The organism is Kitasatospora sp. NPDC004240 (genome assembly GCF_053603215.1).
This window is the reverse complement of record NZ_JBSGFD010000055.1, coordinates 1-47,111: the sequence shown is the minus strand read 5'-3', so window position 1 is coordinate 47,111 and position 47,111 is coordinate 1. Positions and strand designations below refer to the sequence as shown.

The 47,111-nt window shown below is 75.1% G+C and carries 42 protein-coding genes; 18 read left to right on the top strand and 24 right to left on the bottom strand.

The genetic code is table 11. The annotated features are described in order from the left end of the window. The first annotated feature begins 179 nt into the window (after window positions 1–179). The 6 genes from ACWEQL_RS17275 (at window position 180) to ACWEQL_RS17250 (ending at window position 8,524) form a co-directional block, all read left to right on the top strand. Window positions 180–1,394 carry an ATP-grasp domain-containing protein gene (locus tag ACWEQL_RS17275; RefSeq protein WP_452151095.1) on the top strand — a complete coding sequence of 405 codons (1,215 nt, stop codon included), beginning with the start codon at window positions 180–182 and terminating at the stop codon, window positions 1,392–1,394. Beyond that, a complete protein-coding gene (locus ACWEQL_RS17270) occupies window positions 1,391–3,196 on the top strand; it encodes an IucA/IucC family protein (RefSeq protein ID WP_452151094.1) in 1,806 nt (601 codons plus the stop codon). Before ACWEQL_RS17275 ends, ACWEQL_RS17270 begins: the two co-directional genes overlap by 4 nt. Then, window positions 3,193–4,455, top strand: a complete 1,263-nt coding sequence (locus ACWEQL_RS17265) for an MFS transporter (protein ID WP_452151093.1) — start codon at window positions 3,193–3,195, stop codon at window positions 4,453–4,455. Before ACWEQL_RS17270 ends, ACWEQL_RS17265 begins: the two co-directional genes overlap by 4 nt. Further along, window positions 4,430–6,160, top strand: a complete 1,731-nt coding sequence (locus ACWEQL_RS17260) for an IucA/IucC family protein (protein ID WP_452151092.1) — start codon at window positions 4,430–4,432, stop codon at window positions 6,158–6,160. The genes ACWEQL_RS17265 and ACWEQL_RS17260 overlap by 26 nt, the downstream gene beginning before the upstream one ends. Then, complete coding sequence (locus tag ACWEQL_RS17255) at window positions 6,157–7,452, top strand: type III PLP-dependent enzyme (protein ID WP_452151091.1); 1,296 nt, start codon at window positions 6,157–6,159, stop codon at window positions 7,450–7,452. The genes ACWEQL_RS17260 and ACWEQL_RS17255 overlap by 4 nt, the downstream gene beginning before the upstream one ends. Before the next feature lie 262 nt (window positions 7,453–7,714). After that, window positions 7,715–8,524, top strand: coding sequence for an inositol monophosphatase family protein (locus tag ACWEQL_RS17250; protein WP_452151097.1), 810 nt, complete (start codon window positions 7,715–7,717; stop codon window positions 8,522–8,524). A 54-nt stretch (window positions 8,525–8,578) separates the two neighbouring features. Here ACWEQL_RS17250 and ACWEQL_RS17245 read toward each other — a convergent pair whose 3' ends face one another. From ACWEQL_RS17245 to ACWEQL_RS17235, 3 genes are all read right to left on the bottom strand, one after another. Next, on the bottom strand, window positions 8,579–8,803 hold the full coding sequence (locus tag ACWEQL_RS17245; RefSeq protein WP_452151090.1) for a hypothetical protein: 225 nt from the start codon (window positions 8,801–8,803) through the stop codon (window positions 8,579–8,581). Window positions 8,804–8,952: 149 nt separating this feature from the next. Further along, window positions 8,953–10,524 carry a pyridoxal phosphate-dependent decarboxylase family protein gene (locus tag ACWEQL_RS17240; RefSeq protein ID WP_452151089.1) on the bottom strand — a complete coding sequence of 524 codons (1,572 nt, stop codon included), beginning with the start codon at window positions 10,522–10,524 and terminating at the stop codon, window positions 8,953–8,955. Next, entirely contained in the window at window positions 10,521–11,885 is a 1,365-nt protein-coding gene (locus ACWEQL_RS17235; RefSeq protein WP_452151088.1) for a diaminobutyrate--2-oxoglutarate transaminase family protein, read from the bottom strand. Before ACWEQL_RS17235 ends, ACWEQL_RS17240 begins: the two co-directional genes overlap by 4 nt. Before the next feature lie 258 nt (window positions 11,886–12,143). Between ACWEQL_RS17235 and ACWEQL_RS17230 the strand changes: the two genes are divergently transcribed. Then, a complete protein-coding gene (locus ACWEQL_RS17230; RefSeq protein ID WP_452151087.1) occupies window positions 12,144–12,509 on the top strand; it encodes a PH domain-containing protein in 366 nt (121 codons plus the stop codon). Window positions 12,510–12,527: 18 nt separating this feature from the next. Here ACWEQL_RS17230 and ACWEQL_RS17225 read toward each other — a convergent pair whose 3' ends face one another. Both ACWEQL_RS17225 and ACWEQL_RS17220 read right to left on the bottom strand, forming a co-directional pair. After that, on the bottom strand, window positions 12,528–13,238 hold the full coding sequence (locus ACWEQL_RS17225; protein WP_452151086.1) for a response regulator: 711 nt from the start codon (window positions 13,236–13,238) through the stop codon (window positions 12,528–12,530). Further along, on the bottom strand, window positions 13,235–14,860 hold the full coding sequence (locus tag ACWEQL_RS17220) for a sensor histidine kinase (RefSeq protein ID WP_452151085.1): 1,626 nt from the start codon (window positions 14,858–14,860) through the stop codon (window positions 13,235–13,237). The genes ACWEQL_RS17225 and ACWEQL_RS17220 overlap by 4 nt, the downstream gene beginning before the upstream one ends. A gap of 149 nt (window positions 14,861–15,009) precedes the next feature. On the opposite strand from ACWEQL_RS17220, the gene ACWEQL_RS17215 reads away from it, so the two are divergent. Continuing rightward, window positions 15,010–16,431: a cation:dicarboxylate symporter family transporter gene (locus tag ACWEQL_RS17215; RefSeq protein WP_452151084.1), complete on the top strand. Its 1,422-nt coding sequence runs from the start codon at window positions 15,010–15,012 to the stop codon at window positions 16,429–16,431. Window positions 16,432–16,587: 156 nt separating this feature from the next. Here the strand turns inward: ACWEQL_RS17215 and ACWEQL_RS17210 are convergent, their stop codons facing one another. The 5 genes from ACWEQL_RS17210 to ACWEQL_RS17190 all read right to left on the bottom strand — a co-directional run bounded on the left by ACWEQL_RS17210 (window position 16,588) and on the right by ACWEQL_RS17190 (window position 22,223). Beyond that, a complete protein-coding gene (locus ACWEQL_RS17210; RefSeq protein WP_452151083.1) occupies window positions 16,588–17,544 on the bottom strand; it encodes a hypothetical protein in 957 nt (318 codons plus the stop codon). A 114-nt stretch (window positions 17,545–17,658) separates the two neighbouring features. Beyond that, window positions 17,659–18,141: an RNA polymerase sigma factor gene (locus ACWEQL_RS17205; protein ID WP_452151082.1), complete on the bottom strand. Its 483-nt coding sequence runs from the start codon at window positions 18,139–18,141 to the stop codon at window positions 17,659–17,661. Between the two features lie 278 nt (window positions 18,142–18,419). Continuing rightward, a complete protein-coding gene (locus ACWEQL_RS17200) occupies window positions 18,420–19,223 on the bottom strand; it encodes an MHYT domain-containing protein (protein WP_452151081.1) in 804 nt (267 codons plus the stop codon). Window positions 19,224–19,698: 475 nt separating this feature from the next. Beyond that, window positions 19,699–21,066: a cytochrome P450 gene (locus ACWEQL_RS17195; RefSeq protein ID WP_452151080.1), complete on the bottom strand. Its 1,368-nt coding sequence runs from the start codon at window positions 21,064–21,066 to the stop codon at window positions 19,699–19,701. Window positions 21,067–21,155: 89 nt separating this feature from the next. Continuing rightward, window positions 21,156–22,223: an RNA ligase (ATP) gene (locus ACWEQL_RS17190; RefSeq protein ID WP_452151079.1), complete on the bottom strand. Its 1,068-nt coding sequence runs from the start codon at window positions 22,221–22,223 to the stop codon at window positions 21,156–21,158. A 377-nt stretch (window positions 22,224–22,600) separates the two neighbouring features. Here ACWEQL_RS17190 and modA point away from each other — a divergent pair, with 377 nt between their 5' ends. The 3 genes from modA to ACWEQL_RS17175 all read left to right on the top strand — a co-directional run bounded on the left by modA (window position 22,601) and on the right by ACWEQL_RS17175 (window position 25,433). Further along, entirely contained in the window at window positions 22,601–23,437 is an 837-nt protein-coding gene (modA, locus tag ACWEQL_RS17185) for a molybdate ABC transporter substrate-binding protein (protein WP_452151078.1), read from the top strand. After that, window positions 23,434–24,261 carry an ABC transporter permease gene (locus ACWEQL_RS17180; protein WP_452151077.1) on the top strand — a complete coding sequence of 276 codons (828 nt, stop codon included), beginning with the start codon at window positions 23,434–23,436 and terminating at the stop codon, window positions 24,259–24,261. The genes modA and ACWEQL_RS17180 overlap by 4 nt, the downstream gene beginning before the upstream one ends. Before the next feature lie 116 nt (window positions 24,262–24,377). Beyond that, window positions 24,378–25,433 carry an ABC transporter ATP-binding protein gene (locus ACWEQL_RS17175; RefSeq protein WP_452151076.1) on the top strand — a complete coding sequence of 352 codons (1,056 nt, stop codon included), beginning with the start codon at window positions 24,378–24,380 and terminating at the stop codon, window positions 25,431–25,433. Between the two features lie 76 nt (window positions 25,434–25,509). On the opposite strand, the gene ACWEQL_RS17170 is transcribed toward ACWEQL_RS17175, so the two are convergent. Then, complete coding sequence (locus ACWEQL_RS17170) at window positions 25,510–26,271, bottom strand: response regulator (RefSeq protein WP_452151075.1); 762 nt, start codon at window positions 26,269–26,271, stop codon at window positions 25,510–25,512. Then, window positions 26,268–27,512 (bottom strand): sensor histidine kinase, encoded by a 1,245-nt coding sequence (locus tag ACWEQL_RS17165; RefSeq protein WP_452151074.1) that lies wholly within the window; start codon window positions 27,510–27,512, stop codon window positions 26,268–26,270. The genes ACWEQL_RS17170 and ACWEQL_RS17165 overlap by 4 nt, the downstream gene beginning before the upstream one ends. 173 nt (window positions 27,513–27,685) lie before the next feature. Between ACWEQL_RS17165 and ACWEQL_RS17160 the strand changes: the two genes are divergently transcribed. Both ACWEQL_RS17160 and ACWEQL_RS17155 read left to right on the top strand, forming a co-directional pair. Beyond that, complete coding sequence (locus tag ACWEQL_RS17160; RefSeq protein ID WP_452151073.1) at window positions 27,686–28,609, top strand: ABC transporter ATP-binding protein; 924 nt, start codon at window positions 27,686–27,688, stop codon at window positions 28,607–28,609. Next, window positions 28,606–29,373 carry a hypothetical protein gene (locus ACWEQL_RS17155; protein ID WP_452151072.1) on the top strand — a complete coding sequence of 256 codons (768 nt, stop codon included), beginning with the start codon at window positions 28,606–28,608 and terminating at the stop codon, window positions 29,371–29,373. Before ACWEQL_RS17160 ends, ACWEQL_RS17155 begins: the two co-directional genes overlap by 4 nt. A gap of 282 nt (window positions 29,374–29,655) precedes the next feature. Here the strand turns inward: ACWEQL_RS17155 and ACWEQL_RS17150 are convergent, their stop codons facing one another. The 3 genes from ACWEQL_RS17150 to ACWEQL_RS17140 all read right to left on the bottom strand — a co-directional run bounded on the left by ACWEQL_RS17150 (window position 29,656) and on the right by ACWEQL_RS17140 (window position 33,731). After that, complete coding sequence (locus tag ACWEQL_RS17150; RefSeq protein ID WP_452151071.1) at window positions 29,656–30,354, bottom strand: aminoacyl-tRNA hydrolase; 699 nt, start codon at window positions 30,352–30,354, stop codon at window positions 29,656–29,658. 152 nt (window positions 30,355–30,506) lie between these two features. After that, window positions 30,507–31,559 carry an inosamine-phosphate amidinotransferase 1 gene (locus tag ACWEQL_RS17145; RefSeq protein WP_452151070.1) on the bottom strand — a complete coding sequence of 351 codons (1,053 nt, stop codon included), beginning with the start codon at window positions 31,557–31,559 and terminating at the stop codon, window positions 30,507–30,509. A 375-nt stretch (window positions 31,560–31,934) separates the two neighbouring features. Then, window positions 31,935–33,731 (bottom strand): nSTAND1 domain-containing NTPase, encoded by a 1,797-nt coding sequence (locus ACWEQL_RS17140; RefSeq protein ID WP_452151069.1) that lies wholly within the window; start codon window positions 33,729–33,731, stop codon window positions 31,935–31,937. 233 nt (window positions 33,732–33,964) lie between these two features. On the opposite strand from ACWEQL_RS17140, the gene ACWEQL_RS17135 reads away from it, so the two are divergent. From ACWEQL_RS17135 to ACWEQL_RS17125, 3 genes are read left to right on the top strand one after another with little or no spacing between them, the layout of a single operon-like run. After that, window positions 33,965–34,963 carry an aldolase/citrate lyase family protein gene (locus ACWEQL_RS17135; RefSeq protein WP_452151068.1) on the top strand — a complete coding sequence of 333 codons (999 nt, stop codon included), beginning with the start codon at window positions 33,965–33,967 and terminating at the stop codon, window positions 34,961–34,963. A gap of 2 nt (window positions 34,964–34,965) precedes the next feature. Beyond that, window positions 34,966–36,228: an 8-amino-7-oxononanoate synthase family protein gene (locus ACWEQL_RS17130; protein ID WP_452151067.1), complete on the top strand. Its 1,263-nt coding sequence runs from the start codon at window positions 34,966–34,968 to the stop codon at window positions 36,226–36,228. An 8-nt stretch (window positions 36,229–36,236) separates the two neighbouring features. Further along, complete coding sequence (locus ACWEQL_RS17125; protein WP_452151066.1) at window positions 36,237–36,833, top strand: MaoC family dehydratase; 597 nt, start codon at window positions 36,237–36,239, stop codon at window positions 36,831–36,833. A 78-nt stretch (window positions 36,834–36,911) separates the two neighbouring features. Here the strand turns inward: ACWEQL_RS17125 and ACWEQL_RS17120 are convergent, their stop codons facing one another. The 4 genes from ACWEQL_RS17120 to ACWEQL_RS17105 form a co-directional block, all read right to left on the bottom strand. Beyond that, on the bottom strand, window positions 36,912–37,850 hold the full coding sequence (locus ACWEQL_RS17120; RefSeq protein ID WP_452151065.1) for a quinone oxidoreductase family protein: 939 nt from the start codon (window positions 37,848–37,850) through the stop codon (window positions 36,912–36,914). Between the two features lie 14 nt (window positions 37,851–37,864). Beyond that, entirely contained in the window at window positions 37,865–39,193 is a 1,329-nt protein-coding gene (locus ACWEQL_RS17115) for a preATP grasp domain-containing protein (RefSeq protein ID WP_452151064.1), read from the bottom strand. A gap of 126 nt (window positions 39,194–39,319) precedes the next feature. Then, window positions 39,320–39,835, bottom strand: a complete 516-nt coding sequence (locus ACWEQL_RS17110) for a hypothetical protein (protein WP_452151063.1) — start codon at window positions 39,833–39,835, stop codon at window positions 39,320–39,322. 57 nt (window positions 39,836–39,892) lie between these two features. After that, window positions 39,893–40,825 (bottom strand): hypothetical protein, encoded by a 933-nt coding sequence (locus ACWEQL_RS17105; protein ID WP_452151062.1) that lies wholly within the window; start codon window positions 40,823–40,825, stop codon window positions 39,893–39,895. Between the two features lie 115 nt (window positions 40,826–40,940). On the opposite strand from ACWEQL_RS17105, the gene ACWEQL_RS17100 reads away from it, so the two are divergent. Both ACWEQL_RS17100 and ACWEQL_RS17095 read left to right on the top strand, forming a co-directional pair. Further along, window positions 40,941–41,312 (top strand): YbjQ family protein, encoded by a 372-nt coding sequence (locus ACWEQL_RS17100; protein WP_452151061.1) that lies wholly within the window; start codon window positions 40,941–40,943, stop codon window positions 41,310–41,312. Between the two features lie 140 nt (window positions 41,313–41,452). After that, window positions 41,453–42,604, top strand: a complete 1,152-nt coding sequence (locus ACWEQL_RS17095) for an NAD(P)-binding domain-containing protein (protein ID WP_452151060.1) — start codon at window positions 41,453–41,455, stop codon at window positions 42,602–42,604. A 111-nt stretch (window positions 42,605–42,715) separates the two neighbouring features. Here ACWEQL_RS17095 and paaE read toward each other — a convergent pair whose 3' ends face one another. Genes paaE through paaA form a run of 5 tightly spaced genes read right to left on the bottom strand, consistent with a single transcriptional unit; the run spans window position 42,716 to window position 46,800 of the window. Further along, the gene (gene paaE, locus ACWEQL_RS17090) at window positions 42,716–43,879 is read right to left on the bottom strand and encodes a 1,2-phenylacetyl-CoA epoxidase subunit PaaE (RefSeq protein ID WP_452151059.1); all 1,164 of its coding nucleotides are present in this window, start codon (window positions 43,877–43,879) and stop codon (window positions 42,716–42,718) included. Beyond that, entirely contained in the window at window positions 43,880–44,521 is a 642-nt protein-coding gene (gene paaD / locus ACWEQL_RS17085) for a 1,2-phenylacetyl-CoA epoxidase subunit PaaD (protein ID WP_452151058.1), read from the bottom strand. A 29-nt stretch (window positions 44,522–44,550) separates the two neighbouring features. Then, a complete protein-coding gene (paaC, locus tag ACWEQL_RS17080; protein ID WP_452151057.1) occupies window positions 44,551–45,468 on the bottom strand; it encodes a 1,2-phenylacetyl-CoA epoxidase subunit PaaC in 918 nt (305 codons plus the stop codon). 16 nt (window positions 45,469–45,484) lie between these two features. After that, window positions 45,485–45,778: a 1,2-phenylacetyl-CoA epoxidase subunit PaaB gene (paaB, locus tag ACWEQL_RS17075; protein WP_452151056.1), complete on the bottom strand. Its 294-nt coding sequence runs from the start codon at window positions 45,776–45,778 to the stop codon at window positions 45,485–45,487. Further along, a complete protein-coding gene (gene paaA / locus ACWEQL_RS17070; RefSeq protein ID WP_452151096.1) occupies window positions 45,775–46,800 on the bottom strand; it encodes a 1,2-phenylacetyl-CoA epoxidase subunit PaaA in 1,026 nt (341 codons plus the stop codon). Before paaA ends, paaB begins: the two co-directional genes overlap by 4 nt. Between the last annotated feature and the right edge of the window lie 311 nt (window positions 46,801–47,111).

Here is a 47,111-nt window from a genome sequence, read left to right as displayed (position 1 = left end):
CCGCCTCGGTCGCGGCCAGCGCGGCCTCGTACATCCGGCGCAGCCGTGCGGTCCGCGGCGAATCGGGGGAACGGGTGTCCCGTCCGGCCCGCCCCGAAGGGCCGGACCCCCGATCACGTAGGCCGTTCCGGCCCCGATCCCCTCCCAGCCCCCGACCTCCGGAGAGGACCCGTCCCGCCATGCGGCTCTATCTGCTCGCGCTCAACCCCACCGACTCCGTCACCCAGGGGTTCCTCCCGGCCGCCGCCCGGCTCGGACTCGACGTCACCCTGCTCACCGACCACGCCGGCGCCCACCACGCCGCGTACGCCGAACTCCCCTACGGTCCCGGCACCCTGGAGGTGCTGGAGTGCGACGTACGGGACTTCCGCGAGGTCGTCGGCCTGATCTCCCGGCACCACGCGCCGGACGCGGTGTTCTCCAACAGTGACCACCTGCAGACCCAGACCGCCCTGGCCGCCGACTACTTCGGACTGCCCGCCAAGGACTGGAAGGCCGCCCTGCGGGCCAAGAACAAGGGCGAGCTGCGCCGTCACCTGGCCGCCGCGGGGCTGGACGCGGTGCGCTCCGCCGAGCTCGACCCCGGTCAGGACCCGGCCGTGCTGCGCGCCGCGGAGCTGCCGTTCCCGGTCGTGGTGAAGCCCCGCGAGGGCGTCGCCAGCGAGGACGTCACCATGGCCGCCGACCAGGCCGAACTGGAGCTGCGCTGCAAGGAGATCCAGCACCGCCGCCCCGGCGCCGCGCTGGTGGTCGAGGAGTTCCTGGACGGCCCGCTGTGCACCCTGGAGACGCTCGGCGACGGTGAGCGCCGCCACGTGATCGGCGGCTTCCGGACCCGGGTCTCCCCGCCGCCGGACTTCATCGAGGAGATGCTGGAGTTCACCCCCGCGCACCCGCGCGAGGTGACCGACCAGGTCCTCGCCCAGCTCGACGCCCTCGGCGTCGGACTCGGCGCCTGCCACACGGAGTTCGTGCTCCAGGCGGACGGCCGCGCCCGCCTCATCGAGGTCAACTACCGCGCCATCGGCGACCAGTGCGACCTGATGCTCGCCGAGCTCCTCGGCATCCCGCTCTTCGAGCACATCCTGAACGCGCACCTCGGCGTGCCGCTGCCCGAGGACCTCGGCGCCCGCACCGACGGGCGCGCCCGCAACGAGCCGGTCCTCGCCGACCGGGCCGGCACCCTCACCGCGGCCCCCGGCCCGTACGACGAGGAGCGCGACGGGGTGCGGCTGGCCTACCGCCCGGTGCGCGAGGTCGGCGAGCGCCACGAGCACTACCGCACCAACCGGGACTACCTGGGGGTGATCTGGGCCGTCGGCACCGACCAGGCCGCCGTGGACGCCTCCGTCGCCCGCTTCATCGCGGAGAACCGCTGGGAGATCACCCCGTGAGCACCGCCCCCGCCCGGGCCGTCACCGTCCCGGCTCCCGCGCCCCCGCCCGCGTCGGCCACCCCGAACACCCCGAAGACCCCGAAGGCCCCCGACGCCGCAGGGCAGCTGACCCTGCGGGTGCTCTCGGCGCTGCTGCGCGAGGACGTCCTCGGGCTGCGCACCCGCTCCACCCTCCAGGAGCGCCCGGACGGCCGCTGGCTGGCCCTGGAGCACACCGGCAGCGCCCTGGCGCTGCCGGTGGGCCCCGAGGGCTTCCAGAGCGAGTACGCGGCCCGCCTGCCGCTGCTGGAGCTGGACGGCGAAACGCTCACCGACCTCGACCGGATGGTGACCGGACTCGGCACGCTCGCCGACCCCGAGGACCGGGACGGCTGGGCCGCCTTCGCCGAGGAGTGCCGGCAGACCCTCGCCACCATGGAGCTGCACGAGCGTTCCCAGCACGAGGTGCACACCCGGCTCGCCGACCTCTACGGGCCCGACCCGGCCGACTGGACCGGGCCGGCCGCCTCCCTCGGCCACGACACCCTGGCCGCCTACCTGGACCACCCGGTGTACCCCACCGCGCGCGGCCGATCCGGCCTGTCCGAGGCCCAACTGCGCTCCTACGCACCGGAGTTCCACCCGGCTTTCGAGCTGCGCTGGCTGGCCGTGCCGGCCGGCGCGCTCACCGTGCGCGGCGAGCGCCCGCTGCCCAGCTGGTGGCCCACCCCGGCCTGGCTCGGCCTCGACCTGGAGGGCGACTGGCTGACCCTGCCGGTGCACCCGCTCTCGGTCGGCGCGCCGCTGGACGAGGCGCTGCGGGCCACCGGGCTGGCCGGCCGCGCGGTGCTCGCCGACCGGCCGTACCTGACCGTGGTGCCGACCCTGTCGATGCGGACCGTCGCGGTCGCCGAGGACCCCTCCTGCCACCTCAAGCTCCCGCTGGCCACCGCCACCCTGGGGCGGAAGAACCGGCGCACCATCAAGCCCGGCACCCTGGCGGACGGCGCCGCCGGCCAGCGCCTGATCGAGGCCGTGCTGGACCGCGAGCCGCGCTTCGCCGACCGGATCCTGCACGCCGACGAGCAGTCCTACGCGCACGCCGGCCACGAGCTGCTGGCCGTCCTGCTGCGCCGCTACCCGGCCGGCCTCGACCGGGCCCTCACCGTGCCGCTCGCCGCCCTGCTGGCCCCCGCCCCCGGCGGGCGCCTGGTGGTCGACCACCTCGCCGACCGCTTCTTCGACGGCTCGGCGACCGCCTTCTACGACGCGCTGCTGGAGCTGCTGATCGACTGGCAGACCACCCTGTTCGGCTACGGCGTCGCGCTGGAGTCGCACCAGCAGAACACCTCGCTGGCCCTGGACGGGAACGGCCTGCGGCTGCTGTACAAGGACGACGACGGCCCCCGGCTGAACACCGTCCGACTGGCCGCCACGCTCGGTGAACTCGCCGACGTCCGAGCGGAGTTCGACGACGCGCGGATATTCGGCGAGGACGACCGGCCGCTCACCGACCTGTTCACCACGATCACCGGCCACCTGTGCACCGCCTCGCTGGCGTTCGGCCTCGCCGACCACGGCCGAGCCCGACTCGCCGACCTGCTCGGCCTGTTGCGCGAGCGGCTGACCGAGGGCGTGGACCGGATCGGCCCGGCCGGCGCGGCACTGCGCGACGACCTGCTGGACGCCGAGCGGCTGCCGGTCAAGGCGATGGTCAGCGCCGGCACCCTGCTGAGCAAGCAGCGCTCCGGCGCCGCCGACATCAACAAGCACTACACCGACGGCCCCAACTACCTCCGTCCGGAAGGCGTCGCGCCATGAGCGTGGAGACCCTCCCGCACGCGGGGAGCACCACGAAGCCCGGCGGGCTCGACCGCAGACAGGTCCACGCGGTGGCCGCCTGCTACTTCGTGGCCTCCTTCGCCGCGCTCGGCCTGCCGCCGTTCCTGACCACGATCCTGCCGTCGCTGGGCGACGCGCAGGGCCGCTGGGCCGGGGTGCTGTACATCGTGCCGACCGTGTTCAGCGCGCTGGGCGCGCCGTTCTGGGGCCGGCTCGCCGACCGCTTCGGCCGCAAGCGCATGCTGCTGCGCGCCCAACTCGGGCTCACCGTCTCGTTCCTGGTGGCCGGCGCGGCGGACAGCCTGCCGATGTTCACCGCGGCGCTGGTCCTCCAGGGTTTCCTGGGCGGCACCTTCGCCGCGACCAACGGCTACCTGGCCGCGGCGCTGGACGGCTCGCAACTGTCCAAGGCGCTCACCCTGATGCAGGGCAGCGCCCGCGCCTCCCTGGTCGCGGCGCCGATCCTGGTCGGCGCGCTGTCCCCGTGGATCGACCCGCACCGGCAGTACCTGCTGATGTCGGTCCTGCCGCTGGCCGCGGCCGCGCTCCTCTCGCTGCTGCCGGAGCCGTGTCCGGCGCCGGACACGGCCGCCGGGCAGACCGGGGCGGACGGCGAGGACGCGGCCTGCGCCGCCCCGGCCGAGCCCGCGCGCGGGCCGCTGCGGCTGCTCTACGCCTTCGAGTTCACCTTCGTCTTCGCCACCATCATCTCGTTCCCCTACCTGATATCCCTGGCCGAGGAGCGTCTGCCGGGAGTCTCCGGCACCACCACCGGCCTGCTGTTCGCCCTGCCGCACCTGTGCTACCTGGCGTTCGCGGCCCGCACGCACTCGGCCTTCCTCAACCGTCCGCACACCGGGATCGCGCTGAGCTTCGGCTTCGTCGCGCTGGGCCTGGCCGGGCACGCCGTCGCGTACTCGCTGCCGGTCTTCGTGCTGGTCCGGCTGCTGCTCGGGGCCGGGCTGACGCTCGGCCTGGTCTGCCTCTCGGTGCTGGCCGCCGAGGCCGCCCGGGGCCGCGCGCCGGGCCGGATGTTCGGCACCCTCGAATTCGTCTCCAAGGGCGGCGCCGTCGCCGCCGGCGCCGTCGCGGCGCTGGTCAACGGCGTACTCGGCGCCGCCGCCCCCGTGCTGGTCGGCACCGCCGCCGCACTGCTGGCCGCCGTCGCGGCCACCGCCGTCACTTTCGCCGTCCGCAAGCGTTGGAGTCCTGATGACCCACGAACCGCACACCCGTGAACTGCCCGGCCCCGATGAGGCGGTGGTCCACACCCTGCTGAACTGCCTGCTTCGCGAGGTCTCCGCACCCGAGCACCAGACCGCCGTCGACGACGGCCGGCTGCTGATCCGGCTGCCCCGCCGGGGCGTCCTGCTGAGGGTCGCGCTGCGCCGCACCTCGCTGTTCGGGGCGCACCGCTTCACCGGCCCGGTCCAGGAGGAACGAGCCGACGGCTGGGTCGAGTTGAGCTGGCGCGAGCTGGCCGGCCGGATCCAGGAGGAGCTGACCCTGCGCACCGGCGGCGGCAACGAGGAGTTCCTCGACCAGGTCGCCTCCAGCCACCACGGCGTCGCCGCCGGGCTGATCGACCGCCCGGTGCCCGGCACCGACCGCTACCTGGAGTCCGAGCAGGCCCTGCTGTTCGGCCACCGCTTCCACCCCGCGCCCAAGTCCCGGACCGCCGCGCGCGGCGACTGGCGCCGCTACGCGCCCGAGCACCGCGCCGAGTTCCGGCTGCGCCACCTCGCGGTGCGCGAGGAGCTGATCGCCGGGCAGAGCCTGGACGAGCAGGTCACCGCCACCCTGGACGGCCTGCGCGAGGTGCCCGCCGGGTACCGGCTGCTGCCCGCCCACCCCTGGCAGTACGAGCTGCTCGCCGACCACCCGCTGCTGCGCGGCGCGCTGGCCAGCGGCGACGTCCTGGACCTCGGCCCCGGCGGCGAGCCGTTCACCGCCACCGCCTCGGTGCGCACCCTGTACGGCGCGGACGCGTTCCTCAAGTTCAGCCTGAACGTGCGGATCACCAACTGCCTGCGCAAGAACGCCGCGTACGAGCTCACCGGCGCCGTGGCGCTCACCCGGCTGCTCGGCCCCGCGCTGGCGGACCTCGCCGAGCGGTTCCCGGACGCCGTGATGCTGCGCGAGCCCGCCTTCCGCACCCTCGCGCTGCCCGGCGCCGACGGCCGCCCGGACACCTCGCTCTACGAGGGCTTCGGGCTGATCGTCCGCGAGGGCTTCGGCGGCCTGCTGCGCCCCGGCGTCACCCCGCTGCTGGCGGCCGCCGTGGCCGACGAGTACCCGACCAGCTCCGCGCACATCTCCCGGCTGCTGGCCGGCGGCGACGCCGGGCAGGCCCTCGACTGGTGGTCCGCCTACCTGCGGCTGCTGCTGCCGCCGGTGCTCGCCGCCTACTTCGACCACGGCGTGGTGCTGGAGCCGCACCTGCAGAACGTGCTGATCGGCGTGGACGGCTCCGGCCGGCCCGCCCAGGTGCTCTTCCGTGACCTGGAGGGCACCAAGCTCGTCCCCGAGCAGAACGCCGCGCTGCTGGACCGGCTGCCGCCCGAGGTGGCCGGCCCGATGGCGTACGACCCGCAGCGCGGCTGGGACCGGGTGGTGTACTGCCTGCTGGTCAACCACGTGGCCGAGGTGCTCGCCTCGATCGCCGACCTGCACCCCGCCGTCGAGGGCGAGCTCTGGGCCGCCGTCCGGCACACCCTGGAGGACTACGCGGCCGAGCACGGCTGCCCGCCCCGGCTGCGCGGGCTGCTGGCCGGCGTCCCGCTGCCCGCCAAGGCCAACCTGCTCACCCGCTGGGAGCGCAAGGCGGACCGCGAGGCCGGCTACGTCCGGTTGCCCTCGCCGCTCGCCGACGCCGCCCTCGCGCAGGTCCCCCACCTGCCCGAGCAGGCCGACTCGCCCGCCCTCGCCTGGAGCTCCCGATGACCGCCGAACCCATCGCCGCCGAGGCCACCGCCACCGAGACCACCGCTGCCGTGGCCAGCGCCGCGGACGCCACCGGGCCGGTCCGTCGGCACGTCGCCGCCCTCGCGCCCGAGCAACTGCCCGCGTACGTCTACGACCTGGCCGTGCTGCGCGCCCACGCCGCCGCCGTCCGGGCCGCGCTGCCCGCGCGGGTCGAGCTGTACTACGCCGCCAAGGCCAACCCGGACGCCCCGCTGCTGACCGCGCTGCGCGATTCGGTGGACGGCTACGAGGTTTCCAGCGGCGGCGAGTTGGCGCACGTCGCGGCGGCCGTGCCGGGCGCCCCGCTGGCCTTCGGCGGGCCCGGCAAGACGCCCGCCGAGATCGCCGCCGCGGTCCGCACCGGGGTGCACCGCTGGCACGTGGAGAGCGAGCAGGAACTGCGCCGGCTGGCGGCCGCGCTGGAGGCCCCCGAGGCCGACGGCGTCACCGTGGACGTGCTGCTGCGGGTGAACCTGCCGGTCGGCTCCGACGCGCTGGACTCGGTCGCCCTGGCGATGGGCGGCCGGCCCACCCCGTTCGGCCTCGACCCGGAGCAGGCCGAGGAGTGCGTACGGCTGCTGTCCGGCCCGCTCGGCGGGCGGCTGCGGCTGCGCGGGGTGCACGCCCACCTGGCCAGCGGCCTGGAGGCGCCGGAGCAGCTGGCGGTCGCCGAGCGCATCGTCACCTGGTCGGCCGAACTCGCCGGGCGCCACGGCTTCCCGCTGGAGGAGGTCAACGTGGGCGGCGGCATGGCCGTCGACTACACCGACCCCGCCGCCCGGTTCGACTGGACGGCCTTCGGCGAGGGCCTGGCGAAGCTGCTCGACCGCCACCCGGGGCTGACCCTGCGGATCGAGCCGGGACGGGCGCTGACCGCCCACTGCGGCTGGTACGCGACCGAGGTGCTGGACGTCAAGCACAGCCACGGCGAGGACTTCGCGGTGGTCCGCGGCGGCACCCACCACCTGCGCACCCCGGCCACCCGGGGCCACTCCCAGCCGTTCTCGGTCCTCCCGGTGGACGCCTGGCCGCACCCGTGGCCCCGCCCGGCGGTCACCACCGGCCGCGCCACCCTGGCGGGCCAGCTGTGCACCCCGAAGGACGGTCTCGCCCACCACGCCCCGGCCGCGGCCGGGCTGCGCACGGCGGACCGGGTGCTCTTCGCGATGGCCGGCGCGTACGCGTGGAACATCTCGCACCACGAGTTCCTGATGCACCCCCGCCCGGGCTTCGCCTACCTGGACGCCCAGGAGCCCTCCGCGGCCTCCTGACGCCCCGGCCCGGTACCGGGCCCCAGTTCCCGCCCCACCGGCCCCCGGCCCGCGGCACCCTCGCCGCGGGCCGCCCGGGCCTGCCCCAGGGCCTGCCACGCCCCACCGGCCCCGGCCCCTTCCGGCCACGCCCATGGCCCCCGCCACCGCACCCCACCGCCCCTGACGTGCACACCTCCACCCTCCCCGGAGCCCGCCCGGCGCGGGTCCCGTCCGCACGGGCGTGCGAAAGTGGTACCAGCGAAGGGAGCGGCACGTGCTGATGGACAGGGTGGCGGAGATCCTCGCCGAGACGGCGGACGAGGTGGTCCTGCCCCGGTTCCGGTCGCTGGCCACCGGCGAGGTGATGGAGAAGGCCCCCGGCGAGGTGGTGACGATCGCCGACCGGGAGGCCGAGGTGATCATCTCCCGGCGGCTGCGCGAGCTGCTGCCGGTGCCGGTGGTCGGCGAGGAGGCCGTGGCCGCCGACCCCGCACTGGCGCGCGCGCTGCACGCCGAGCCCGCCGCGTGGCTGGTCGACCCGGTCGACGGCACCTCGAACTTCATCGCCGGCAAGGCCGACTTCGCCGTGATGTGCTCGCTGGTCCGGGCCGGTGAGACCGTGGCGTCCTGGATCTGGCAGCCGGTCGGCCGCACCTCGTACACCGCCGAACTGGGCGCCGGGGCCTGGCGCGACGGCCACCGGTTGACCCGTACGCCCGCCCCGGCCGCGCCGGGCTCCTGGCGCTGCTCGCTGAAGAGCCGGTTCCTGGACGCCGACGAGCACGCCCGGCTGCAGCGCGCCGCAGCCGACGCCTTCGGGCGGGTCACCCCCGGCCGCAGCGCCGCCGGGATCGAGTACCCGGACCTCGCCGACGGCGCGACGGACGTGATCCTCTACTGGCGCACCCTGCCCTGGGACCACGCGCCCGGTTCGCTGCTGGTCACCGAGGCCGGCGGCGTCTCCGCCCGGCTGGACGGCACCCCGTACCGGCCGGAGGCTCCGGGCGGCGAGGACGGCCTGCTGGTGGCCGCCGACCCGGAGACCTGGGAGCGCGCCCGGGCCGTCCTGCTCGGCCCGGACGCGCGCTGACCCCCGTCCCCGCTGCCCCGTCCGGGGCGGCGTGGCGGCGGGGTGCCGGGGCGGCTACCAGAGCACCGGCAGCCGCTCCGGCAGGCGCTTGATGAACCCCGGCCGCCAGGCCAGCTGCTCCACCGGGAGCGCCAGCCGCAGCCCGGGCAGCCGCTCGACCAGCGCGGTGACGGCGATCTCGGCGTGGGTGCGGCCCGGGGCTGGCGGAATGCGATCACCGCGCGGCCGAAATCGGCCTGTACTCCCCGGGAAAGGCATGTCCACGGACGCTCTGCGCATTCGGAGCGGATATCCGGGGATCGCCGTGTGACGCCAGTGTGCCTTCCTCCAACCCGGCCACGGGAAAAGGAGGGTGAAAAACATTCGGCGCTACGACGGGCCTCCCGACGCGCCGCCGGGCCCCGACGCACCACCGGGCCCAGCGGCCGCTACGCCCCCGCGCTCTCCCGGCCGGCCCGGACCACCTCGCGCAGCAGCGCGGCCACCCGGTTGGCGGTGGTGTGCGGGTTGAGCAGCGTCAGCTTGAGCCGGACCCGTCCGGGCCCCTCGCCGGGCAGTTCGGTGCGCCCGACGACGGCCCGGCCGGTGCGCAGCAGCAGCCGGCGCAGTTCGGCGTTGACCCGGTCGATGTCGGCGGGTCCGGGCGCGCCGGGCGGCAGGTACCGGAACAGCACGGTGGTGAGGACGGGTTCGTCGTGCAGTTCGAGCGCGGGGTCGGTGCGGACGGCCTCGGCGGCGCCGCGGGCGAGTTCGTGGCAGGCGTCGACCAGCCGGCCGAGGCCGTCCCGGCCGAGGGTGCGCAGGGTGACGGCGAGTTTGAAGGCGTCCGCCCGGCGGGTGGTGCGCAGGGAGCGGCCGAGCAGGCTGGGGTAGCCGGCCTCCTCGTCGTCGGCGGGGTTGAGGTACTCGGCGCTGCGGGCGAGCGAGACGTAGGTCTCGACGCGGCGGGCCAGGAAGACCCCGGCCGCGGCGGGCTGCCAGCCGAGCTTGTGCCAGTCCAGGGAGACCGAGTCGGCCCGGGCGATGCCGTCGAGCAGCGGGGCGAGCCGGTCGGAGAGCAGCGCCCCGCCGCCGTACGCGGCGTCGACGTGCAGCCAGGCGCCGTAGCGGGCGGCGAGGTCGGCGGCGGCGTGCAGCGGGTCCACGGCGCCGGTGTCGGTGGTGCCGGCGGTGGCGACGACGGCGATCGGGGTCTGGCCGGCCCAGGTGGCCTCGGCCAGGGTGTGGGCGAGGGCGGCCGGGTCCATCCGCAGCCGGCGGTCGACCGGGACGGTCAGTACGGCGCGTTCGCCGAGGCCGAGCAGGGCGGCGGCGCGCTGGACGGAGAAGTGGGCGGCCCGGGAGGCGAGGATGCGGGGCCGGATGCCGGCCGGCAGGCCGTCGAGCTCGACGATGCCGTCGAGCTTCTGGTCGCGGGCCAGCATCAGGCCCATCAGGTTGGACTCGGTGCCGCCGGAGGTGAGCACCCCGGCGGCGCGGCGCGGGTCGTAGCCGACCAGGGCGGCGAGCTCGGCGAGCAGTTCGGTCTCCAGGGCGGTGGCGGCGGGCGCCTGGTCCCAGGAGTCCTGGGAGGGGTTGAGCGCGCTGACGGCGAGGTCGGCGGCGGCGGCGACGGCCAGCGGGGGGCAGTGCAGGTGGGCGGCGCAGGCCGGGTCGGCGGGGTCGGCGGCGCCGTACGCGAGCAGCTCGGTGAGCCGGTGCAGGGCCTCGGGGCCGTGCGCGGCGCGCAGTTCGGCGGCGACCAGCTCGGCGATCCGGGCGGGCGGGCCAGCGGGCAGCGGTCCGGCGCGGCGGACGGCGCCGGCGGCGAGCGCGTCCAGCACGGTGTCGAGGAGCGGGCCGAGCGCCTCGGGACCGCCGGGCCCGCCGGCGAGCGCGTCGAGGCCGTGCGCCCGCCCGGAAGACCCGGCGGTGGGCCCGGCGGTGGGCCCGGTGTACAGGGCGAGCGGGCGGGGGCCGGGGCCGCGCCGGGGCCCGGTGGGCGGACCCTCGCGGGTCACGGCCGGCCGGCCGCGGCGGCGCGCAGCGCCTCGGCGAGCCGCTCCAGGACGGCCTCCGCCTGTTCGTCGCTGATGGTCAGCGGCGGCAGCAGGCGCAGCACCGCGTCGTGCCGGCCGCCGAGTTCGACGATCAGGCCGCGGGCCAGGCAGGCCTCGCGGACCCGGACGGCGAGGGCGGGGTCGGCCGGGCGGGCGCCGCAGGCGTCGGGTTCGGCGTCGGCGTCGACCAGTTCGACGCCGATCATCAGGCCGCGGCCGCGGACGTCGCCGACGGCCGGAAGCTCCTCGCCGAGCTCGCGCAGCCGCCCGGTCATCCGTTCGCCGAGGAGGGTGGCGCGTTCGGCCAGTCCGTTGGCGGTGACGTACCGCAGGGTGGCGGCGCCGGCGGCCATGGCGAGGGTGTTGCCGCGGAAGGTGCCGGTGTGGGCGCCGGGGCGCCAGCGGTCGTACTCCTCGCGGTAGACGACGACGGCGAGCGGGAGGCTGCCGCCGATGGCCTTGGAGAGCACCATGGCGTCCGGGACGATGCCGCTGTGCTCGACCGCCCACATCGCGCCGGTGCGGCCGACGCCGGTCTGCACCTCGTCGACGATCAGCGGGATGCCGCGTTCGGCGGTGATCCGGCGCATCGCGCGCAGCCAGTCGTCGGGGGCGGGCACCACGCCGCCCTCGCCCTGGACGGCCTCCAGGATCATCGCGGCGGGCGGCACCACGCCGCCGGAGGGGTCGTCGAGCAGCCGCTCGGCGTAGGTGGCGGCGAGCTCGGCCCCGGCCTCGCCGCCGACGCCGAACGGGCAGCGGTAGCCGTACGGGTAGGGCAGCCGGACCACCTCGCCGCCGCCGGGCAGCGGCTCCTTGACGGCGACGTTGCCGGTGACGGCGAGCGCGCCGGCGGTCATGCCGTGGTAAGCGCCGGTGAAGGCGAGGGCGCCGGAGCGTCCGGTGACGGTCTGGGTGAGCTTGAGCGCGGCCTCGACGGCGTCGGTCCCGGCCGGGCCGCAGAAGTGCACCCGCGCCCGGCCGCGCAGGCCCTCGGGGAGGCTGTCGAAGAGGGCGCCGGTGAAGTCGTCCTTCTCGGCGGTGGCGAGGTCGAGCAGGTGCAGCGGGGCGCCGCTGTCCAGGGTGCGCCGGATCGCCGCCAGGACCACCGGGTGGTTGTGGCCGAGGGCGAGGGTGCCCGCACCGGAGAGGCAGTCCAGGTAGCGCCGGCCGTCGGCGCCCTCGACGGTCATGCCGTTGGCCCGGACCGGGACGATCGGGAAGGACCGGGCGTAGGTGCGGGCGGCGGATTCGCGGATCCGCTGGCGGCGCAGGATGGCGTCACCGGCGACGGCGGCCTGGGCGGGGACGGCGAAGCTCACAGATGGACTCCCGATAAGTTAGGTAAGCCTAACTTTACCGGCCCTGACCTGGGTGGGGACACCCGGGCCCCGGGGAACCACTCGTCCGGGTGATGACACCCCCGCCCACCCAACGAGTGAGGCCCGATGAGGTAACGGGCGGGGCGCGGACAATTCTCGGCAGGCACGGGCCGACATGACGGCGACCCAAGATCATCGGCGTGCCAGACTCGTGCCCAGCGCACCCGCCCGGGTGCCCGAGGAGAAGAGGACCGGCCGATGGCCCTGTTCGGAAACGCCCACCAGATCGAGAACGCCGAGGCCCATAACGAGTACGCGCGGCTGCTGGGCCCGGGCGAGCAGGTGCAGGGCGCCTACCAACTGCTGCGCGACGTCTTCCTGTTCACCGACCGCCGGCTGATCCTGGTCGACAAGCAGGGCATCACCGGCAAGAAGGTCGAGTACCGCTCGATCCCGTACCGCTCGATCACCCACTTCGCGGTGGAGACCGCCGGCTCGTTCGACCTGGACGCCGAGCTGAAGATCTGGATCACCGGCGGCGGTCTGCCGATCTCCAAGAACTTCACCAAGGGCGTGGACATCTACGAGGTGCAGGCCCTGCTCACCCAGTACGTCTGCCGCTGACCCCGGCCCGGCCGGGCCTCAGCCGCCGCCGCGCCAGCGGTAGCAGAGCTCGGGGCGGCCCACCTGGCCGTACTGCGGCTCGCGGACGGCCCGGCCGGTGTCCACCAGGTGCTCCAGGTAACGGCGCGCGGTGATCCGGGAGACCCCGGCGGCGGCCCCGGCGGCCGCCGCCGACAGGCCGGTGACGGAGGCGCGCAGCACCCCGGCGACGGTGTCCAGGGTGGGCGCGCTCAGCCCCTTGGGCAGCGCGCTGCGCTCGGGCGTGCGCAGCAGGGCGAGCGCCTGGTCGACCTCCTCCTGGCCGGTGGCCTCGCCGGTGCGGCCCAGGGTGTCGCGGTAGCGGGCGTAACGCTCCAGCCGGTCGTGCAGCGCGGCGGCGCTGAACGGTTTCAGCAGGTACTGGACCACGCCCGCCGAGACGGCCTGGCGGACCATCGCCAGGTCGCGGGCGGAGGTGACCGCGATGACGTCGGTGGCGTGGCCGGCCGCCCGCAGGGTGCGGCAGAGCCGCAGGCCGTGGCCGTCGGGGAGGTGGAGGTCGAGCAGGATCAGGTCGACCGGGGCGCCGGCGGCGCGGGCGCGCTCCAGGAAGCGCAGCGCGTCGGCGCAGCCGTGCACCGTCCCGGCGGTACGGAACCCGGGCTCGCGCTCCACGTACAGGGCGTGCGCGGCGGCGGCCACGGGGTCGTCCTCGACCACCAGCACGGAGATCCGCGGACGGCCGGTCACCGCGCCTCCAGGGTGCGCCGGAGCGGGAGCCGGACGGTGAGTACGGCGCCGTGCTCGCGGCCGACGGTGACCGTGCCGCCGTTGCGACGGGCGGCCTGGGCGACCAGCGCGAGCCCCAGCCCGTGGCCGCGGCCGTCCTGCTTGGTGCTCCAGCCGCGCGTGAACACGTCCGCGACGGCGTCCGGTTCGATGCCGGTGCCGGTGTCGGCGACCCGCAGCAGTAGCTGGCCGTCGTCGATCCGGGCGGTGACGGTGACCTCGGGCGGGCCGGGGTGGGCGGCGGCGCCGGCGATGGCGGCGTCCACCGCGTTGTCGACCAGGTTGCCGAGCAGGGTGACCAGGTCGCGGGCGGGCAGGCCGGGCGGCAGGACGCCGTCGTCGATCCGGCTGTCCTCGGTGAGGGTCAGCTCCACGCCGCGCTCGGCGGCCTGGGCGGCCTTGCCGAGCAGCAGCGCGGCGAGCACCGGTTCGCCGACGGCGTCGACCACCCGGTCGGTGAGCCGCTGGGCGAGGGCGAGTTCGGCGGTGGCGAACTCCACCGCCTCGTCGTGGCGGCCGAGTTCGATCAGCGAGACCACCGCGTGCAGCCGGTTGGCGGCCTCGTGGGCCTGCGCGCCGAGCGCCTCGGTGAAGCCCCGCACCGAGTCCAACTCGCCGCTGAGCGCCTGGAGTTCGGTGTGGTCGCGAAGGGTGAGCACGATGCCGAGCCGCTCGCCGACGGCGGAGGTGTTGAGCACCACCACCCGTTCGGCGGTCAGGTGGATCTCGTCGCGGACCGGCTCCGGCCCGGTCACCGCGCGCACCAGGGCGGCCGGCAGGCCGAGTCCGGCGACCGGCCGGCCCTCCACCTCGCCCGCGAGGCCGAGCAGTTCGCGGGCGGCGTCGTTGCAGAGCACCACCCGGTGCGCGCGGTCGAGCAGCACCAGGCCCTCGCGCACCGAGTGCAGGGTGGCCTGGTGGTAGTCGTACAGGTGGCTGAGCTCGGCCGCGCCCATGCCGTGGGTGTGGCGCCGCAGCCGGGAGTTGGCGAGGTACGTGCCGAGCCCGCCGAGGGCGAGCGCGGCGCCGGCCACGCCCACCAGCGCCAGCAGCGGGCCGCGCAGCTGGTCGGTGATGGACCGCACCGTGACGCCCGCGCTGACCAGGGCGATCACCCGCCGCCGCTCGTCCAGCACCGGGGTGACCACCCGCACCGAGGGGCCGAGGGTGCCGGTGTAGGTCTCGCTGCGGGTCTCCCCCGCCAGCGCCCAGTCGATGTGCCCGAGGAACGGCCGGCCGATCTGCTCGGGCAGCGGATGCGTCCAGCGCACCCCGTCGAGGTCCATCACGGTGATGAAGGAGACCCCGGTGTCCACCCGCACCCGCTCGGCGTACGGCTGGAGGACCGCGGACGGGTCGGGCCCCGCGACGGCGGCGCGCACCGAGGGCGAGTCGGCCACCGCGCGGGCCACCGCGGTGACCTGCTGCCGGGCCGCCTCCTCGGCGCGGCCGGCGGTGAACAGGTACGCGAGGACCGCGCCACCGGCCACCACGGCGGCGACGATGACGACCTGGACGACGAACAGCTGCCCGGCGAGGCTGCGCACCCGCCGGCGCGCGGCGGGGGACGTGCGCACGGACATGCCAGACAGTGTGCACCACCGCCGGTGCCCGGCCCCCGGTGCGCGGTGAACTCTATGAACGCAAGCGTGACCCACGTCACGGCCCGGCCCCATAGTCGGAGCGGCCCACCACCCGGGGCCGCCAGGACAGCAGGGCGAAGGAGCCGCAGATGTCGATCAGCGCAGCAGCGCAGCAGGCGGGGGGCAGACGCCGGGACCGCACCCACTACCTCTATCTCGCGGTGATCGCGGCGGTGATCGCCGGGGTCGCGGTGGGGCTGGTGGCACCGGACTTCGCGGTGGAGCTGAAGCCGGTCGGCACCGGCTTCGTCAATCTGATCAAGATGATGATCAGCCCGGTTATCTTCTGCACCATCGTGCTGGGCATCGGCTCGGTCACCAAGGCCGCGAAGGTCGGCAGGGTCGGCGGACTGGCCCTCGGCTACTTCCTGACCATGTCGACGGTCGCCCTGGCGATCGGCCTGGTGGTCGGCAACCTGCTGGAGCCCGGCTCCGGACTCCACCTGACCCAGGCGCTCAGCAAGGCCGGCCACGCCCAGGCCGCGGCCGGCGGGGCCCAGTCCACCGCCGACTTCCTGCTCGGGATCATCCCGACCAGCCTGCTCTCGGCCCTCACCGAGGGCAAGGTGCTGCAGACCCTGCTGGTCGCGCTGCTGGTCGGCTTCGCCCTCCAGGCGATGGGCCCGGCCGGCGCCCCGGTGCTGCGCGGGGTGGAGCACGTCCAGCGGCTGGTGTTCCGGGTCATGGCGATGATCATGTGGGTGGCGCCGATCGGGGCCTTCGGCGCGATGGCGGCGGTGGTCGGGGCGACCGGCGCGGCCGCGCTGAAGAGCCTGGCCGTCATCATGATCGGCTTCTACGTCACCTGCGCGCTGTTCGTGATCGTGGTGCTCGGACTGCTGCTGCGCCTGGTCGCCGGGGTGAACATCCTCACCCTGCTGCGCTACCTCGGCCGGGAGTTCCTGCTGATCCTCTCCACCTCCTCCTCGGAGAGCGCGCTGCCCCGCCTGATCGCCAAGATGGAGCACCTGGGCGTCAGCCGCCCGGTCGTCGGCATCACCGTGCCGACCGGCTACAGCTTCAACCTGGACGGCACCGCGATCTACCTCACGATGGCCTCGATCTTCGTCTCCGAGGCGCTGGACAAGCCGATGTCCTTCGGCGAGCAGATCTCGCTGCTGGTCTTCATGGTGATCGCCAGCAAGGGCGCCGCCGGTGTCACCGGGGCGGGCCTGGCCACCCTGGCCGGCGGCCTCCAGTCGCACAAGCCGGAACTGGTGGACGGCGTCGGCCTGATCGTCGGCATCGACCGCTTCATGTCGGAGGCCCGCGCGCTCACCAACTTCGCGGGCAACGCGGTCGCCACTGTGCTGATCGGCCACTGGACCGGCGAGCTCGACCGCGAGCGGGCCCGCCTGGTACTGGCCGGCGAACTGCCCTTCGACGAGCGGACCCTGGTGGACGTCCACGACCCCGCCGCGGAGCCCGACGGGCAGGCCACCCCGGACGGGCGGAGCGCCCCCGACGGGCAGCCCGTACCGGCGCAGAGCACGGCACCCACCGCCGCCTGACCCCCGTACCCCCTGGCCCGGCGCCCTCCCTCCAACCCCCGGAGGGCGCCGGGCCAGGGCCTTTCCACTTTCCACTTTCCTCTTTCCGCTTTCCACTTCCGCGGCGCGGATCATCGGGGGCGGTTCAGGCCGGTCCGGACCCGCCGACGGCACGGCTCAGGCCGGCTCGGACCCGCTGACCGCCCAGCTCAGGCCGCTCGCCGGGTCCTCCAGCGCCAGGTGCAGATGGCGCAGCTCGTCGGACGGGTCGCACCAGGTGAAGCAGCGCATCCGGGCCACCAGGGCGTTCACCTCGACCCGGTCCGGCCCGGCCGCACCCGCCATCGCGGCCAGCGCCCGCCACAGCGCCAGCCGTCCGAGCGCCGCGCCGTCCGACCGGGCCGCGCCACCGGCCTGCACCAGCGCCGGGTAGGCCGCCGGGAACGGCAGGTAGCCGCCGGTCACCCGCGCGCCCGGCGCGAACTGCGCGGCCGCCAGCGGCGCCGGCCCCCGTACGCAGGTCACCTCGGGCCACGGCGCCAGCGCCGTCAGCAGCCGGGTCGCCCGCTGGCCGGGCTGCCGGCCGCCGGGGACGGGCAGTTCCACCGGGCCCAGCCCCTCCCGGCTCGCCGGCAGCACCAGCAGTGCACTGCGCGAGCCGCCGCCGCTCGGGTACTCCCGCACCCGGCCGCCCTCGCCCCAGCCCGCCGACTCCCAGGGCTCCAGCAGCAGCGGCACCCCCTCCGGGTCGGGCTCCGCCCCGTACGAGAGGTCCTCACCGATCAGCACCCGGGTGTGCGCGACCAGCCGGCGCACCGGTGCCGGGCCCAGCAGCGGGGCCAGCCGCAGCCAGGAGTGCCGGGTGGCCAGCACCTCCCAGAGCGGGCCGGCGTCGTGGTCCGCGACCCCGGCGGCCGTGCCGGGGCCGCCGTCCGGGTCGAACAGCCGGGCGGCCACCTCGGGCGGAGCGCTCCGGGCGATCAGGTGGCCGAGCGGCGCGGTCTCGGCGGCCGCCCATTCCTCTCCGTCGGCCGCCGCGACGGCGCCCCGGCGCTGCCGGTAGCGGCGCAGCAGTTCGGGCCAGCGGCCCTCGTCCGCCAGCGTGCGCAGGCTGTGGTCCTGGTGCGTGATCACGATTTTCAGCGTACGACCGGGCCACCGCATCGGCTGACATGCCGTCAGTCCGGCGCGTCAGTCCGGCGCGTCGGCGGCTCCCGCCGAACCGTGCCCGCCGCCGTGCGGCGCCGTTCAGTCGCCCCCGGCCCCGCGCTCGCGCTCCAGGTCGGCGCGCAGCCGGCGCAGCGCCCGCCGCCGGGTGACGTGCAGGGTGCTGCGGTGCAGGCCGAGCAGTTCGGCGGCCTCGTCCACGCTGTAGCCGACGAGGTCGACCAGCAGGAGCACCCGTGCCTGCTTGACGCTCAGCCGGCCGAGCAGCCGGATCACCTCCCAGTGCGCCTGGAGCTCGACCAGCCCCCCGCCGTACGGGTCGGCCCCGGCCGGGCCCGGTCCGACCGCGCCCGGCACGGGACGCCGGTGGCGTTCGCGGTGCTCGCGGCGCCACTGGTCGCGGACCAGGTTGGCCATCGCGGTGAACGCGTAGGCGTACGGCTGCGGATGGGCCAGGAACCGCTCGGGCCGGCGGGCCAGGCGCAGGTACGCGTCGTGCACCACGTCCTCGGCCGCGACCGGGCTTCCGGTGAGGGAGAGGGCCGCGCGCCGGAGCCTCGGCATCAGTTCCGTGAACGCGCGGTCGAATTCGCCGCCGCGACCGTCATTCGCACACCCACCGACCGCGTCCATGGCGCCCCACCTCGGAAATCGGTAACCGGCAAGCCGATTGTGATGCAGGTCACATCATAGTTCGTCATCCCACCGTCCGCAGTCATTCGTGTGCATTTCGTGACCGGACGCGGAACGGGGGCGGCGGACCGCGCCGACTCCCCGCCGGGGCACGGCACTTGAGCGAGGAGGCAGCACCATGTCAGCGCGTCTCGCGCACGGGTGACGGCTCAGGCGGCGTCGCGGCGCGGCTCGGAGGCCGGGCGGAACTCCTCGATGGCCAGCTCGCCGGCCTCCTTCCGGGCGGCCCGCTCCCGGGCGGTCGGGGAGAGCGCGACGAACGCCGCGGCGAGGAAGAGGAAGGAGCCGAGCCCGACGGCCAGCGGGAAGACGAACTGCATCGGGCCGGTGCCGCCCGGCCCGGTGCGCGCGGGCTCCATGTGGACGTGCACGGCGGCCATCCCGGTGTAGTGCATGCAGCTCACGGCGAGGCCCATGACCAGCGCGGCGGCGCCGACCGCGTACAGGTTGCGGACGGTGACGGCGGCCCAGAGCGCGGCGGTGGCGGCGCCGACCGCGACCAGCACCGACAGCGCGACGGTGCCGGCGTCGTAGCGCAGACCGCCGCGCAGCCGTACCGCAGCCATGCCCAGGTAGTGCGTCGCGGCGACGCCGAGCCCGGTGGTGAGGCCGCCCGTCAGCAGGGCGGTCCCCCGCCGCCGCCCGTACCCGAGGGCGAACACCCCGAGGCCGGTGACCAGGACGGCCACGGCCAGGCTGAGCGCGGTGAGCGGCACGTCGTAGCGCAGGTCGGCGCCGTCCACGGTGAAGCCGAGCATCGCCACGAAGTGCATGGTCCAGATGCCGGAGCCGATCGAGGCGGCCGCGGCGAGCAGCCGGTTGCGTCTGGATCTCCCGGTGGCGGAGAGCGCCCGCAGGGTGCAGCGCAGGCCCAGGGCGGCGCCCCCGCAGGCCATCGCGTACGACAGCAGGGGGGTGAGCCAGCCGAGGCTGAAGTGGTTCATGGTGCCCATGGGACCTCCGTCGACCGGTCGGGCCCGGGGCGGTTCGCTCTGCTCCGGGCTCCCCGGTACCGGGCGGTCTCCGGGAGGCGGTGACGGTCGGCTCCGGTGACGGTCGGCTCCGGCGGCGAGCGGCTCCGGCGGCGAGCGGACGCCCACATATGCCGCCCACACGTGCGCTTCCGGTTCGGGGTGCGTGGGACGCTACCGACGCCCGGAAAGCGATCACGTGAAGATATGAAAAGCCGCCCGCGCTTCGGGGGCGCTGTGCTCGAATGGATCCCTCGTATGCCGACCGCCCGCCTGTGGCAACGGACGCGCGGCCCGCACGGGGCCGAGCACCGGGGGCCGGGCGCAGGGGGCCGAGCGCAGGGGCCGGACATCATCCCCGAGCACCGTCCCCGGGCGCCGAACTCCGGTTCCGTCCCAGGCCCTTGATCCGGGCGTCGAGCGCCGCGCCCCGACCCGGGACACCGCGCCCGCCGGCTCAGCCGCGCGGCGTCAGCCGGATCCGCATCGGCCCGTCCGCCCGCAGGGTGATGCCCTGCCCGAGCGGCACCTCCCGGTCCACCACCTCGAAGTCGAACTCCCGCAGCAGCACCGCGAGCGACAGCACCGACTCCAGCATCGAGAAGTGCTGGCCGATGCAGGCCCGCGGGCCGCCGCCGAAGGGGTACCAGGCGTAGCGGTGCCGCGCCTTCTCCCGCTCCGGCAGGAAGCGCTCCGGGTCGAAGCGCTCCGGGTCCTCCCAGTGGTCGGGGTGGCGGTGCGTCACCCACGGCGCCAGCACCACCTGGGCACCCGCCGGGACGACGTGCCCGCCGATCACCGACTCCGCGACCGAACGGCGCCCGACCAGCGCCGCGGCCGGGAACAGCCGCATCGCCTCCTTCAGCACCCGGGTCAGGTACGGCAGCGCCTCCAGGTCCTCGGCCCGCGGCGCCCGGCCGCCCAGCACCCCGTCCGCCTCGGCCCGCGCCCGCCGGCGCTCCTCGGGGTGCCCGGCCAGCAGGTGCAGCGCGAAGGCCAGCGAGGTGGCCGTGGTCTCGTGCCCGGCCAGGAGGAAGACCAGCACCTGGTCGCGTAGTTCGGCCGCGTCCAGGCTCTCGCCGTTTTCGCCACGGGCGTCGGCGAGCAGCTGCAGCAGGTCGTCGGGCCGGGCGCCCTCCCCGTCCGGACGGACCGCGCGCTCGGCGATGATCCGGTCGCAGATCCCGTAGAGGTCCCGCTGCGCCTCGGCGCCCCGGCGGTTGGCGGGCGTCGGCCAGGAGCACGGGGTGCGGACGGGCGCGAAGGCGCGCTCCAGGATGTACTCGCCCAGCACCGGGAAGCTGCGGTGCACGACCTCCACGGCCGCCTCGACGTCGGCGCCGAAGAGGATCCTGGCCACCGCCCGCAGCGTGAAGCGGGACATCTCCGTCCCCGCGTCCACCACCCCGTCCGGGACGGCCCGCCAGCGGGCGGCCAGCGCGTCCGCCTCCAGGGCGATCGCCGAGGCGTAGGTGTCCACCCGGCGGCGGGTGAACAGCGGCTGGACCAGCCGCCGTTGGCGCAGGTAGTCGGCGTCCTGGCTGGTCAGCAGGCCGTTGCCGACGCTGGTCCGCAACTCGTCGTAGAAGGCGTTCTCCTTGCGGAAGTTGGCCGCCTCGGTGCCGAGCACCTGCTGCGCGCCCTCCGGGGAGGACACCATGAAGAACTCCGCCCGCAGCCCGGGCGGCCCGGCCGTGAAGCGGACCACGTCCCCGTAGTCGCGGCGCGCGGCGAGGTAGGTCGGCAGCGGGCGCCGGATCAGGTCGAGCATCGACCCGATGAACGGCAGCCCGGCCGGGCCGGGTATCCGGGTGGCAGTGGTCATCGCGCTGTCCCCTCCTCCAGTGGCGGCCCTCAACCTTACTGACGGGTAGCCACCGGAGGTAGGGGCGGGACGAAGTACGGCCGGACGGATCACTCGTACTCGGTGCCGCCCTTGCGGGTGAGGTAGGCGTCGCCGACCACCTTGGCGATCGCCCGCCCGCCGACCACCGGGCTGTACCGCTCCGTCAGCGGACGGACCACCACGCCCTCGCGGATGTGCAGTTCACGTCCCGAGACGGTCTCCCGGCCCTGCGCCAGCGCCAGCACGGTGTCCGGGTCGTACGGGCCCCGCCACAGCTCGGGCACCAACGGCAGCTCGCCGTCCAGCAGTTCGGCGGCCGACAGCCAGCGCAGCTCCCCGCCCACCACGGCCGACACGTCGAAGGCCGCGTACCCGGGCACCTCGCCGCGGCCGCTCTCGCCGTACGTGAGGTCCTGCACGCCGGTGCCGAAGACCTCGCCGAAGACGCCGACCCGCTCGGCGCCCAGCCGCTCGGCCAGCCGGGCGGCGACCGCCGGGATCCCGTGCGCCCGCACCGCCCGCCAGTACAGGTTGCGGCCGTCCTCGACCAGCGCCAGCCCCTGGGCGCCGATGCCCTTGGAGGACACCTGCACCTCGCCGGTCGCGGCGTGGTACGTGACCAGGCAGCAACTGCCGTGCAGCTTCTCGGTCAGCACCACGGGCTCGCCGGGCTCGAAGACGTCCGGGTAGCGCTTGAGGTTCTCGATGTCGACCCAGGGCAGCAGGTCGGGCGCGCGCTCCACGTCCCCGTTCATCGTGGTGGGGATCGGCGGCACCCACTTGGTGACGCCCAGCAGCGGCGCGAAGTCCTCACCGCGGTCGGCGGCGGACGCCAGGTCCGTCCCGGCGACCGCCCCCGGACGGCAGACGATGCCCTGGGAGAGCTCGCCGCGCAGCCGTACCGCCCTGACCCGGTCGGCGTTGCCGCCCGCGAGCCGTCCGGTCAGCCCCAGCTCCTCGATCAGCGGCGCGGGCAGCACGGCCTGCTCCGGGATGTAGAGGGCGTAATCACCGGTGCGGTACGCGCCCTTGGCGACGACCGCGCGGTAGAGGCCGATCTGGGCGAGCTCCAGGGCGTCGGCGTTCGGATGCGGCAGAACGGTCAGCCGCTCGGCGGTGACCCGCAGTGTGGACATGGGTGTGCTCCTCCCCCAGGACGACGATGACGGTCCGGAGCGGCGGACCCGCCCGCCGGACACCCCGCCCACTCTGCCGGTCGGCCCGGCCCGGGGCCAGGGGTTTTCCCGCTGCGGCGGCCTCCGGCGGGTGGGGTCGCGGGGCGGTATTGCGGCCGCTCCGACCACTCCGGCCGCTCCGACCACTGCGGCCACGGGACCGTGCGGGGTGTTCGGGGCATCGCACAGACCGGCCCACCGGGCCCGTCACGGCCGCCTGTGCGATGAGACAGGGGATTTATCCCTCGCAACTGCGGCACTATGATCGCCATAACGGCCGCAGCTGCGGCACTCAGGCTTCGCGCCCCTCCCGGCGCGTCCGGGAAGGAAGCGCTCCGATGACCAGGACCAGGCCCCGCACCCGCAGACTCGCCGTCGCCGCCGCAGCGGCCCTCGCCCTCGGCCTCGGGGTCACCGCCTGCGGCAGCGACGGCGGCAAGAGCACCGGTGCCACCGGCAGCGCCGCCACCACCGGCGGCAGCGCGGGCACCGCGAAGGTGTCCGGCGACATCAACGTCTTCGCCGCGGCCTCGCTCAAGGAGAGCTTCACCGAGCTCGGCAAGAAGTTCGAGTCCGCCAACCCGGGCGCCAAGGTGAGGTTCAACTTCGGCGGCAGCTCCTCGCTCGCCACCAGCATCAACTCCGGCGCCCCGGCGGACGTCTTCGCCGCCGCCAGCCCGGCCACCATGAAGACCGTCACCGACGCGGGCGGCGCGAACGGCGAGCCGAAGACCTTCGTCCGGAACACGCTCACCATCGCCGTCCCCAAGGGCAACCCCAAGAAGGTCACCGGCCTCAAGGACCTCACCGCGCCCGGCGTCAAGGTCGCGCTCTGCGCGAAGCAGGTGCCCTGCGGCGCCGCCGCCGAGACCGCGCTGAAGGCCGCCGGGGTCAACCTCACCCCGGTCACCCTGGAGCAGGACGTCAAGGGCGCGCTCACCAAGGTCGAACTGGGCGAGGTCGACGCCTCCCTCGTGTACAGGACCGACGTGAAGGCCGATGCTGCGAAGATCGACGGCGTGGACTTCCCCGAGGCCGACAAGGCCGTGAACGACTACCCGATCGTCGCGCTCGCCAAGGCGCCCAACAAGGACGGCGCCGCCGCCTTCGTCGCCTACGTCCGGTCGGCCGAGGCCGAGCAGGTGCTCACCGCGGCGGGCTTCCAGTCCCCGTGAGCACCCGCACCACCACGACCACCGCGCAGAGGGGCCGGCGGCACTCCCGCCGGCCCCCGGTCGCGCTGCTGCTCCCCGCCCTGCTCGGGCTCGCCTTCCTGGTCCTCCCGCTGGTCGGGCTGCTGATCCGGGCGCCCTGGCGCAGCCTGCCGGAGCAGCTGACCAGCCCGGAGGTCTGGGAGGCGCTGCGGCTGTCCCTGTTCTGCGCGACGGCGGCCACGGGGGTGTCGCTGGTGCTCGGGGTGCCGCTGGCCTGGCTGCTGGCGCGTACGGAGTTCCCCGGCCGGCGGCTGGTCCGGGCGCTGGTCACCCTGCCGCTGGTGCTCCCGCCGGTGGTCGGCGGCGTGGCGCTGCTGCTGGTGCTCGGCCGGCGCGGGATCGTCGGCCAGTGGCTGGACTCGGCGTTCGGGATCACCCTGCCGTTCCACACCTCGGGCGTGGTGCTGGCGGAGGCCTTCGTGGCGATGCCCTTCCTGGTGATCAGCGTCGAGGGCGCGCTGCGGGCCGCCGACCCGCGCTACGAGGAGGCCGCCGCCACCCTCGGCGCCTCCCGGCTGACCGCCTTCCGCCGGGTGACCCTGCCGCTGATCGCCCCCGGCATCGGCGCCGGGGCGGTGCTCGCCTGGGCGCGGGCGCTGGGCGAGTTCGGCGCCACGATCACCTTCGCCGGCAACTTCCCCGGCAAGACCCAGACCATGCCGCTGGCGGTCTACCTCGCCATGGAGTCCGAACCGGAGGCGGCGATCGCGCTCAGCCTGGTCCTGCTGCTGGTCTCGGTGGCCGTCCTGGCGGGACTGCGCGACCGCTGGATGTCGACGCCGTAGCGCGGACCGGTGGGGGCCTGCCGTGCGGTGGCGTACGACCGGCACCCACCGGGCCCCACCGGCCCCACCGGACCCGCCGAGCCGACGGCCCGTACCGCCGTAGGAGGATGTGAATCATGACCCTCGACGCCCTGCTGCGGGTCGAGCGCGCCGCCTTCGCCCTCGACCTCGCGCTCACCGCCGCCCCCGGCGAGGTGGTCGCCCTGCTCGGGCCGAACGGCGCCGGCAAGTCCACCGCGCTGCGTGCCCTCGCCGGGCTGCTCCCGCTCAGCTCCGGCCACCTGCGCCTGGACGGACGCACCCTGGAGGACCCGGCGCAACGCCTGCACACCCCGGCCGAGCACCGCCCGGTCGGCGTGGTGTTCCAGGACTACCTGCTCTTCCCGCACCTCAGCGCGCTCGAGAACGTGGCCTTCGGCCCGCGCTGCCAGGGACGTCCCAGGCGCGAGGCCCGCGCCGAGGCGGCCGGCTGGCTGGAACGGCTGGGCCTGGCCGAGCACGCCGCCGCCCGTCCCGGCGACCTCTCCGGCGGGCAGGCCCAGCGGGTGGCACTCGCCCGGGCGCTCGCCGTACGGCCGCGGCTGCTGCTGCTGGACGAGCCGCTGGCCGCCCTGGACGCCCGCACCCGGCTCGACGTACGGGCCCAACTTCGGCACACCCTCGCCGAGTTCGAGGCGATGGCGGTACTGGTGACGCACGACCCGCTGGACGCCATGGTGCTGGCCGACCGGCTGGTGGTGATCGAGGACGGCCGGCAGGTGCAGTCCGGCACCCCGGCGGAGATCTCCCGGCACCCGCGCACCGACTACATCGCCCGGTTGGTGGGCCTCAACCTCTACCAGGGCACCGCCGACGGCCACCGCGTCACCCTGCCGGACGGCGGGCCGGTGCTGCACACCACCGAGGAGCTGACCGGCCCGGCCTTCGTGGCCTTTCCGCCGTCGGCCGTGACGCTGTACCGGGAGCGGCCCGAGTCCAGTGCCCGCAACGTCTGGGAGCTCACCGTGGCGGGCCTGGACCTGCACGGCGACCAGGTCCGGGCGGACCTCGCCGGCGTGCTGCCGATGGCCGCCGACCTCACCCCGGCGGCCGCGGCCGAACTCGACCTCACCCCGGGCGGCACGGTCTGGGCCGCGGTCAAGGCGGCCCAGACGCACGCCTACCCGGCCTGACCGCTCGCCGGATCGGTCGCCTGCCGGGCCGGCCGGCGGGGCGCCCGGCAGGACTACGGCGGGCCGTCCGGCAGGGCTACGGCGCGTCGGAGGGCTCGACGAAGCCCGACTCGTAGGCGGCGATCACCGCCTGGGTGCGGTCGCGGGCGCCGAGCTTGGCGAGCACGCCGCTGACGTGCGTCTTGACCGTCTGCACCCCGAGGAACAACTGCTCCGCGATCTCCCCGTTGGCGAGCCCGCGCGCCATCAGCCGCAGCACCTCGGCCTCCCGGCCGGTCAGCGCGGCCCGCTCCATCGCCTCGCGGGCGGCCGGGTTGCCCCGCCCGGCGGCCAGCCGGCGGATCGCGGCCGGGAACAGCAGCGACCCGCCCGCCGCGACCAGCCGCACCGCCTGCACGATCTCGGCCGGACGCGAGCGCTTGAGCAGGAAACCGTCGGCGCCCGCGCGCAGGGCCTGGTAGACGTAGTCGTCGTTCTCGAAGGTGGTGACCACCAGGATCTTCGGCGGCCACGGAGTCGCGCCCGGCCCGGGGGCCTCGCTCGGGCCGAGGTGCGCGGACGGCTGCGGGTGAGCGGACGGCTGCGGGTGAGCAGCGGGGCCGGGTCCGGGACCGGGTCCGGCGTCGGCCAGGATCGTCCTGGTCGCCGCGAGGCCGTCCGTCCCGGGCATCCGGACGTCCATCAGCACCACGTGCGGCCGCAGTCGGCGCGCCAGGGTGACCGCCTCCCGCCCGTCCTCCGCCTCGCCGACCACCCGGAGGTCGCCCTGGGCCTCCAGGACCGCCCGCAGTCCGAACCGGACCAGCTCCTCGTCGTCCGCCAGCAGGATGTCGATCATCGCAGCCCCAAGCGTAGGGGCATCCGAACGGCGAGCACCCACTCGTCCGGCCCGGCCCCGGCCGAGGCCTCGCCGCCCAGCAGCACGGCCCGTTCGCGGATGCCGCGCAGCCCCTTGCCGCCCTTGCGCGGCGCACCCGGCCTGCCCGTACGGCCTCCGGCGCGGGCCGAGCCACGCGAACCGACCTGGCCCGGGGTCGCGTTGGCGCACCGCAGCTCCAACTGACCGTCGTGCAGGGCGATCCGGACGGTGATCGGTTCGCCCGGCGCGTACTTGAGGGCGTTGGTCACCGCCTCCTGGACGATCCGGTAGGACTCCCGGGAGAGCACCCCCGGCAGCGCCCCCGCGGGAACGTCGATCCGGGCCTCCACCGGACTGCCGGCCGCCCGCGCGGTGTCGAGCAGGGCGGGTAGCTGCTCGATGCCCGGCCGTTCGACCGCCGTGCCGTCCGGGGACTCGCGCAACAGGACCAGCGTGCGCTCCAGGTCGTCCATCGCCCGGCGGCCGGTCTCCTCGATGACCTCCAGCGCCCTGGCGACGAACGCCGGATCGCCGACCTCGCGCGCCGCGCCCGCCTGAAGGACCGTCACCGTCAGTGCGTGCCCGATGGAGTCGTGCAGCTCGCGCGCCAACAGGTTGCGCTCCAGCAGCCGTTCGGCGCGCTGCTCGGCCTCGGCCAGCCGCTCGGCCGGTGACGGTCCCAGCAGCCTCACAGCCATGGCGAGTTGGAGCCGGCCCGCCCAGACCACCAGCCAGCCGTAGCCGAACAGCACCACCGGGGCGAGCAACGGGTACCACAACCGGCCGCCCGGCTGGGCGAGTCGGTGACCGAGGACGATCGGCGCCGGTTCGGTCAGCAGCGCGAGCGCGACGGTGACCGCCGCCACCCCGGTCGCCCCGAGGGCCGTCCCGAGCGTCACCCGGCCGATCAACCAGGCCGCGGTCCGCCTGCGGTCGGCCCCACCGCGGGAGGGTTCGGCGCCGATGTCCCGCTCCTGCGCGGGCATCAGCAGCAGCCGTGCCTGGACACCCTCCGCCCGGCGCACCCCCGGCACCGACGCGGCCAGCACCAGCAGCAGCGCGTCCAACGGTGCGGCCACGGCGATGGTCCGGGCGGGGCCGTGGCTCTCCGTCCCCGGATAGACCATCAGGACGGCGCCGACGAAGAGCGGCCCGAGCAGCAGGTGCAGCCCGCGCGCATAGGTGGCGGCCCGCAGGAAGGGCGCGAAGATCTTGGGCATTGCGTCATCCTGCCAGGTCAGCGCCGCGCCCGGCCTCCCTCCCGGGAGGGAGGCACGTCCACTCCCCGGCGGGATCCGCCACCGGGGGCCGCCGCGGTCGAATGGACCCACCGGCGAGGACGCTGGCCGGAAGCACCGAGCGACCGGGAGCACCGAACGAGGGGAGGACGGCCGTGATCGAAGTACAGGGCCTCAGCAAGGAGTACGGCGGCACCAGGGTGGTCGACGGGCTGAGCTTCACGGTCCGCCCCGGGGTGGTCACCGGATTCCTCGGACCCAACGGCGCCGGCAAGTCCACCACCATGCGGATGATCCTCGGCCTGGACCGGCCCACCGCCGGCCGCGCGCTGATCGACGGCCGCCCCTACGCCGAACTGGCCCACCCGCTCCGGCGGGTGGGGGCACTGCTGGACGCCCAGGCCGTCCACGGCGGACGGACCGCCCGGGGCCACCTGCGCTGGCTCGCCCACAGCAACGGGCTGCCGGACCGCCGGGTCGCCGAGGTCCTGGCCCGGGTCGGTCTGGCGGAGGCCGCCGACCGGCGGATCCGCGGCTTCTCCCTCGGCATGCGCCAGCGCCTCGGGGTGGCCGCCGCGCTGCTCGGCGACCCGCCGGTCCTGATGCTGGACGAACCGGTCAACGGGCTCGACCCGGAGGGCATCCGCTGGATCCGCGCCCTGCTGCGCGGCCTGGCCGCCGAGGGCCGGGCGGTACTGGTCTCCTCGCACCTGATGACCGAGATGGCGCTCACCGCCGACCACCTGGTGGTGATCGGCCGGGGCAGGCTGCTGGCCGACGCCGCCACCCCGGAGTTCCTCGACCGGCACGGCCGCACCCGGGTCCGGGTCCGCGCGGTCGATCCGACCAAGCTGGACGCCCTGCTCGGCGGGGCGGGGGTGCTGGGCGACGGGGCCGCGGCGGAACCGGTGACCGGTGGCGCCTGGGAGGTCAGTGGCGTGGCACCGGAGCGGATCGCCGCGGTGGCCGCCGACCACGGCGTGGTGCTCTACGAGATCGCCCTGCAGCAGGATTCACTGGAGGAGGCCTTCATGCGGATGACCGCCGACAGCGTCGAGTACCGGGCGGTGGCGGCATGACCGGCCACCCCCTCCCCCTCGGCGGCGGTCCGGCCGTGCTGCGCGCGGAGTGGACCAAGTTCACCACCCTGCGCTCGCTCCGGTTCACCCCGCTGGTCGCCGTCCTGCTCACCGTCGGCCTCACCGCCGCCGTCAACGCCGCGTACGGCGCGACCGACGCCTCGCTGCGCGAGGACCCGACCATCGGCCTGTACTTCGGCCTCAACTTCGGCCAGGTCGCCGTGGCCTGCTTCGGCATCCTGCTGATCGGCCAGGAGTTCAACACCCGGATGATCTCGGTCTCGCTCACCGCCGTCCCCCGGCGCGGCCGACTGTACGGGGCCAAGCTGGCGGTCGGTGCCGGGCTCGGGCTGCTGACCGGGCTGGCCTCGGCGGCGGGCTCGTACCTGGCGGTCGCCTCCACCGTCGGCCTGGACCCCGCGACGGCCGGGTTCGGCCGCAGCCTCACCGCCGCCGTGCTGTACCACCCGCTGCTGGTGGTGCTCTGCCTCGGCCTGGCCACCGCCCTCGGCAACCTGGCCGCCGCGATGGGGCTGATCCCTCCGATGCTCTTCCTGGGCACCACCGCGCTGAGCGTCCTGCCGGGGATCCGCGAGCTGGTCCCGTACCTGCCGGACAAGGCCGGCCAGTACGCGATGCGCTTCACCGACGACCCGGCGGGCGGGTACGGCTACGGGCACTGGACCGGCCTGCTGATCATGGCCGGCTGGGCCGGAGCGGCGGCGTACGCGGGGCTGCGGGCGCTGGGGCGGCGGGAGGGGTGACGGCAGGCGGGTGACGGCTGACAGATTTCAGATTTCAGATTTCATCGGTCGGATGACCAATGACTGATATCCGATGGCCGATGGCCGATATCCGATGACGGATGACGGATGACGGACGGCAGCTGCCCGATGACCTATGTCATCGGGCAGCTGCCGGTTCTCGGCGCTCAGCCACGGGAGGTCGGACGTCAGCCGTCAGAGATCGGCGGTCAGAAATCGAAAATCAGCGGTCAGCGGTCAGACGCCGGAAATCAGCTATCGGATGACAGATTCCCAATATCGTCACCCGCGCAGCGCCGGGTGATCCGCCACCACCGTGCAGCTCCCCGGGGCGATCTCCGTGAAGCCCGCATCCTGGACCAGCGGCAGTCCGCTCGCCACCAGTTCCGCCCAGGCGTCCGCTGTGGCCGTCCGCACCGCGAGGGCGAAGCCGGACCCGGCCCACTCCTTGCGTGCGGCGTCGTCCAGCCGCCACCAGGCGAGCTGGGCGGCGTGGCCGGTCTGGGCCATGGTCTTGCCGGCGCTCATCTCCAGCTCCGGGTTGAGCCAGAGCACCGGCAGGCCCGGCTCGGGCGCCGCCACCGGCCCGGTTTCCTCCAGGTCCGTCCCGGAGACCTGGAGCTTGGCGAGGTCCTTGGGCCACCCGTCCAGCGGGATCGGCGGGAACACCCGCACCTCCGCCTCGCGTCCACCCACCGTGACACCGGGCAGCTCGCCCGCCCGCCGCCACTCCCCGCCGCGGGCCCGCCGGACCACCTTGCGGATCCGGGCGTCCTCCCAGGCCGCGACCTGCTCGGCCCACTCCCCGTCCGCCTCGGTGACCCGGGGGTCGGCGAGCAGGGTGAGCACCGCCCGCGCGGAGGTCTCCAGCGCGTCCGTGCGCCCGGGCGGGCTCGCCTTCTCCAGCCGTACGACCAACGGCAGCACGTACTGCGGCCGGGCGTCCCGCTGGTCGGCGGCGGACCCGGAGGCGGTCGTCACCGACGAAGCGGACTCGGCCGCGGCGGACCCGGAGGCAGTCGTCACGGACGTGGCGGACTCGGAGGCAGCGGAGGCAGGTGCGGTGGACTCGGGTGCGGGGATGTCGAACGGAGAGGTCACCCGTCAAGGATGCCAGTGCGCCGCACCCGCGATCACGCGAGGTAGTCCTCCGGTCCGCCGTCCCGCCGGATGTCGAGGGTCACGCAGTGGAAGCCGCCGCCGAGCATCCGGGAGTGCCGCAGCCGGTGCGGCAGGACGGAGATGCCGGCGTGCTCCAGCTGCTTGATCAGGCCGTGCTGGCCGGCCTCGACGATGGCCAGGCCGGGGTCGACCATCAGCAGGTTCATGCTGATCCAGCTCTCGCTGAGGGCGTGGGCGGGCGCGTCGGGGCGGGGTTCGGCGGGCGGGCACCAGAGGATGTCCCAGCCCCGCAGCGGCTCCGGGACGGTCTCCGGGGTGATCCGCTCCGGGTTGAGGAGCACCAGGCCGGGCCGCAGCAGGGCGATGGTGCTGTCGATGTGGGTGTAGCCGTAGATGCCGCGCAGCGGGTGCAGCCGCAGGTCGCCGAGCAGGCCGAGGGTGGACTCCAGCCAGCGCAGGCCGAGTTCGTTGCCGCTGCGGGAGACCTGGTAGAACACGTCGCGGCCGAGCCGGAGCACGTTGGCGGCGTCGAAGACCGGTTCGCTCTCGCCGAGCAGCGGCAGCCCGTCCTCGTCCAGCTCGAACAGCTCGTCGTCCAGGCGCGGTCTGGGTGCGGCCAGCCAGCGGGCGCCCTCGTTCAGGTAGCGCTGGAACAGCCCGCGCAGCCCGAAGACCTCGAAGTACCGGGCCCGCATCGGGCTGGCCACCTCGATCACGGTCTCGCCGACCACCAGGGTGAGGTCCCGCGGGCAGTAGGAGTGGAAGCCTCCCTCCGCCTGCCAGCCGGGTGCGGAGAACTCGGCGGCGTGGTCGACGACTTCGGGCTGGTGCACGACGACGCCGAGGTCGCGCAGGGTGGTGACCAGGGCGCCGAGGTCCTCCTCGGTCTCCTCCACCACCTGCCGCGGGTAGGCGCCGAACGGGATGGCGGCCAGCTCGGCCGCGCTCGTCTTCGGGTAGCAGGACAGCCAGGACGAGCGGTCCGTCTGCGCGGGCAGCCGGGCGCCGACGGCGGTGCCGACCACCACCTCGCGCAGCGTGCTGAACTCGTCCCAGCTGTGCACCGGGGCACTGCGCCGCGGCCCGGCCCCCGGAACGCCGGCCGATCGATCGCCGACCGATGGAACGCTGACCGATGGAACGCTGGCCGACTTGGACATGACTACCCCTTGGCGAGGACACGGGACCGCCGACGACGGCGAGCAGATGCCGTCCCGGGCGGGCCGCACGGGACGGAGGGGAGGAGCGGGGGTGGGGAGGAAGTCCCCGGCCTGGCACGGCGGTTCGCGATCAGTGCGGCCGGATCGAGCGCCAAGCTACCCGGGCCCTCGACGGCCGCGCAAGGAGGTGATCGCGCTCCCGTGGACGCCGCCCGGGGCCCGGTCCGTTGTTCAACGCACCGGCCCCCGAGGGTGATCAACCACCGTGGTGGCGGGCACTCACCCCCGCCGCACCCGCCTCATCCGTTCCCCGCCGGCCAGGGTGAGCAGCGCCCCGCCGGCCGCCGCGAGGGTGGCGACCGCGAGCCGCTGGCGGCGGGCGCGGCGGCGGTCCTCGGCGGCGACGCGCACCGAGGCGGCCAGGAAGGAGCGTTCGACCCCGGCCGGGGTCAGCTCGCCGCCCGCGGCCCGGCGTCGCAAACCGTCCAGGACGGCGCCGCGCAGGAGCAGTTCGGGGTCGCGTCCGGCCGCCGCCCAGGCCCGGGCCGCCGCGGTGAGCCGGCGCTGCTCGGGCGGTACCGCGCGGCCCTCGGCGAGCCAGTCGCGCAGCCGGGGCCACGCCTGCGGGAGGGCGTGGTGGGCCAGTTCGACGGTGTTCCGGTCCAGCACCACCAGGCGCGCCCTGGCCAGCCGTTCGAGCAGCTCCGGCATGCCCGGCTCGTCGAACTCCAGCCGCCCGACCGGCCGTCCGGGCATGCCGTCCGGGCCGACGGGCGGCCCCGCCGGCCCGAACACCGCAGGCCCCCCGGCCGGAACGGCGTCACCCTGCGCAAGGGGCCCGCCGGGCACCACCACTCCGCCGGCCACCACCGCCCCGCCCGGCACCACCGCCCCGCCTGGCACCACCACCCCGCCCGACACCACGACCCCGCCCGGCAGCACGGTCCCGCCCGTCGGCGACTCCCCGCCCAGCCGCAGGAACACCGCCCGCGCCCGCTCGCGATCCGCCGTGCCGAGCCCGCCGTACAGCGCCTCGGCGGTCCGGGCCAGGGCGCCCTCGAAGCCGCCGGTGGCCTGGAACCCGGCCAGGGTGAGCGCGTTGCCGCTGCGCCGCCGCCAGGTCTCCAGCAGGGCGGCCGAGAGCAGCGGCAGCGCCCCGGGCTGCTGGGCCCCGGTGGAGATCAGGACGGCCAGCAGGGCGCCCTCGACGGTGCAGCCGGCCCGCAGCGCCGGTTCGGTGATCGCCCGCCGCAGTTCCTCCGGGGCGGGGCGGCCGACGGTGATCCGGGCCTGGTGCCCGGCCTCGGCGAGCGCGGGGTGGTCCGCCAGCAGCGCCTCCTGGTCCGAACGCACCACCAGCACCACCCCGGCGCCCCGGGCGAACCCCGTAAGCGCCGTCAGGAAGCGCTCGCGCTCGGCGGCGTCGCGGCAGCGGGTCCGCAGTTCCTCGGCCTGGTCCACGACCAGCACCGGGTCGCCGCGCCCGGCGGAGGGCTGCCGGGCGAGCCGGGCCAGCGCGGTCTCGTACGCCTCGGTCGGCCGCTCGCCGGGGGTGAGCAGGGCCGCCGGGCCGCCGTCCGCGCGGGCGCCGAGACGGGCCAGCAGGCCGGCCCTGACCAGGGAGGACTTACCCGCGCCGGAGGGTCCGGTGACGACGACCAGACGGTGTTCGCCGAGCAGGGCGACCAGCCGGTCGAGCAGCGCCTCGCGGCCGTGGAACCGTTCGGCGTCGGCCGCCTCGAAGGCCGCCGAGCCCGGATAGGGGGCCCGGCCGGCGTCCTGGGCGCGCCGCCGGGCGGCGGTGTCGGCGGCCAGCTCGGCGGCGAGCAGCTGCCAGCGGTGCTGCCACTCCCGGGCGTCACCGCCGCAGGCCTGCACATAGGCGAGGGTGACGGCCAGGCTGGGCAGCCGCCGCCCGCCGGCGGCCACCGAGAGGCTGGCGGCCGAACAGTGGGCCCGCAGGGCGAGTTGGCGGTACGGCGGCATGCCCGCCCGTTCCCTGAGCGCCCGCAGATCGGCCGCGAACCGCAGCAGCGGTCCGTCCCCCTGGTCCAGTGGACTCTCCCGACGCGGCACAGCGGCCCCCTTCTGCCCTGAAGTGGTTCACATGGTGTGAAGTCGTGCGCGCATCCCCCCAAGATTCATCATGCGCAGGACAGTTGGCGTCAAACAACGGGCCGGTCGGGAGCGTTGTTCCGAGTTGATGTTCAGTGGCCGACGACGCGGCGCCGAACAATGCCCTTGGGATAGAACCGGGACCCGGGCCGCCCGGTCCGGCCTTCGGAGATCGCAGACTTCGGAGCATTCCCATGAAGTTCACCCGCTACTGCCGCTCCCTGCTCTCCACCCCCGCGCTGGCGGTCGAGCGGTACGCCAAGAGCCACCGGTCCGGCGCCGACATCGCCATGGTCGACCTGGAGGACTCCGTTCCGCCCGCCCGCAAGGCGGAAGCCCGGCGGCTCGCCGAGGGCTTCTTCGACCTGCCCTCCACCAAACTGGCCCGCAGCGCGGTGCGGATCAACACGGTCGCCGGCCCGGACGGGCTGCGCGACCTGGTCGCCCTCACCCACTACCCGGTCAAGCCGGACCTGGTGCTGATCCCGATGGCGGAGTCCCCCAGGGACGTCGAGATCGTGGCCGGCGCGCTCGCCGCGGACTGCCCGGAGACGGAGTTCCTGGCCGTCGTGGAGACCCCGCGCGGGATCGAGAACGCCGCCGCCATCGCGGCCTGCGGGCACCGGTTGCGCGGCCTGGTCTTCGGCTCGGCCGACTACGCCTTCGCGGTCGGTGCCCGGCTCTGCTGGGAGGCCCTGGCCCCGGCCCGCGCCCGGGTGGTGAACGCGGCCCGGGCCGCCGGGGTGGAGGTGATGGACGCGCCGCTGTTCGAGGTCGCCGACCTGGACGGGCTGCGCCGGGAGGCCGCGCTCGCCCGGGACTTCGGCTTCAGCGGCAAGATCGCCGTGCATCCGCGCCAGCTGCCCGCCATCAACGAGGCGTTCACCCCGGACGAGCGGCTGCTGGAGCGGGCCCGGCGGGTGGTCGAGGCGGGCCGGGAGAACGGCCGCTCGGTGACCGTGGTGGACGGGGTGATGGTCGGCATGCCCTTCTTCGAGGCGTCCCAGCGGCTGATCGAGCAGTTCGGCCCGACCCTGCCCCCGGTCCCGGCCCCCCGTACGCCCGCCGGCCGGACGTCCTCGACCGAGGCGCACCCGGCCCCGTCCGCCGAGGCCCACCCCTCCGCCGGAGCGCCGTCCACCGGAACGCGCCCCTCCCCCGGGGCGCCGTCCGCCCCCACCGACAAGGAGTGATCATGACCAGCCCACAGGACCCCGTGCAGGCGCCCCCGGCGGAGGACCCGGACGTGGCCGGCCCGCGCCGGTACCGCAACGCCGCGACGATGCTGGCCACCGCCGACCCGGTCTGGCGGGCCGCCGGGGAGCACGGCCTGATCGGCATCACGGTCGACTCCGAGTCCAACAACCGGCTGATCGTCCGCGAGACCGGCCACGAGTTCGCCAACATGGTCTCCTGCGCCTACCTGGGGCTCAACAACCACCCGAGCGTCGCGGCCGGCGCCGTGGACGCCCTGCAGGAGTCCCGCAGCACCTGGCTGGTCACCTCCACCACCCGGATCCGGCACAACCTGCTGGTCCGGCTGGAGGAGGAGCTGGGCGAGCTGTTCGGCGCCCACATCCTGCCCGGGGCGTCCTGTACGTCGCTCACCTCGGGCATCCTGCCGCTGATCGCCTCGGGCCACCTGGGCGGCAGCGGCGAGCCCCGGGTTATGGTGTTCGACCGGTTCTGCCACTTCTGCATGGCCTATGTGAAGCCGATCTGCGCGGACGAGTCGCTGGTGCTCAACTGCCCGCACAACGACCTGAACTACCTGGAGGACGTCTGCCGCAGGTACCCCCGGGTCGCGTACGTCGCCGACGGCGCGTACTCGATGGGCGGGGCGGCGGCCCTCGACGGCCTGCTCGAACTCCAGGACCGCTACGGGCTGTTCCTCTACATCGACGACTCCCACTCGCTGTCCATCATGGGCGAGCGCGGTGAGGGCTTCGTCCGCTCCCGGCTGGAGATGAACCCGCTCACCGTGATCGTCGCCAGCCTCGGCAAGGGCTTCGGCACCGGCGGCGGCGTGGCGATGCTGGGCGAGCGCGAGCAGTTCGAGTTCCTGCACCGGCACGCCGGCCCGGTCGGCTGGTCGCAGAACATGGCGCTCCCGCTGGTCGGCGCCTCGCTGGGCAGCGCGGCGATCCACCGCTCGCCCGAACTCAAGGACCTCCAGGCCCGGTTGCAGCACAACATCGACCTCTTCGACGAGTTGCTGCCGACCACCTTCGCCGGCAACGGCCTGCCGGTGCGCCGGATCGACGTGGGCGACGCCGACCGGGCCGTCCGGCTCTCCGCCCAGCTCTTCGAACGCGGCTACTACAGCTCGGCGGTGTTCTTCCCGATCGTCCCCAAGGGCGAGGCCGGGCTGCGGCTGATGATGCGTGCCGACATGGACGACCGGCTGATCACCGACTTCGCCGGACACGTCCGCGAACTGACCGCGGACCTGCGGTGAGCGAACGGATGGGCGGACAGACGAGCGGACGGATGAGCGGCCGGGAGACCGGGGCGCCCCCCGGGGAACACCCCGCGGACCTTCAGCCCCCGGCCGGCTACCGGAGCGTCGGCGCCGCCCGCTACCGGGAGGTGGTCGGCCGCTACTACGAGGAGTTCACCGTCGGCGAGGTGGTCGAGCACCGGCCCGGCCGCACCGTCACCGAGCTCGACAACGTCCTGATGAGCATGCTCAGCATGAACGACGCCCCGCTGCACATCGACGCCGCCTACAGCCGGCACACCCCCTGGGGGCGGCCGATCGTCTCCAGCCTGGTGACGCTCAGCATCGTCGGCGGCATGACCGCCCGCTCCACCAGCGGGCGGACCATCGCCAACCTGGGCTGGGAGAACATCCGGATGACCAACCCGGTCTTCACCGGCGACACCCTGTACGCGGAGACCGAGACCCTGGCCAAGCGGCTCTCCAAGAGCCGTACCGGGCAGGGCATCGTCAGCTGCCGCACCACGGGGGTGAAGTCGACCGGCGAGGTGGTGGTGGTCTTCGAACGCAGCTTCCTGGTGCCGCTGCGCGGCCACGGCCTCGACGAAGTGGCCGGCTACTGACCCACCGGGCACGGGTGGACCGACCCGATCACGACCGGGGCCGGTCCACCCGTGCCGCTCCACCCGGCCCGGCCCGGGTCAGTCCACCCGCGTCACGTCGACCAGCAGCTTGCCCATCGTCCCCCGTCCGGCCAGCGCGCGGTGCGCCCCGGCCACGCCGGAGAGCGGAACCGTCCGGTCCACCCGGGCCACCAGCCGCCCTTCCAGGGCCAGTTGGAAGAGGCGCCCGGCCACGGCGGTGAACAGCGCCCGGTCCGCCAGGACGTGCCGCAGCCAGAAGCCCAGCACCCCGACCGAGCCGTCCGCCAGCTCCCCGACGGTGAAGGACTCCTCCTCCCCACCCCGGGCGCCCACGCTCACCACCCGGCCGAACGGCGCCAGCGCCGCGAACCCGGCCCGCAGCACCGGGCCGCCCAGCGAGTCCAGGAAGAGGTCCAACCCACCGTCGGCGCGCAGCCGTTCGGCCAGCTCCGGGTCGGCCGGGTCGAGCGCCTCGTCCGCCCCCAGGGAGCGGACGAACTCCCGCTTGGCGGGCGTGGAGGCCAGCCCGACCACCCGGCCGGCCCCCAACTCCCGGGCCAGCTGGACCGCCAGGTGCCCCACCCCGCCGGCGGCCGCGCCGACCGCCACGCTTTCCCCGGGCCGCAGCCGGCCGAGGGTGACCAGCCCGCCGTACGCGGTGGCACCCTGCTCCAGCAGCGCCAGCGCCTGCGCGTCCGCCAGTCCGTCCGGCACCTCGACCGTGAACGCCTCCTCCGCGCAGGCCACCTGGGCGTACCCGCCGCCCTCGCGCAGCAGCGCGGCCACCCGCCGGCCGTCCCGGCGGCGCCGGCCCACCACGTCCGCGCCCAGCACTGCCGGCAGCGCGAGCTCCAGGTACTCGCCCCGACGGCAGTGCAGATCGGCGTAGTTGACCCCGGCCAGGGTGACGTCCAGCAGGCAGCGGCCGGGGCCGGGCACCGGTTCGGGCACCTCCTCGACGGTGAACTCCTCCGGCCCGCCGTAGTGGTGGATCACCGCCGCCCGCACCGTCAGGCCCCGAACAGGCCGAGCAGCCGGCGCTCCTGGGCCCGCGCCTGCTCGGCGGAGCCGGCGATCACGCAGTACATCACCGAGCCGTCCGCCGGGGCGAAGTCACAGCTGAACACCACCCCGGTCGCGGTGTCCGGGTCGAAGGCCAGCCCGGCCCCGGTCACCGCCTCCACCGCCTCGCGGAAGGACGGCACCTTGAGGCCGGCCAGCTCCAGGATCACCCGCTCGGCCCGCCGCCCGGCGCCGACCAGTCGGGCGAACAGCGCGTCGTGCAGATGGGTGGAGCCGGTCAGCCGCCCGTTGGTCTCGCTGAAGTACAGCTCGCCCTTCGGGGTCAGGAAGGCGTCCGCGCTGACCGTGCCTCGGTATCCGAGCACCCGGAGCGATTCACACAACCGGGCTGCCTGGTCGACCAATTCGGCCAGCACCCCGGCGTCCGGGGTGACCGGCGGGGTGATCTCGCCGACCACCACCGGGTCCATCACCATCTCCCCGCAGCCGGAGAGCACGGCCTCGTGCGCGGCGATCGTGAACTCCGCGTACAGCGGCACCGCGTCGGTGAAGTAGCGCTCCACCACCACCCGCCGGCCCCGCCCGCCGGTCAGCCAGGACCACCGCTCGGCCACGTAGCCGGCCACCGCGGCGCGGTCCGCCAGCGGCACCACCCGCTGCGCGCCGGCCGGCACGCCGACCTGCTCGTCCCGGACCAGGACCTCGTTGCCGAAGCCGCCCGCCTGGTACTCGACCTTCACCATCACGCTGTGGCCGCCCGCCAGCAGGGCCTCCACCGCCGTCTCCACCTCGACCGGTGAACCCGCCACCGTGCCGGGGGCGATCGGCACCCCGGCCCCGGCCGCCACCGCCCGGAACGCCGCCTTGCTGTTGACCAGCGCCAGCCCGCCCTGCGCCGCGAAGGCGTGCCCGGGTACGGCCTGTTCGGCACCGAGCGCCGCCGCCAGGTCGACCACGCAGGCGTTCGCCGCGATCGCCAGCACCCGGTCCACCGTCCGGCCGGCCAGCACCCGGCGCAGCTCCGCCCGGAAGTCCTCGTCGGCCAGCCGGTCCGGGGTCAGCACCTCGGCGCCCTGGACGCCGGGCGGCGGGACGACCACGGTCAGGCTCTCCGGCCGGGTGCCGGTCAGGGCGGTGACGTACGCCAGGTACTCCGGATCCGGCCCCCAGGGCAGCACCAGGACGTCACCGTCCTCGGCGAACCAGAGCATCCGCTGGGCGCCGCAGCCGGCGAACCGCAGCTCCAGGGGCGTCATACCGGAGAGGTCGCCGACCATCTCCTCGGTCCGGTTGTTGCCTATGCACAGCGTGGTCATCCGGCGCTCTCTCCCGACCCTCGATGCCGTGATCCTGGATGGTGCTGCGCCAGGTGTACCGCACCGGGGTTGTTCGGGTTCGGCGCTCGGCCGCTGAACAAAAACGGTGAACAACGGACCGCGGGATCAGCTCCGCAGCCGCTGCCGCAGCTCGTCCACGGCGGCCCGGATGCCCGCGCCGTAGGCGTCCTCGGGCAGCAGGTCCAGGCTGCGCACCGCGCCCTCCAGCTGTTCGCGGGCCCGCTCGGGCTCGCCGAGCTTGAGGTGGTCGGAGGCGAGGTTGAGGTGCAGCGAGGGGTAGAAGGCGCGCACCTGGAGGGCGTCCCGGTAGGTGCGGGCCCGCTCGTCGGTCAGCGAGTCCGCGGCGGCCAGGGCCCGGCGGTCCCACTCCAGCTCGGCGTGCGGATCCTCCTGGAGGTCGGCCAGGTAGTGGGCGAGGACGCAGCGGTGGAACACGTCGCCGTGTTCGCCGAGCCGCTCCCAGAGCTGTTCCAGGGCGGCCCGCGCCTCGGCCGTCCGCCCGGCCTGGGCGGCCTGCACCCCCGCCAGGCCCAGCGCCAGCCGGGACGCCACCGGGTCCTCGCCGCCGGCGACCGCGTCGGACACACCGGGAATGTCACGCATGTCAGGCACATCGGGCATGGCCGCAGCCTAACCCCGACGGCCCGGGCCCGCCGGGCTCAGCGGCGGTGGCCGGGCTCAGCGGCGGTAGCCGCGCTGCGGGTCGCGCTCCTCCGCGTCCTCGTACCAGAGGAACCAGCCCTCCGGGTGGGTGGCGGCGAGCAGCAGTTCGGCGCGCTGCTCGGCGTCCAGCTCCGGGTCGCCGTCCTCCGGCCCGTACACGCCGAACAGCTCGTCGTGGCAGCCGTCCCAGTCGTAGTCGTAGAGGTCGGCCGGCAGGTCGCCCATCATGTCGGCGACGGACTCCGGCTGGGCCCCGAGCAGGGCGCGGGCGTCCACCAGGGCCATCCGCAGCGCGATCTCCTCGGCCAGGCAGCGCGGCAGCGGCCACTCGCCGAGCGCCAGGTCGTCGGCGAGGTCGTCGAAGGCCCGGGCCATCGCGCGCCGCCAGCCGCGGTGCATCCGCCAGGTGCGTTGCGGCAGCCGGCCGAAGACCGTCCAGTCCGGTTCGTCGCCGTCGGACACCGGCTCGTCGTCGTGCTCGTCGACGTCGTCGTAGGCGGCGTCCGCCAGACCCAGCAGCTGGGCGTGCAGCAGGCAGGCGGTGCGCGGGGTGAACGTCCAGTCGCCGGTCGCGCCACCGCCCTCCGCCTCGTCGCCGTCCAGCGGGAAGAGGTCGGCGAAGTCCGGTGCGAAGTCCTCGGTCACGCTGATCTCCAGCGTGCCGCCCAGCGCCTCGACGCCCGGGATCGCGGCCACCAGCCGGTCCGGGTGCAGCAGGGCGCCGAGTGCGGCGTTGGCGTCCTCGGCCACCTCGCGCAGCATTTCACGGCGCTGGCCGGCCGCGTCGATGCCGTCGAAGTCCATCTCCTCCACCGCCGCGATGGCGGCGGCGCGCAGCGCCGGCCAGTCGGTGATCCGCAACCCCAGAACCACCGTCGCCTCGATCTCCTGCGCGCCGGAGTCCTCCGCCGCGCCCGGCCCCTGTGGATGATCACTCCGCTCGCTCATGCGCCTACGGTACGGCTTTTCCGCCGCCCGATCACCGGTGGGTTCCCGGGCACGTTTTCGGCCTCCCGGCCACGCCTTCCCCCGCACGGCCCGGACCCCGGCCAGGATGGGCCCCATGGCCAACATTGACGAGTACGGCGGCGGGCAGGGCCCGAACGCCCAGGTGCTGGTAGTGACCACGAACGACATCCCCGGATTCCGGGTCGACCACGTGATCGGCGAGGTCTTCGGCCTGACCGTGCGCAGCCGCCACATCGGCAGCCAGATCGGCGCCTCGCTGAAGTCGCTGGTCGGCGGCGAGCTGAAGGGCCTGACGAAGACCCTGGTGGAGAGCCGCAACGAGGCGATGGAGCGGTTGGTCGAGCAGACCCAGGCGCGCGGCGGCAACGCGGTCCTGATGATGCGCTTCGACGTCACGGAGGCCGCCGACGTCGGCACCGAGATCTGCGCGTACGGCACGGCCGTGGTGATCTCCCCGGCGGCGTAGCGCTGTCCCCGGCCGCACGGGCGGGCTTCCGGCGGCGTCGGCGGCCGTGGGCTTCCGGTGTCGGCGGCCGTGGGCGGGCCCGGGAACACCTCGGCCCAGCGGGATGTTTCACCCACGTGACTGTTTACGGTGCAACATCCTTGGCGGACCGGGCCGCCGCGGCGCCCGGGGAGTCCCCCCGGCGCGAGGTGGACGTCCTGGTGGTGGGCGCCGGGCAGGCGGGCCTGTCCGCCGCCTACCACCTGCGCCGGCGCGGCTTCGCCCCGTACACCGAGGGCGTCGCGGGCGGCTTCGTGGTGCTGGACGCCGACCGGGCCCCCGGCGGTGCCTGGGCGCACCGCTCGCCCTCGCTGCGGATGGCCACCGTGCACGGCTTCCACGACCTGCCCGACGCCGAACTGCCGGAGCCGGACCCGGCGGCCCCCGCGCGCCAGGTGGTGCCGGAGTACTTCGCGGCGTACGAGGCGCGACACGCGCTCCCCGTCGTGCGCCCCGTCACCGTCCGCGCGGTGCACCCCCTGCCGGACGGCCGGCTGCGGGTCGAGACCGGCCCCGGCTCCGGTACCGACTCGGACCCGGGCACCGGCAACTGGACCACCCGGGCGCTGATCAACGCCACCGGCACCTGGACCCGCCCGTTCCTGCCGCACTACCCCGGCCGGTTCGCCGGACGCCAGCTGCACTACGCCGAGTACCGGGGCCCCGAGGAGTTCGCCGGTCGGCGGGTGCTGGTGGTCGGCGGCGGCGCCTCGGCCGTGCAGGTGCTGTCGGAGGTCGCGGCGGTCGGCGAGACGGTCTGGGTCACCCGGACCCCGCCCGAGTACCACGACGGCCCGTTCACCGCCGAGTACGGCCGCGCGGTGGTGGCGAAGGTCGAGGAGCGGGTGCGCCGGGGCCTGCCCGTCCGCAGCGTGGTGAGCGTCACCGGGCTCGGCCCGTCCGTCGCGTACCGGCGGGCCGAGGCGCTGGGCGCGCTGCACCGCCGCCCGGTGTTCGACCGGCTCACCGAGCACGGCGTCGCCTGGGGCGAGGAGGAACTCGCGGTGGACGCGATCATCTGGGCCACCGGGTTCCGGCCCGAGGTCGGGCACCTCGCCCCGCTGAGGCTACGGGCCCCCGGCGGCGGGATCGCCCTGACCGGCACCCGCGCCGCCGCCGACCCGCGCGTGCACCTGGTCGGCTACGGCCCGTCGGCCAGCACCATCGGCGCCAACCGGGCGGGCCGGGCCGCCGTCAACGAACTGGTCACGCTGCTCGGCGAGCCGACCGGGGCGGTGGCGGGCCGGGCGTAGCCGTGCACGGCCCGCGTGCTGCCGTACGGCGACCCGCTGTACGGGCAGCGCGCCACCCCACGACCAGCGCGGATCGCCGTACGACCATCGGATCGCCGTACGGGCGGCACCTCAGCGGTCGAAGTCGACCGTCACCTTGTCGGTGAGCGGGCGGGCCTGGCAGGTCAGCACGTAGCCGGCCGCCAGCTCCTTCTCCTCCAGCGCGAAGTTGCGCCGCATCTCCACCTCGCCCTCGCAGACCAGCGCCCGGCAGGTGCCGCAGACGCCGCCCTTGCAGGCGAACGGCAGGTCCGGGCGCGAGCGCTGGGCACCGTCCAGGATCGAGCGGTCACGTGGGAGGGAGAGCGTGCTGCCGCGGCCGTCCAGGACCACGGTGACCTCGCTGTGCGCGCCGTCCGCCGCGGTGTCCTCCTCGGCGGGCCGCTCACTCACCGGCTCGTCCTCGGCGTGGAACAGCTCCTGGTGCACCCGCCCCGCCGGCACGCCCAGCCCGCCCAGCAGCTCCTTGGCGCCGGTGACCATCCCGTGCGGGCCGCAGAGCCACCAGTGGTCGACCTCCGGGACGTCCACCAGCGCCGACAGCAGCGCGCCGACCCGCTCGGGGTCGAGCCGACCGCTGAGCAGCTCGGCGTCCCGGGTCTCCCGGGAGAGCACGTGCAGCAACTGGAACCGGCCGAGGTAGCGGTCCTTCAGGTCGGCCAGCTCGTCGGCGAACATCACCGTGTCGCTGCGCCGGTTCCCGTACAGCAGGGTGACCGTCGACGTGCGGTCGGCGGCGAGCACCGAGGCCGCGATCGACAGCATCGGGGTGATCCCGGACCCGGCCGCCAGCAACACGTGGTCGCCCGGCTCGCCCAGGTCCGGGCTGAACAGGCCGGTGGGCGTGAGCACCTCCAGCTCGTCGCCCGGCCGGGCCTCGCGCACCAGCCGCCGCGAGAACAGCCCGCCCGGCACCTCGCGGACCGCGATCCGCAGCGGACCCCCGACCGGCGAGCAGATCGAGTACGAGCGGCGCTCGTCCACCCCGTTGAACACCTGGCGCAGGGCGAGCGTCTGCCCGGGCCGGAACGCGTACGCCCCGGCCAGCTCGTCCGGCACCTCGAAGGTCACCGCGACGGCGTCCTCGCAGAGCCGGTCGATCCCGGCGATCCGCAGCGCGTGGAACGCCGGACGGCGGGCCGGCGCGCTCGCGGGCGCCGGGGCGGCGGGCGCGGCGGCCTCCGGGGAGGCTTCCGGGGCGGCGGGCGCGGCTGCCGTGGGCAGGGAGGCGGCCATTCAGATCTCCTTGACGCGTTCGAAGGGCTCCCGGCAGCTGCGGCAGCGCCACAGCGCCTTGCAGGCGGTCGAGCCGAAGCGGGACAGCTCCTCGGTGTCGGTGTCGCCGCACTGCGGGCAGGCCACCGGCTCCGCCCCGGCCCGGCGGGTCGGGCCGAGCCGCAGCAGCACCCCGGAGCCGTCGGCGCCGGAGGCCACCGAGAAGGGCTCACCGGAGGGCGCGCCGACGGCCGCGCGGGCCGTCCGGGGCGGCGCGATCCCGGCCTCGGCGAGCTTGCGCCGGCCCTCGTCGCTGATCAGGTCGGTGGACCACGGCGGGTCGAGCCGCAACCGCACCCGGACGTCCCGGAAGCCGGCCGCGCGCAGCCGGCGGTCGACGTCGGCGGCCATCTCGGCGACCGCCGGGCAGCCCGAGTAGGTGGGCGTGAGCCAGGCGGTGACGTGCTCCCCGTCCTGCTCCACCCCGGACAGCACGCCGAGGTCGGCCAGGGTGAGCATGGGCAGCTCCGGGTCGGGGACGGCCGCCGCGACCTCCCAGGCGTCCACCGGCACGGTGTTCGCCGGCACGGTATCCGCCGACGCGGTATCCGCCGGCACGGTGTTCGCCGGCACCGGGTCCGTCGCGTCCCGTACGGCGTCCATCACGTCACCTCTCACCGGCGTACCCGCGGTCACCAGGTGGCCCCGGGGTGGGCGCGGGCCACCACCTGCAGCTCGGCCAGCAGCAGGCCCAGCGCCTCGGTGTGCACCCCGTCCCGTCCGGCCCGGCCGCCGACGGTCGCCAGCGGCGCCGACTCCGGCACCGTCAGCCCGGCCTCGGCCAGGACGGCGGCCAGCGTGCGCAGCACCGGCTCGCGCAGCGTGCCCGGGTCCACGCCGACCCGCGCCTCCACCGGGTGCGCCGTGAACAGCTCCTCCAGCAGCGGCCACACCTCGTCCAGCCCGGCCTGCATCCGCTGCGCCGAGTACGGCGTGCCGTCGCCCAGGCGCAGCGTCCACGCCGTGGCGTACTCCTGGTGGTAGGCGAGCTCCTTGGCGCCCCGGACGGCGACCGCCGCCAGCACCGGGTCCGCGTGCCCGGCCAGCGCCTCGTACAGCGCGCGGCGGGCGGTCGCGAACAGCAGCAGCCGGGCGATCGAGTACGCGAAGTCGCCGTTCGGCGTCTCCACCATCCGCACGTTGCGGTACTCGTGGTCCTCGCGCCAGTACGCCAGGTCGTCCTCGGTGCGCCCGGTGCCGTCCGCCTGGCCGGCCCGGGTGAGCAGCTGGCGGGCCTGGCCGAGCAGGTCGAGGCCGAGGTTGGCGAGCGCCACCTCCTCCTCCAGCTCGGGCGCCCGGGTGCACCACTCGATCAGCCGCTGGGCGAGGACGAGCGCGTCGTCGCCCAGCATCAGGCAGTACGCGGCCAGGTCGGCCCCGTCCAGGCCCTCCGGCACGGAGGTGTCGACGCCGAGCAGCGGGTCGGCGAAACCCGTCCCGTAGGCCCAGCGGCCCTCGCCCTCGGGGCCGGGGTCGGCCTCGCTCAGGCTGAGGTAGACGTGGTCGTCGTCGGCCGTGTGGTCGTGGTGGCCGGTGAGGTGGTCGGTCATGTCCGGTTGCTCCCCGTCAGATGTGCGGGACATCCTCGGGGATGTCGTAGAAGGTCGGGTGGCGGTAGACCTTGTCGCCGCTCGGGGCGAAGAACGGGTCCTGCTCGTCCGGGGTGGAGGCGGTGATCGCGTCCGAGCGGACCACCCAGAGGCTGACGCCCTCGTTGCGCCGGGTGTAGAGGTCGCGCGCGGCCAGCAGCGCCATCCGGTCGTCGGCCGCGTGCAGCGAACCGACGTGGACGTGGTTCAGCCCGCGCCGGGGGCGCACGAACACCTCGTACAGCGGCCAGCCGGCCTTGGACTCGCTCACTTGCTCTCCTCGTCGCTCTGCACGCTCTGCACGGCCTGCGCCGCCTGCTCGGTCTCCGTGCGCCGGCCGTCCTCCGCGCGGCGCTTGGCCGCGTACGCCGTGGCGGCCTCGCGCACCCAGGCGCCCTCCTCGTGGGCGGTGCGGCGGCGGTCGACGCGCTGGCTGTTGCACGGGCCCTGGCCGTGGATGACCCGGGTCAGCTCGGACCAGTCGGGCTCGCCGAAGTCCCAGCCGCCGCGCTCCTCGTTCCAGCTCAGCTCGGGGTCGGGCAGGGTCACGCCCAGGTGCTGCGCCTGCGGGACGGTCATGTCCACGAAGCGCCGGCGCAGCTCGTCGTTGGTGTGGCGCTTGATCCGCCAGGCCATCGAGCGGGCGGTGTTCGGGGAGTCCCCGTCCGAGGGGCCGAACATCATCAGCGACGGCCACCACCAGCGGTCCACCGCGTCCTGCACCATCCGGCGCTGGGCCTCGGTGCCGCGCATCAGCGTCATCAGCAGCTCGTAGCCCTGGCGCTGGTGGAACGACTCCTCCTTGCAGATCCGCACCATCGCCCGCGCGTACGGGCCGTAGCTGCAGCGGCAGAGCGGCACCTGGTTGCAGATCGCCGCACCGTCCACCAGCCAGCCGATCACACCGACGTCGGCGAAGGTGAGGGTCGGGTAGTTGAAGATCGAGGAGTACTTCTGCCGTCCGGAGATCAGCTTCTCGGTCAGCTCCGCCCGGTCCACGCCCAGGGTCTCGGCCGCCGCGTACAGGTACAGCCCGTGGCCGGCCTCGTCCTGCGCCTTGGCCAGCAGGATCGCCTTGCGGCGCAGCGAGGGCGCCCGGGTGAGCCAGTTGCCCTCGGGCTGCATGCCGATGATCTCGGAGTGCGCGTGCTGGGCGATCTGGCGGACCAGGGTGGCCCGGTAGGCGTCCGGCATCCAGTCCCGGGGCTCGATCCGCTGCTCGGCGGCGATGACCGCCTCGAAGCGGGCCTCGTGCTCGTCCGGGTGCCCGGCCGGCGTCCGACCGGCCACCACTTCTGCTGTCACCACGGCTCCCCTGTTGGTCCCCTGTACGGGCGCGGCCCCTTCGCGGGCCGGGCCGGTGTGCGGGCGGCGCGCCCGACTGACCGTTCGGTCGGTTCCATTGTGCGCGGTGGGGCGGTGCGCTGACAAGCGTGTCCGGGTGGTGGGGGTGAAGGGGCCGCGACGGCGGGGGCGTGCGGGTGACGGCGGCCGGGGCCGGCGGATGACGACGGCGGGCGCGCGGATGACGGCGGCGGGCGCGCGGATGACGACGGCGGGCGCACCGAGGGTGCGCGGGCGCCCCTGGGCGGGCCGGCCGCTCC

Coding starts and splice junctions, on each gene's coding strand:
- ACWEQL_RS17250 (WP_452151097.1), top strand. CDS start 7,715: ATGGACAGGGTGGCGGAGATCCTCGCCGAGACGGCGGACGAGGTGGTC.
- ACWEQL_RS17245 (WP_452151090.1), bottom strand. CDS start 8,803: ATGCGCAGAGCGTCCGTGGACATGCCTTTCCCGGGGAGTACAGGCCGA.
- modA (WP_452151078.1), top strand. CDS start 22,601: ATGACCAGGACCAGGCCCCGCACCCGCAGACTCGCCGTCGCCGCCGCA.
- ACWEQL_RS17170 (WP_452151075.1), bottom strand. CDS start 26,271: ATGATCGACATCCTGCTGGCGGACGACGAGGAGCTGGTCCGGTTCGGA.
- ACWEQL_RS17190 (WP_452151079.1), bottom strand. CDS start 22,223: ATGTCCACACTGCGGGTCACCGCCGAGCGGCTGACCGTTCTGCCGCAT.
- ACWEQL_RS17260 (WP_452151092.1), top strand. CDS start 4,430: ATGACCCACGAACCGCACACCCGTGAACTGCCCGGCCCCGATGAGGCG.
- ACWEQL_RS17175 (WP_452151076.1), top strand. CDS start 24,378: ATGACCCTCGACGCCCTGCTGCGGGTCGAGCGCGCCGCCTTCGCCCTC.
- ACWEQL_RS17265 (WP_452151093.1), top strand. CDS start 3,193: ATGAGCGTGGAGACCCTCCCGCACGCGGGGAGCACCACGAAGCCCGGC.
- ACWEQL_RS17165 (WP_452151074.1), bottom strand. CDS start 27,512: ATGCCCAAGATCTTCGCGCCCTTCCTGCGGGCCGCCACCTATGCGCGC.
- ACWEQL_RS17110 (WP_452151063.1), bottom strand. CDS start 39,835: ATGCCCGATGTGCCTGACATGCGTGACATTCCCGGTGTGTCCGACGCG.
- paaC (WP_452151057.1), bottom strand. CDS start 45,468: ATGACCGACCACCTCACCGGCCACCACGACCACACGGCCGACGACGAC.
- ACWEQL_RS17115 (WP_452151064.1), bottom strand. CDS start 39,193: ATGACCACGCTGTGCATAGGCAACAACCGGACCGAGGAGATGGTCGGC.
- ACWEQL_RS17220 (WP_452151085.1), bottom strand. CDS start 14,860: ATGTCCGTGCGCACGTCCCCCGCCGCGCGCCGGCGGGTGCGCAGCCTC.
- ACWEQL_RS17255 (WP_452151091.1), top strand. CDS start 6,157: ATGACCGCCGAACCCATCGCCGCCGAGGCCACCGCCACCGAGACCACC.
- ACWEQL_RS17100 (WP_452151061.1), top strand. CDS start 40,941: ATGGCCAACATTGACGAGTACGGCGGCGGGCAGGGCCCGAACGCCCAG.
- ACWEQL_RS17230 (WP_452151087.1), top strand. CDS start 12,144: ATGGCCCTGTTCGGAAACGCCCACCAGATCGAGAACGCCGAGGCCCAT.
- ACWEQL_RS17135 (WP_452151068.1), top strand. CDS start 33,965: ATGAAGTTCACCCGCTACTGCCGCTCCCTGCTCTCCACCCCCGCGCTG.
- ACWEQL_RS17195 (WP_452151080.1), bottom strand. CDS start 21,066: ATGACCACTGCCACCCGGATACCCGGCCCGGCCGGGCTGCCGTTCATC.
- ACWEQL_RS17205 (WP_452151082.1), bottom strand. CDS start 18,141: ATGCCGAGGCTCCGGCGCGCGGCCCTCTCCCTCACCGGAAGCCCGGTC.
- ACWEQL_RS17200 (WP_452151081.1), bottom strand. CDS start 19,223: ATGGGCACCATGAACCACTTCAGCCTCGGCTGGCTCACCCCCCTGCTG.
- ACWEQL_RS17125 (WP_452151066.1), top strand. CDS start 36,237: ATGGGCGGACAGACGAGCGGACGGATGAGCGGCCGGGAGACCGGGGCG.
- paaD (WP_452151058.1), bottom strand. CDS start 44,521: ATGGACGCCGTACGGGACGCGACGGACCCGGTGCCGGCGAACACCGTG.
- ACWEQL_RS17130 (WP_452151067.1), top strand. CDS start 34,966: ATGACCAGCCCACAGGACCCCGTGCAGGCGCCCCCGGCGGAGGACCCG.
- ACWEQL_RS17155 (WP_452151072.1), top strand. CDS start 28,606: ATGACCGGCCACCCCCTCCCCCTCGGCGGCGGTCCGGCCGTGCTGCGC.
- ACWEQL_RS17215 (WP_452151084.1), top strand. CDS start 15,010: ATGTCGATCAGCGCAGCAGCGCAGCAGGCGGGGGGCAGACGCCGGGAC.
- paaE (WP_452151059.1), bottom strand. CDS start 43,879: ATGGCCGCCTCCCTGCCCACGGCAGCCGCGCCCGCCGCCCCGGAAGCC.
- ACWEQL_RS17105 (WP_452151062.1), bottom strand. CDS start 40,825: ATGAGCGAGCGGAGTGATCATCCACAGGGGCCGGGCGCGGCGGAGGAC.
- ACWEQL_RS17275 (WP_452151095.1), top strand. CDS start 180: ATGCGGCTCTATCTGCTCGCGCTCAACCCCACCGACTCCGTCACCCAG.